The organism is Micromonospora sp. NPDC049274 (assembly GCF_040678875.1).
GTDB lineage: Bacteria > Actinomycetota > Actinomycetes > Mycobacteriales > Micromonosporaceae > Micromonospora.
This window is the reverse complement of record NZ_JBFAQS010000005.1, coordinates 395330-436209: the sequence shown is the minus strand read 5'-3', so window position 1 is coordinate 436209 and position 40880 is coordinate 395330. Positions and strand designations below refer to the sequence as shown.

Here is a 40880-nt window from a genome sequence, read left to right as displayed (position 1 = left end):
ATCTGTTCCCGCTCCAGCGGGCTCAACCTCGACGCCATAACCACCCCAACGAAGAAAACGGAAGGGTGTTGCAACCACCGGTTGAGCCCGCCCTCCTAACGGAAACTGTCCAAGATCTGCGGCATCGACAGCCCGGCGACGCCGTCTCTCTCTGGGGCGGCGGGCCGGCCACGGACCGCATGGCTCCGCGCGGTCGGCGAGCTACGTCCATGCGGAAGGGCGGCGTGACCCGCGCGACCGTCGTCACCCGGCAGGACCACCATCAGCACGAGCGCCGCAGCCGCGAGCCTGTTACGTGCCGTGCAGGATGCCGCCCCGTACTTGGGGCAGCTCTACAGCGTTCGAGGTAGGTGGGGCCGACTCCGGCAAGGCGGTTCCGGCAGCCGGGTGGCCTGACGCCCCGCACCACCGAACGCCCCGCACCACCGAACGACGTGTGCCCCTGCCCGAGACGGGAAGGGGCACACGTTCGCGTTGTTGTCGAATCAGCGGGCCGTGCCAGCGCGGCGCTTGTTGTAGACGTCGAACGCGACGGCGACGAGCAGGACGAGGCCCTTGACCACCGACTGCGTGGACTGGTCGATCCCCATCAGCTGCATGCCGTTGCTCATCACCGCCATGATCAGACCGCCGACCATCGCGCCGACCACGGTGCCCACGCCACCGGTGACCGCCGCTCCACCGATGAACGCCGCGGCGATCGCGTCCAGCTCGAACATGTTGCCGGCCGCGGGCTGCGCTCCGTTGGACCGCGACGAGTAGATGACGCCCGCCACCGCCGCGAGGAAGCCCATGTTGACGAACATCCAGAAGTTGACCGTGCGGACCTTCACACCCGACAGCGCCGCCGCCGAGAGGTTGCCGCCGATCGCGTAGACCTGGCGACCGAAGACCGTACGCCGGGTGAGCAGGCCGTAGACCAGCACCAGGACGGCCAGGATGATCAGCACGATCGGCAGCCCGCGGGCGTGCGCCAACTGCCAGGCGAAGTACATCAGGACCGCGCCCACCAGGACGACCCGGGCGACGAACAGCGGGAACGACTCGACCGGCTGCTGGTAGCGGATGCGCGCCAGGCGGGTGCGGAAGCCGCTCACCGCGTACCCGGCCACGGCGAGGGCACCGATGAGCAGCGTGAACGCGTCGAAGCCCTGGCCGCCGAGCAGCCCGTTGAGGAAGCCCGCCGCGACCTTCTGGTATTCGGCCGGGAAGGGCGACAGGGAGATGTTGTCGAGCACCTGCAGGGTGAGGCCCCGGAAGAGCAGCATGCCGGCCAGGGTCACGATGAAGGCCGGGATGCCGGCGTACGCCACCCAGAAGCCGTGCCAGGCGCCCACCGCGATACCCACGGCCAGTGCCGCCACGATGCCGATCCACCAGGGGTGACCCTGCTGGATCACCAGGACGGCGGAGACCGCGCCGGTCAGCGCGACCACCGACCCCACCGACAGGTCGATGTGCCCGCCGATGATGAGGATGACCATCCCGATCGCGAGCACCAGGATGTACGAGTACTGCAGGACGATGTTGGTGATGTTGCCGGGACTCAGCAGCACCCCGTCGGTCAGGACCGCGAAGAGCGCGACGATGACGACCAGGGCGACGTAGATCCCGCTCTGCCGAAGGTTGTTCAACACCAGCGCCCGCAGGTCGCTCGTCCCACTGTGCAGGGCGACGGCGGGTGTGCTGTCCGGGGGCGTCGGGCGCTCCGTCGAAGGGGTTTTGATGCTGGTCATCCGACGAGCTCCTTGTCCTTGGTCATCAGCTCCATGAGGCTTTCCTGGGTCGCCTCGCCCACCGGCTTCTCGCCGGTGATCCGGCCCGCGGCGAGGGTGTAGATGCGGTCGCACATGCCGAGCAGCTCCGGCAGCTCGGACGAGATCACGATCACCGCCTTACCGGCGGCCACCAGTCGGTTGATGATCGTGTAGATCTCGTACTTGGCGCCGACGTCGATCCCCCGGGTGGGCTCGTCCAGGATCAGCACATCCGGGTCGGTGAACAGCCACTTCGACAGCACGACCTTCTGCTGGTTGCCCCCGGAGAGCTTGCCGACCACCGCCATGACGCTGGGGGTCCGAATGTTCATCTCCTTGCGGCTCGCCTCGGCAACCTTGATCTCCTCGTTGCCGTTCACCCAGCCCAGGCGGGCCAGACGGTCCAGGGCCGCGGCCGAGACGTTGCGCCGGACGTCGTCGATAAGGTTGAGGCCGTACCGCTTGCGGTCCTCGGTGACGTACGCGATGCCGTTGTCGATGGCCTCCGCGACGGTACGGGCGCTGACCTCCCGCCCGTGCACGAAGAGCTTGCCGCTGATGTCGCGGCCGTACGAGCGGCCGAACACGCTCATCGCCAGCTCCGTCCGGCCGGCGCCCATCAGCCCCGCGATGCCGACGACCTCACCGGCGCGCACCGACACGCTGACGCCCTCGACGACCATCCGCTCCTGGGTCGGGTGCCGCACCGACCAGTCCTCGATCCGCAGCACCTCCTCCCCCGGCGACGAGACGCGATCGGGGTAGAAGCTCTCGATGTCGCGCCCGACCATGCCCCGGATGATGCGCTGCTGATTCACGTCGTCGGCGCGCATGTCCAGGGTCTCGACCGTGCGGCCGTCGCGGATCACTGTGGTCGAGTCGGCGATCGCGGTGATCTCGTTGAGCTTGTGCGAGATCATGATGCAGGTGATGCCCTGCTCCTTGAGCTGTCGCAGCAGGCCGAGCAGGTGCGCCGAGTCGACGTCGTTGAGAGCGGCCGTCGGCTCGTCCAGGATGAGCAGGCGCACCTTCTTCGAGAGCGCCTTGGCGATCTCCACCAGCTGTTGCTTGCCGACGCCGAGCTGGATGACCGGGGTGACCGGGTTCTCGTGCAGCCCGACCGACGCCAGCAGCTCGGCGGCCTCGGCGTTGGCCTTGTTCCAGTCGATGAGCCCGCCACGGCCACGCCGCTCGTTGCCGAGGAACAGATTCTCGGCGATCGACAGGTAGGGCACCAGGGCGAGTTCCTGGTGAATGATGACGATGCCGTTGGCCTCGCTGTCCCGGATGCCCCGGAACTGCATCGGCTTGCCGTCGAAGAGGATCTCCCCGTCGTACGAGCCGGAGGGGTGGACGCCGGACAGCACCTTCATCAGGGTGGACTTGCCGGCGCCGTTCTCACCGCAGATGGCGTGGATCTCCCCCCGGCGCACCGCGAGGCTGACGTCCTCCAGCGCAGTCACCCCGGGGAAGGTCTTCGTGATGCCACGCATCTCGAGGATGGTGTCGTCCATTGTCACTGTCCTCTGTCGGGTCTGGACGCGGTCCGATCACGACGTCGGGCTCGGCGGAGATCCGCCGAGCCCGACGGAGTGACCTACTTCTTGGCCTGACCGGCGGCGACCTCTTCCGCCGTCCAGTAGCCGGAGTCGATCAGCGTAGCCTTGATGTCGTCCTTGTAGACGGTCGCGATCGGCAGCAGGTACGCCGGAACGACCTTCACGCCGTTGTTGTACGTCTCCGTGTCGTTCGCCTGCGGCTGCTTCTTCTGCAGGAACGCCTCGGCGGCGTTCACGGCCTGGTCGGCCAGCAGGCGGGTGTCCTTGAAGACTGTCGAGTTCTGCACGCCGTCGTTGATCAGCTTGATCGAGGCGATCTCCGCGTCCTGACCGGTCACGACGGGCAGCTTCTTGGCGCCGCTACCGTAGCCGGCGTTCTGCAGGGCGGTGATGATGCCCCGGGAGATGCCGTCGTACGGCGACAGCACGCCGTCGACCTTCGAGCCGTCGTTGTAGCTGGAGGTCAGCAGGTTCTCCATCCGCTTCTGCGCGGTCTCCTGCTGCCACCGCAGGGTGGCCACCTGCTCGGGGGTGGTCTGCTTGGACTTCACCTTCAGCGTGCCGGCGTCGACGAACGGCTTCAGCGTGTCCATCGCGCCGCCGAAGAAGTACTGCGTGTTGTTGTCGTCGAGCGAGCCGGCGAAGAGCTCGATGTTGAACGGCCCCTTGGCGGTGCCCTTCGAGCCGTCCTTGTTGAGCAGACCGAGACCGACGAGCAGCGCGGTGCCCTGGGCGACGCCGACCTTGTAGTTGTCGAAGCTGACGTAGAAGTCCACGTCCTTGCTGCCGCGGATCAGCCGGTCATACGAGATGACCGGGATCTTCGCGGACGCGGCGGCCTGCAACTGGCTGCTGAGCGCGGTGCCGTCGATCGCCGCGATGACCAGGACGTCGGCGCCCTGGGTGATCATCTGGTCGACCTGCTGCGACTGCGTGGGGATGTCGTCGCCCGCGTACTGCAGGTCGACCTTGTAACCCTTCGCCTCGAGCTTGGACTTCACCGCGTTGCCGTCGGCGATCCACCGCTCCGAGGTCTGCGTCGGCATCGAAACACCGATCGTCAGGTCTCCCGGCTTCTTGTCGCTGGTGTCGTCGCCGCTGCCGGCACCTCCACCACTGCACGCCGCCAGGCTCAGCGCCAGCGCCGCACTACCGAGAGCAACCAGGAATTTCCTGCTCACGGGCTTCTCCTCTCCCGATTCCCCCCGCTGACCGCCGGGGCCACCTGTCATCTTTCGGGTAGTGTTAGCGCTCACATAGTGCACGTCAACACTTGATCCGAAATACCGGTGTCACGGTCTCGTAACGGAGGCTTCGCCACCGACGCGACCTCGCACAACCCGCTCGGTGATCGATCGATGGTCGCCGCTCCGTGCTCGCAACGGCACGCCTGCACGGCGAGGTCCGGCGGGACAACGACCGACGCACACCGACGGCGAGCGGTCAGCGGCACGGCAACGGCGAGCGGCACGGCAGCGGCGGGCGGCAACGGCGAGCGGCCAGCGGCACGGCAGCGGCCAGCGGCCAGCGGCCAGCGGCCAGCGGCCAGCGGAGGGTCAACGGCACGGCGACGGGCCAGCGGTCAGTGGCGCGGCGGGGCGACGCTGTCGCGGGCGACGAGGCTCGGGGCGATGGTCTGCCGCAGGGCACCCCCACCGATGCCCGACTCGATCTGGGTCAGCAGCATCTGCAGGCTCGCCCGCGCCACCGCGTCGAAGTCGGGTCGGACGGTGGTGAGCGGCGGAATGAAGTACGCCGCCTCCGGCACGTCGTCGAAACCCACGACGCTGATGTCGGCCGGCACCCGCCGCCCGAACTCGTGCAACGCCCGCAGCACACCCAGAGCGAGGTGGTCGTTGGCCGTGAAGATCGCGGTCACCTCCGGCATCCGGGCGAGCATCTGCCCGCACCGATAGCCCGACGCCGCCGACCAGTCCCCGTGCATCAACGGTGGCGGGTCGATCCCCGAGGCCAGCAGCGCCGCCCGCCAGCCCTCGATCCGACCGGCGCTGTCGAACCAGTCGGACGGCCCCGACACGTGCCACACGGTGCGGTGCCCCGCGTCGAGGAGATGCTGGGTCGCCGCCCGCGCGCCGGCCACCTGGTCGACAGTCACCAACGGCACCGGGCGCTGCGGATCGCCGTCGACAGTAACCAGTGGGACGTCCTTGGGGAGCAGTTCCAGGGCCTCGCCTGCCGACTCGACAGGCGCGATGACGACGATGCCGGCCACCCGGTGGGCCAGGTGGCGCTCGACCGCGGCCGAGATGGACCGGTGGTCGAGGTTGCGGACGCTGCCCACGCTTACCGCGAAGCCCTCCTCCGCGGCCGTCTGCTCCAGGGCGGCCAGCAGCGACGCCGGGCCGTAGAGGGTCGTGTTCTGTGCCACCACGCCGATGACCTGGGACCGGCCGGTCACCAGTGCGCGCGCGGCGCCGTTCGGACGGTAGCCGAGTTCGGCGATCGCCGCCCGCACCCGCAATCGGGTCTGCTCACGCACGTTGGGGTGCCCGTTGAGCACCCGCGACACCGTCTGGTGGGAGACACCGGCCAGACGAGCGACATCTGTCATCGCGGGACCGTGCACGGCCATTTCACTCCCCCCGCCTGCAACCCGACCCGCGGCCCGTCGACGTTGACTGGAGCGGCCCGGCCCGATCCCCCTCGCTCAGCCACCACGCCGGTGCTGAATCGCAGGTGACCAGCGCTGGATCGCCGACAGTCTACGCCAGGCACCGCCTGGAACACGGCACGGCTGAGCGCGAACGACACGGCATGTGCCAGGTCGGTTGGCCGGCATCCCGCATGGCGCGTACCGCCGCCCTCGACCGGAGCCTGCCACAACGGGCCGCCGCCCCGCTCCGCACTCCTGGACAGAGCGTGGAACAGGGCGGCGGCGGGCCGGAGGTGGCGACGCGGACACCTTCCGTGGGGCGCGGGGTGGTCCGTTCGCGTCACCGGCAGATTACCGTCGTGTGACCGGGGTCACGGTGTCGTCAGGTCGAATTGGCGCACGGTGACCGCGCCACCGAGTGCCTGAGTGGCGTGGTTGAAGATGGCGAACCGGTAGCCCATGAAGAACTGCCAGTTGTTCGCCAGGGTCAGGGCGTTGCCGAACGAGGTGAAGTTGACCCCGTCGGTGCTGTACGAGAAGCGGGCCTGCCGGCCGGACCCCGGTCTGATGTCGGCGTTGGCCCGCAACCAGATCCGGCCACCGGAGACGGCGGTGCTCGCCACCTCGCTGCCGGTGCTTGTGGTGTTCCAGCTGCCGTCCATCGTGAGCCCGTTCTGCATGACCAGGCGGGTGGATCCGTTGTCGCGTCGGATCCCGATCCAGGCGGACGAGTTGCGCAGCACCGCCAGGCCGGTGCGATCACCATCGCGCATCGTGGAGTAGTCCAACTCGATGGTGGCGGTCGAGGTGGGGCCCTGGATCCGGTGGGTGAGCGTGTTGCGCGCCTTGTACAGGTCGCCGGTGACGGTGGCGGTCTGCAGGTTCAGCCCGTTGTTGACCGACCATTTGCTGTTGTCCGGGTTGTGGTTCCACTCCCACTGCGGGCCGAGGGTGGTGCCGGCGAACGTGTCGGTGCCGGTGAGCGGCTTGACCGCGCGCGGCGGCGTGGGCAGGTTCGGCTTCGGGTACGAGGTGCCCCACGTGCCGTTGACCGTCTGCAGCACGGGCCAGCCGTCGCCGGTCCAGGTGATCGGGGCCATGGCGGGCATCCGACCACCGGGGTACGCGTCGACGAAGGACATGTAGTACCAGTCGCCGTTCTGGGTCTGCACCAGTCCGCCCTGGTGCGGCACGCCGCCACCGGAGATCGGGCCGGGCAGGTTGAGCAGCACCTGACGCTGCTCGTACGGCCCGAACGGGCCGTTTGTGGACTTGAGCACGTACTGACCGTTGGCCGGCCGGGTGAGCCAGATGTAGTAGGCGCCGTTGCGCTTGTAGAAGCGTGCGCCCTCCAGCGTTCCGATGCTCGACGGCGTCGAGTAGACCTGCTGGTTGCGGACCTGGGTCTTCCCGTCGGCGGACAGCTGCGCGACGCTGATGTTGGTGTTGCCGTACGCGACGTACATGGTGTCGTTGTCGTCGATCAGCATGCCGGCGTCGTAGTAGCAGTTGGGGATCGTGGTGTGCTTGCTCCACGTTCCGTCGACCGCCGACGCGGTGTAGATGTGGGTCTGCGCGAAGTCGATGCACCCGGCCCAGTAGAACGTCTTGTTGCTCGGCCGGTAGTTCAGGGTCGAGGCCCAGATCCCGTCGACGTACGCGTTACCGCCGCTCATGTCGTACTTCGAGCCGAAGTCCAACCGCGGTACGGAGTGCCCGGCGTACTCCCAGTTCACCAGGTCGTACGAGCGCAGCACGGGGGCGCCCGGCGAGTAGTGCATGGTGGACGCCGACATGTAGTAGACGTTGTCCACCCGGATGATGTCGACGTCGGCGAAGTCCTGCCAGACCACCGGGTTCGTGTACGTGCCGTTGGACGGGGGTGGCGTGGTGGGCGGCGGCGTCGTGGGGTTGCCCCCGCCGTCGACGCGGACGAGCTGCCACTGCTGGTTGGTGCCGTTCCAGTCGTCGTACTGCACGATGTTGCCACCATCAGCGGTCGAGGCGCCCTGCACCTCCATCGCCTTGTTGCTGTTGCGGTTGATCAACCGCACGTACCCGCTGTCCGAATCGGTCAACCGGAACTGCTGGTTGGTGCCGTTGTTGTCGGACCACTGCACGATCGCCCCGCCATTGGCGGTCGAACGGCCGGACACGTCCAGCACCTTGCCCGACAACCTCGACTTGATCCGGTAGTAACCGCTCCCGGAGTCCACGAACTGCCACTGCTGCTGGTTGCCGTTGTTACGCGTCCACTGCGTGATCCGCGCACCGTCGTTCGTGGCCGAGTTGTACACGTCCACGGCCTTGCCACTGTTGCGGTTCACCAGCACGTACCAGGCGCTCGTGTCGACGGTCGCCGCCGACGCGGGTGACGAGGCCACCGCTGCGGCCGCGCCACCGACCACCAGCGCCATCGCGGCGACGGCGAGTCTCGACACCCACCCGCGCCGTCGTGGCGCACCCCGGGGAACCCGACCGATGGAAAGCATGATTCTCCTCTGCTGACGCGAACCGTGCGGTCTGGGTCGGCGTCCGCGGCACCGGGCGGGGCACCGAGCTGACCATGCCCGGCCATGTGATCGCTAACACCAGCGGCCCGACCCTCGCGGTGACGAGGTGCCGAAACCACGGGGTAGGACGCGCGCGCGGCCGGACCAGCCAACGACATCGACCATCTTGGCTATAGACTGTGAGCGATAACATGCTGTTCGTCAAGTCGTAACACAACCGCCTCGTGGCCCCGCTGGCGCACACGCGAACGGGTGGCCCACCCCCGCCCGCAGGCAGGGATGGACCACCCGTTACTCGTACGATCCGACCGGGCGGGTCAGAAACCGCGGGCCAGCCGGTAGTACGCCTGGTTCCAGCGGATCTCGTCGGCGAAGCGGCGCGGCTCGGTGTCGGCGTCGATGACGACGAGTTCGGTCCGGCTCATCTCGGCCAGGTCGTGCAGCTCCTCGGTGCCCACCGCCTGCGACAGCACGGTGTGGTGCGGGGCGCCGGCGGTGATCCACGCCTCGGCCGAGCCCGGCAGGTCCGGTCGCGGCCGCCAGACGGCGCGGGCCACCGGCAGACGGCGCAGCGGCTGCGGCGGCGTCACCACGTCGATCTCGTTGGCCACGAGCCGGAACCGCTCCCCCATGTCGGCCAGTCCCAGCACCACCGCCGGGCCGGGGGCGGCGTCGAACACGAGCCGCACCGGGTCCTCCCGGCCGCCGATGCTCAGCGGGTGGATCTCCACGTTGGGCACGTCGGACGCGATGGTCGGGCAGACCTCGAGCATGTGAGCGCCAAGGACCAGCTCCTGACCCGGAGTGAGGTCGTAGGTGTAGTCCTCCATGAACGACGTGCCGCCCTCGACCCCCACCGACATCGCCTTGAGGGTGTGGACCAGGACCGACGTCTTCCAGTCGCCCTCGCCACCGAAGCCGTAGCCGTCGGCCATCAGCCGCTGCACGGCGATGCCGGGCAGCTGACGCAGGCCACCGAGGTCCTCGAAGTTCGTGGTGAACGCCCGGAAGCCGCCGGCCTCCAGGAAGGAACGCATGCCGAGCTCGAGGCGGGCCGCGTAGCGCAGCGAGTCGTGCCGTTCACCCCCGGGAAGCAGGTCACCGCCGACACGGTAGGTGTCGCCGTACTCCTTGACCAGCTCGTCCACGTCGGCGTCGGCGACCTCGCCGACCACCTGGACCAGGTCGTTGACGCCGTAGGTGTTGACCGACACCCCGAAGCGCAGCTCCGCCTCGACCTTGTCACCCTCGGTCACCGCGACGTCGCGCATGTTGTCGCCGAAGCGGGCCAGCCGCAGCGACCGCATCGCCGACCAACCGAGCGCCGCGCGTGCCCAGGCTCCGACCCGGCCGGTCACCCGCGGGTCACTCACGTGCCCGGCGACGGTCTTGCGGGCCACCCCGAGGCGGGTCTGGATGTACCCGAACTCCCGGTCGCCGTGGGCGGCCTGGTTCAGGTTCATGAAGTCCATGTCGATCTCGTCCCACGGCAGCAGGACGTTCGCCTGGGTGTGCAGGTGCAGCAGCGGCGTCTGCAGGGCGTCCAGGCCGGCGATCCACATCTTCGCCGGCGAGAACGTGTGCATCCAGGCGATGACCCCGATGGCGCCCTGGGCGGCGGCGTCCCGGCAGACCTGCAGGATCTCACCGCTGTTGGTCAGGACGGGCTTCCAGACCACGCGGGCGGGAATCTGCGGCGAGTCGTCGAGCGCGGCCGCGATCTGGCGGGACTGCTCGGCGACCTGCCGGAGCGTCTCCTCGCCGTACATGCCTTGGCTGCCGGTGAGGAACCAGATCTCGGGTTGGGTTTGTGGTGCCATGGGGTTGCCTTCCGCGAGAGGAACGGTCACTTGTAACGGATTCCGATGAGGCGCTGGAGGAGGATGAACGCGAAGAGCAAGCCGCCGATCACGATCTTGGTCCACCAGGAGTTGAGACTCCCGTCGAAGGTGATGAGGGTCTGGATCACACCCAGCACCAGCACGCCGAGCACCGTGCCGAAGACGTAACCCGAACCACCGGTGAGTACGGTGCCTCCGATCACGACGGCAGCGATGACGTCCAACTCCATGCCGACGGCGATCAGCGGCGCGCCCGAGAGGGTGTAGAAGGACAGCAGGATGCCACCGATCGCGGAGCACAGGCCGCTGATCGTGTAGACGGCGATCCGGGTCCGCCCCAGCGGCAGGCCCATCAGCAGTGCCGACTGCGGGTTGCCGCCGACCGCGTACACGTTGCGCCCCAACCGGGTGTAGGCCAGCACGTACGCCGCGACGAGCACCACGGCGAAGGCGATCAACACGCTGATCGAGACGAAGTTGCCCTGGGCATTCCCGATCCGCTCCTGCGACATCCGGGTCCAGAACCCGTCGGTGATCGGGATGGACGAGCCGGAGATGAACGTGCACATGCCCCGGGCGAAGAACATCCCGGCGAGCGTGACGATGAACGGCTGGATGTCGAAGAAGTGGATGGCGCACCCCATCAACAGGCCGAGCGTCGGGCCGATGAGCAGGGCGATGACGAGCACGAGCCCCGCGGGCAGGCCCCTCTGCAACAGGTCCGCCGACATCATCGCCGTCATGGCGACGACGGACCCCACCGACAGGTCGATGCCACCGGTGAGGATCACGAAGGTCATTCCCACCGCGACGACGAGCAGGAAGCTGTTGTCGATGAAGACGTTGAAGATGACCTGCACGTTCGAGAACGCCGTGTACTGGGACACGCCGATGCCGTACATCACCAGCAGCAGGGCGAGGGTGGCCAGCACCGGCACCTGCCGCCGGGGCAGCCGGAATCGGGTGCGGCGGGGGACGGTGAGCGATCCGGTGGTCATGCCGGCACCTGCTCCTTCGGCTTGTCGGCGACGGGGCGCGGCGGCGAGGCGCTTCTTCTGCGCCTGCTGAACTTGGCGCGGAAGGCCGGCGCCTGGATGAGGCAGACGGCGATGACGACCACCGCTTTGAACAGCAGTGAGGTCTGCGGCGAGATGTTCATGGCGTACACAGTGGTGGTCAGCGTCTGGATGATCAGCGCGCCGAGGATGGTGCCGCTCAGGAAGAACCGGCCGCCGGCGAGGGACGTTCCACCGATGACGACCGCGAGGATGGCGTCCAACTCCACCCAGAGGCCGACGGCGTTGCCGTCGGCGCTGGAGACGTTTGCCGTCATCATGAAGCCGGCGACCGCGGCGCAGACGGCGCTGACGACGTACGCGAGGAAGATGACCCGGCCGGAGCGGATGCCGGCGAGTCGGCTGGCCTCGGCGTTGCCGCCCACCGACTCGATGATCATGCCGAGCGCGGTACGGCGGGTGAACGCGGCGACGAGCAGTGCCGCGGCGAGGGCGATGAAGATCGCCAGCGGCAGGGTCAACAGGTGACCCAACCCGATCGACCGGAACGGCCCGGAGTTGATGGTGATGATCTGACCCTGGGTGATGAGCTGGGCGAGACCCCGGCCGGCCACCATCAGGATCAGGGTGGCGATGATCGGTTGGATCCCGATCACGGCCACCAGCACCCCGTTCCAGACGCCGAGCACGAGCGCGACGCCCAACGCCATCGCGAGGGCGGTCAGCACCACTGTGAGACTGTTCTGGTCAGGTTGCTTGCTGATGTACATGCAGGCCATCGCGCCGCTGATCGCGCAGACCGAGCCGACCGACAGGTCGATGCCGCCGGTCGAGATGACCAGGGTCATGCCCAGCGCGACGAGGATCAGCGGCGCGCTCAACCGCAGGATGTCGATCGGCGAGCCGTACAGGTGCCCGTCCTTGAGCTCGATGGACAGGAACCCGGGCCGGTAGATCGTGTTGGCCGCGAGCATGACGACCAGCACGGCGACGGGCCAGAACAGCCGGTGACCGAGCATCGTCCGATAGCGGCCCTTGGTGTCGTTCATCGGTCCACCTCCTCCCGGTGAGATCCACTCGCGATCGTCTGCATGATGCGCTCGGCGTCGAGGCTCTCGTCGTTGGCGAGCTGCGCGACCATCTGCCGGTCACGCATGACGGCCACCTTGTGGCTGAGGCGCAGCACCTCCTCCAGCTCGGCGGAGATGAACAGCACGGCCATCCCGCCGTCGGACAACTGCGTCACGAGCCGTTGGATCTCGGTCTTCGCGCCGATGTCGATGCCCCGGGTCGGCTCGTCCAGGATCAGCAGCCGCGGCTCGGTGATCAGCCACCGCGCCAGGAGCACCTTCTGCTGGTTGCCGCCGGAGAGGTTGCGGACCGGCACCTCCGGATCCGCCGGACGGATGTTGAGGGCCTTGACGTACTTGTCGACCAGCTCGTCCTGCCGGCGGCGCGGGATGGGCCGCAGCCAGCCGCGGGCGGCCTGCATCGCGAGGATGATGTTCTCGCGGACCGACAGCTCGGGAACGATGCCCTCGGCGCGGCGGTTCTCCGAGCAGAAGCCGACGCCCTGGTCGATGGCCTGCGCGGGGGTACGCAGGCTGCTCGACGTGCCGTCGATCGCGACCTGCCCGCCGTCGGCCCGGTCGGCGCCGAAGAAGAGTCGCGCCACCTCGGTACGCCCGGAGCCCAGCAGACCGGCCAGGCCCACCACCTCGCCGGAGTGGATGGTGAGGCTGAACGGCGCTACCGCGCCCGCCCGGCCGAGGTTCGACACGGCCACCAGGGGGGTGCCCTCCTCCAGCGCGGCCAGGTCGCGCCGGGAGTGCTCCTCGATCCCCTCGAGGACGTCGAGTTCCTTGCCGATCATCTTCTCGACGAGGCCGAGCTGGGGCAGCTCGGAGGTGAGATATTCGCCGACGAGCCCACCGTTGCGCAGCACCGTGATGCGGTCGGCGATCTCGTAGACCTGGTCGAGGAAGTGGGTCACGAACAGGATCGCGATGCCTTCGTCGCGCAGTTGCCGCATGATGCGGAACAGTTGTGCGACCTCACCCGCGTCGAGGCTGGACGTCGGCTCGTCCAGGATCAGCACCCGGGCCTGGATGTCGATCGCACGGGCGATCGCGACCATCTGCTGGATCGCGAGGGAGTACGAGCCCAGCGGCGCGCTGACGTCGAGGTCGAGGTCGAGGCGGGCCAGGAGCGCGCGGGCGCGACGGCGGACCTCACCCCAGCGGACGGCGCCGAGGAGCCGAGGCTCGCGGCCGATGAAGATGTTCTCCGCCACCGAGAGGTTGGTACAGAGATTCACCTCCTGGTAGACGGTGCTCACCCCGGCGGCCGTCGCCTGCATCGGCCCGGTGAAGGAGACCTGCTCACCGTCCAGGGTGATCGTGCCCTCATCGGTGTCGTAGACGCCGGTCAGCACCTTGATGAGGGTCGACTTGCCGGCGCCGTTCTCGCCCATCAGGGCGTGCACCTCGCCGGGGAAGAGCCGGAAGTTGACGTCGTGGAGTGCGCGCACCCCGGGAAAGGACTTGCTGATCCCGGTCATCGTCAGGACCGGACGGCTATCCGTCATCCCATCAGACCTCTTCTGTGGGTTGTCGACGCGGAAGGGCCACTGCGCTCCCACCGCGCCCGCCCGGCCGCCCCTGCGGGAGGCTCGGGCGGGCGGGGCGCGGGACATCGCGGGTCATGCCCGGTCCGTTCGGGTTAATGGGGCGACGCGGCGGGGCCGCCACGCGAGCGCGGCGACCCCCCTGCGTCGATCAGTACTTGCGGGTGGGCAGAGCCTCCTTGGCCTGCTCGGTCGTGAAGGTGGTCTCCTCGGTCTCGATCCGAGGCGGCACCGTCTCGCCGGCCTTGACCTTCTTGGCCAGGTCCATCAGCTGTGGGCCGAGCAGCGGGCTGCACTCCGCGATGAAGTTGAACTTCCCGTCGGCGAGGGCCTGCATGCCGTCCTTGACGGCGTCCACAGTGATGATGGTGATGTCCTTGCCGGGCACCTTGCCGGCCGCGGTGATGGCTTCGAGGGCGCCCAGACCCATGTCGTCGTTGTGCGCGAACAGCACGTCGATCTTCGGGTTGGCCTTGAGGAACTGCTCCATGACCTGCTTGCCGCCCGCCCGGGTGAAGTCACCCGGCTGAGAAGCGATGATCTTCAGGTTCGGGTTGGCGGCGATCGCCTCGCCGAAGCCCTTCTTGCGGTCGTTGGCCGGAGCGGCGCCGGTGTTGCCCTGCAGCTCGACGATGTTCACCGGGCCGGTAGCGCCCTTCTTCTGCTCGACCAGCCACTCACCGGCGAGCCGGCCCTCCTTGACGAAGTCCGAGCCGAGGAACGTCTTGTACAGGCTCTTGTCGGCCGAGTCGACCGAACGGTCGGTCAGGATGACCGGGATGCCGGCGTCCTTGGCCTCCTTGAGCACGGTGTCCCACCCGGACTCCACGACCGGCGAGAAGGCGATGACGTCGACCTTCTGCTGGATGTAGTTGCGGATGGCCTTGATCTGGTTTTCCTGCTTCTGCTGCGCGTCGTCGAACTTCAGCTCGATGCCCGCAGCGGCGGCCGACTCCTTGATCGAGGTGGTGTTCGCGGTACGCCACCCGCTCTCCGCACCGACCTGGGAGAAGCCCATCGTGATCTTGCCGTCGTCCTTGGACCCGCCGCCGCCGGTGTCGCTGTTGCCGCAGGCCGCCACGCCGCCGACGAGCAGCACGCTGGCGAGGACCGCGATAGCGCGCTGGGTTCGCAACTTTCTCATCAGTTCTCCTTGGCTGGGTGTGGTGGATGACCGCGCGAGCCGCCGACGTGCGAAGGGTGGCGTACGCGGGTGGTGCGTGCTGGTGCGTCGGTGGAGCAGACCGGCGGGCCCGGATGGCCGCTGGAGACGGTCAGGAACCCGCCGGTGCGACTGTTTGTTGGCCGTAGACGTTCTGGTAACGGTGGTAGAGAGCGTCGATGTCGGCCTGCGCGATCGGAACGGGCTTCCCGAGGGTCCGCGCCAGGTACGAGGTGCGGGCCACGTCCTCACACATGACCGCGGCCTTGACCGCCGCCCGGGCGTCCCGGCCGATGGTGAAGACGCCGTGGTTGCGCATCAGCACCGCGGGTGAGCGGTGCCCGGCTAGCGTGGCGACGATGCCCTTGCCGATGTCGTCCCCGCCGATCAGCGCGAACGGACCCAGCGGGATCTCCCCGCCGAACTCGTCGGCCTGCGCCGTGAGGTGGCACGGGATCGCCTCTGCGCAGGCGGCCCAGGCGCTGGCGTAGGAGCTGTGCGTGTGCACGACGCCGCCGACCTCGGGCATGGCGCGGTAGACGTAGGCATGGGCGGCCGTGTCACTGGACGGGGCGAGATCGCCCTCGACGAGGACACCGTCGAGGTCGCAGACCACCATCGTGTCGGCAGTCAGGTCGTCGTAGCCCACACCGCTCGGCTTGATCACCATGAGGTCCTGGCCGGGAACCCGCGCGGAGACGTTGCCGGACGTCCAGGCGACCAGGTTGTAGCGGGTCAGCTCGGTGTGCAGTCGGGCGACGGTCTCGCGCAGCTCGGCGATCTGTCGACTCACCTCTGCGTTCATGCGACGACCTCCAGCGGGGCCTCGTGCGTGACAGTGGCGGCCTCGACGGCCGCGTTGCGAATCGCCCGCAGGCGGAGCATGACGTCGTTGCCGCCCCGACCGAAGTGGTCGTGCAGCGCCCGGTACTCGGCGTACAGGGCGTCGTAGGCGCGCGCCCGGTCGGGATCCGGCGTGTAGACGGCCTCGTGCACACGCCCCATCGCCTGCGACGCCTCGTGGATCGAGGGGTACGCCCCGGCGGCGACGGCGGCGTGGATCGCCGACCCGAGCGCCGGCCCCTGCGCGGACGCGATGATGTTCAGCGGTCGCTTGGTCACGTCGGCGTAGATCTGCATCAGCAGCTTGTTGTTGGTGAGACCGCCGGCGATCACCAGGTCGTTCACCGGCACCCCGGCCTCGACGAACGCGTCAATGATCATCCTGGTGCCGTACGCGGTGGACTCCAGCAGCGCACGGTAGATGTCCTGCGGGCGGGTCGCCAGGGTCATCCCGACGATCATCCCGCTGAGGTCGTGGTTGACCAGCAGCGACCGATTGCCGTTCCACCAGTCCAAGGCGACCAGGCCGTGCGCGCCGACCGGTTGGCCGGCGGCGAGCTCGGTGAGCCGTTCGTGCGAGTCGAACCCGGCGGGGGCGCCGTGCTCGACGAACCAGCCGAAGATGTCGCCGACGCCGCTCTGCCCGGCCTCGTAACCCCAGGCACCGGGGCTGATGCCGCCGTCCACGACACCGCACATGCCGGCCACCTCGGCGACCTCCGCGCCGTTGACGACGTGGCAGGTCGAGGTGCCCATGATGGCGACCAGCCGACCGGGCTCCACGGCCTGCGCGGACGCCGCGGTGACGTGCGCGTCGACGTTGCCGACGGCCACCGCGATCCCTTCCGGCAGACCCGTCCACGCCGAGGCGCGGGCGGTGAGCGTGCCGGCGCGGGCGCCGAGCGGCAGCAGCGGCCCGTCGAGCTTGGCCACGAAGTCGCCGAAGTCGGGGTTGAGCGCGGTCAGGAAGCTCTCGGACGGGTACTGCCCGTCCTGCAGGATGCCCTTGTAGCCGGCGGTGCAGACGTTACGGGTCTCGGTGCCGCTGAGCTGCCAGACGATCCAGTCGGCAGCCTCGATGAACCGTTCGGCCCGGTGGTAGACCTCCGGGTCCTCCTCCAGCATCTGCAGACCCTTGGCGTACTGCCACTCGGCGGAGATCTTGCCGCCGTACCGGCCGATCCACGGCTCGGCCCGCTCGTGGGCCAGCGCGTTGATCCGGTCGGCGTGCGGCTGCGCGGCGTGGTGCTTCCACAGCTTGACCCAGGAGTGCGGCCGGTCGCGCAGGTCGGGATCCTCGCACAGCGGGGTGCCGTTGGCGTCGGTCGGCAGCACGGTGCAGGCGGTGAAGTCGATGCCGATGCCCACCACCGCTGCGGGGTCCACCCCCGCGGCGGACACCGCCGCCGGGACGGCGTGGCGCAGCACGTCGCGGTAGTCCTCCGGATTTTGCAGCGCCCAGTCCGGGGGCAGCGGCCGACCTCCGGGCAGCGTCGCGCTGATGACCGCGTCGCCGTACTCGTGCACCGCGGTCCCCAACTCGGCACCGTCAGAAACCCGGACCACGAGGGCCCGCCCGGAGAGAGTGCCGAAATCGACACCCACGACGTAGCTTTCGGCAGCTCCGTCCACACGCTCCATGTTCACCTCCACCGTTAACGGGGATAGTGTTAACGCTCACATCCAGCCTCGTCAAGACATCTACCTGCAACAGCTCCGTAACGGAACGCGGGGGCGCGCCGGTGCGGGCGGGTTGAGTCGGGCGCTTCCGCAGCGGACTGGTGCAAAGTCCGCGATTCCGACTCCGCCCTGCCAGCGTCGCGCCGTGCCGGAGGCTGGCATCGGATCGACCGACGGCCGACGCCTCCTCGGCCGGCGTCGGCCCCGCACTGCTCGACCATCCGGGCGGCGGCACCGTGCCCGCTCGCTGCGGCGTGTCGGTCCGAAGGCGACGGTCGCCCGGTCGGTGACGATGTCAGCGATAACATCGCCGCGACCGCCGCCCACCCATGATCAGATCTATGCCGTACGCCACGGCCGCCGCCGAGCCCGTGAGCGCGTGCTCCGGCCACCGACGGGCACCTCACGCGCCCGAACCGCGCGACGTGTTATCGATAACATTCGACGTTTCGTGATCGACTCCAGGTCGGCGATGTGGCGGTGCCCCGTCGTCGGGACACCGCCACGTCGGCGTTATCGAGTCGATCACGCGCCCGGCCCGGCCTCAGCGGGCCGGGCCGGGAGCCGGTCGGGTCAGGCGGCGCGGCCGCGGTTGTACAGCGCCTTGGCCCAGAGGAAGCAGACCACCGTGATGACGGCACACCAGCCGACCGCGAGGAACCCGTTGACGCCGATCCCGGTGCCGAACAGCAGGCCCCGGAGGGTTTCCATGACCGGGGTGAAGGGTTGGTAGTCGGCGAACAGGCGCACCGGCGTCGGCATGGAGTCGGTGGGGACGAACCCGCTGCCGAGGAACGGCAGGAGCACCAGCGGCATCGGCAGGTTGCTGGCCGTCTCGACGCTCTTCGAGACCAGGCCGAGGGCGACCGACAGCCAGGTGACCGCGAAGGTGATCATGGTGAGGACGCCGATCGCGGCGAGCCACTCGACGGCACTGGCGGTGGGACGGAACCCGACGAGCAGCGCCACGCCGGTGACGGCCGCGAGGCTGAGCATCGACTGGAACACGCTGCCCATGACATGGCCGGTGAGAACCGACGGTCGGAAGATCGCCATCGTACGGAAGCGGGCGATGATGCCCTCGGCCATGTCCATGGCGACCGAGATCGCGGTGCCCTGCGCCGCGCTGGCGACCGTGATGAGCAGGATGCCGGGGGTGACGTAGTTGGCGTAGTCGGCACGGTCGCCCGAGGGTCCGAGGCCGGCGCCGAGCGTGCCGCCGAAGACGTAGACGAAGAGCAGCAGAAGGATGACCGGTATGCCGATGAGCATGAGGGTCAGCGAGGGATAGCGCCGCATGTGCAGGAGGTTGCGCCGCAGCATGGTGTTCGAGTCGCGCAGGGCGAGGGTGAGGGTGCTCATCGCGCGGAAGCCCTTTCCTGACCGGACCGAGCGGCCCGGGTGTCGGCTTGGTCGGGTTGGCCGGTGAGGGCGAGGAAGACGTCGTCGAGGTCGGGGGTGTGCACGGCGAGGCCGGCCACCGTGATCGCTTCGCGGTCGAGGTGGTCGAGGACGGACCGTAACGAACCGACCTCGCCGTCGCTGGGCACCTGGAGGGTCAGCGCGGCGTCGTCCCGGGTGGCCGCCGCGAACGTACGGGCCGCCGAGTCGAGACCCTCCTGATCGGCGAACCGCAGCACGACGTGGCCGCCCGGGATGAGCCGCTTGAGCTCGTGCGGGGTGCCCTCGGCGATCAGTCGGCCGTGGTCGAGGAACGCGACTCGGTCCGCGAGCTGGTCGGCCTCCTCCAGGTACTGCGTCGTCAGCAGGATGGTGACGCCCTCGGCGGCGAGAGCCCGGATGATGTGCCACATGGCGCGGCGACTGCGCGGGTCCAGGCCTGTCGTCGGCTCGTCGAGGAAGATGACGCGGGGGTCGCCGACCAGGGTCATCGCGAGGTCGAGCCGACGGCGCATGCCGCCGGAGTACGTCGCGGCCGGCTTGTCCGCCGCCTCCGCGAGATCGAACTGCTCGATCAGGTCGGCGATCCGTCGTCGACCCGTCGCCCTGTCCAGGTGGCACAGGTCGGCCATCAGGTTCAGGTTCTCCCGACCGGTCAGCAGGTTGTCCACGGCGGAGAACTGGCCGGTGACGCCGATCAGGTCGCGTACCGCGTCGGGCTCGCGGGTCACGTCGTGGCCGAGGACGCGGGCGTGGCCGGCGTCCGGCCGGAGCAGGGTGGAGAGGATCTGTACGGTGGTGGTCTTGCCGGCGCCGTTGGGTCCGAGCAGCGCGAAGATCGTTCCCTCGGTGATCATCAGGTCGATGCCGTCGAGCACGACCTTGTCGCCGTAGGACTTCCGCAGCTCCGTGGTGACGATCGCGGGTTTCCTGCTGCTGGTCATGGTCTCCTCATTCGTGGTGGGGGGTCGTGGCCGGTCAGGCACGACGGATCGTGATGTCGCCGAAGGAGGTGTTCGCGCGGATCTCGACCGTCTCGTCGGTCTCGGCCGGGCTGTCGGTCGACTCGAGCGCGTTGTGCACGCGCCCGTGCCGGGAGCTGACGTCGAGCCAGGCAGCGGTGCCCCGCCGGACACCGACCTCGATCGCGCCGTACGAGGTGTGCGACTCGACCGACCCGCGCACGACCTCGCCCAGCCGGACGTTGCCGTAGGCGGTGCGTGCCGCCACCGAGGCCATCGACGCGTCGACGGTGATGTCGCCGTACGCGGTGTTGACCCGGACGTCACCGCCGCCGCGGCCGATCCAGCAGTCACCGGAGGAGTTCTTGATCTCCACGGTGCCGTCGACGGTGCCGAGGCGCACCTTGCCGGAGGATGCCTTCACCCGGGCGGAACCGGTGACGCGCTCCACTGCGACCTCACCGTGGCTGCTGTCGATCTCCAGCGGCCCGGTCTCCTCGAGCCGGATCCCGCTGCCGGTCTTGATGCGGCACTCGCCGAGCCGCCCCTCGCCGCGGAACGCCGCCCACGCCGCCTCGGCGTGCAGCCGTGACCCGCTCGGCACCTCGATGAGGACGTCGACCGACGGCCCCGAGCCGAAGCCGTACCGGCGCCAGCTCTTCGGCACCCTGATCCGCAGCAGCCCGGCGGCGTACTCGATTGTGGTCTGCTCCGCGGCGCTCACGTCGGCCTTGCTCGACGGGTCGCGGGGCCGCACCTGCACCACCGTGTCGGTGCGGTCGGTCGCGGCGATCCAGGCGTCCCCGACGGGCATCTCGACCTGGACGGAAATCGGTTCTGGTGTGTCGAAAACAGGCATGGTGGTCTCCCGGAAGGTGTCAGCGAGGGCGGAGCGGAGGTGGGAAAGGGGCGCGACGGTCAGCGCGCCCAGCCGGTGACGTGCTGGCCCGGCCGCGGCGGCTCGGGCCGGCGCGGTGGCTGGGGGTCCGTGCCGGCCGCGACGGCGGCGGCGACGGCCCGCACCAGCCAGGCGTTGACGGACAGCCCGGCCCGGCTGGCGGCCCCGTCGACGCTGGCCTTGAGATGGTCGGGGAGGCGGAGGTTGATCCGGGACGTGCCGCCCTCGTCGTTCTCGGGCGGGAGCAGCGGCGCCGGCGCCGGGGGCGGTTCGCTTACCGCACCCGTGCCGTCCGTCGGCGGGTTCGCCGGCGTCACCACGAAATTGGGCTCACGCCCGCGCAGCCGGACGTGCACCGACCCGGGGGCGAGATCGCGGGTGATCTCGTCGGCCGCGTCGGACAGCGCCTCGAGCAGCGTCAGGTGGGTCGCCGCTTCCAGCTGGGTGAAGAGTCGCTCGGCCAGCACCCGCCCCTCGGGGTCGACGCCCTCGGCGGCCACGGCGAACTCGTTGCGCAGGTTCTCGACGTACGGCCTCAAGTCCATGGCACCATCATGGCATCACTTTGGCTCAGATTGCAACAGCAATGGCTCAGAGCGCTGCCATGCCGCTCATCGGCGATCATCGGCGGGACGCCGCGGTCTCCCGAACGCGCGGCGGACCAGCCGGTTCGCGACCTCCTGCGCCAGCCCGGTGGCCACCAGCAGATCGCTTGTCGTCGTCCGGACCTGCGCCACCACGACGGCTCCGGAGAAGCCGACCCCCTCCCGATAGGCGTCACCGGCGGCGCAGACCGCCCGCAGGGCACGCGCCCGCGCCTCGGTGGGTTCGTGACCGGCGGCGAACTGCCGCTTGAGCAGGCGTACCGCCGCGGCGAGGTCGGCGACCGCCCCCGGCAGCGCCTTCGGGACCTGCTCGCCGTCCTCGATCACTGTCACCGCGCGGCGGATCAGCGTTCCGGCGTTGCGCATCGCCCGGTCGATCGGCTCCGCCGCCTGCGCGTACCGGCCGACCGGCCCGTGCCGCTCGTGCCAGTGCACAGGCGAGAGGGTGCTGGCCTCGCGGGCACCCTGGGTCGCCTCGATGAGCGCCCGCAGCTCGTCCTTGTTCTCCCGCAGCTTCGTACGGGCGACCAGCGCACGGTCGATGTCGCCGTCGGCCAACGCGCCGGCGGTGGCGTCGAGGGTGGTGCTGAGCAGGTCCAACACCGGTCGCGCCGCCCGGTTGAGCACCCGCAGCGGGCTCAACGGCAGGAGGACGGCGGTGACCAGCAGCGCCACCGCTCCCCCGACGAGAGCGTCCACGAAACGGGGAATCTCCAGGTCCCGCACGGACGGACTCAACGTGGCGATGAGCACCGCCGTCGCCCCGGCCTGGATCACCACCGCCGCGCTACCGGCCAGGAACAGCGCGACGAGGATCGCCAGCACGACGATCAGGGCGAGTTGCCACCACCCGGTGCCGGTCACCGTGAGCAGCAGGTCGCCGACCAGCACCCCCACCGTGACGCCGATGATCAGCTCGACGGTGCGACGCAGCCGTTGGCCGACCGACGCGGCGAGGGTCGAGACCGCGGAGATCGGCGCGAACACCGGCTGCGAGACGTGCAGCACCTGGCGCACCACCAGCCAGGACAGCGCCGCGGCCAGACCGGCCTGCAGAGCGAGGCCGCCGATGCCCCGTACCCGCCGCCCCCGGTCCCGCAGCGTGCCCCACAGTCGCGCGCGGAGTCGGGCGACTGTCGTCGCCGGAGCGGCGTGCGTCGGGGCACCCCCGTCCGTACCGGACCGACCGGCAGCGACCATGGCGGCGGCTACCCGGCCGTACCCCGATCAATCCTGGCCGCCGGACGCGGCCACGCGGGGCCGCGCCGCGCCCGGCGTCCGACGGCGGTCGCGCTCAGCGCGTGGCAAGCACCTTCTCGGCGTACGCCCAGAGCTGGTCCGCGGCGGCCGGGTCGAGGGCGTGTGCCGCCACCCCACCGCTCGCGTCCGAGCCTTCGGGCACCACCTCCGCCTCCTGGTTGTCGACGAAGTACCGGCCGCCGACGCCGTCGAGCAGGGGTGACGCGGCGAGCAGGACCGTGGTGGCCGCGCCCTGGGCGGGCGTCTTGAAGTAGTCCGGCACGACGAGGTTGCCCGCCTCGTCCATCGCGCCGAGCGCGCGCATCATGTCGTCGTCGATGTGACGCTGCAGGTTGGTGTGGATGTACCCGGGGTTGAGGGCGTTGGCGGTGATCCCGTCCTTCGCCCACTGCCTGGTGATGCCGACCGCGAGCAGGACGTCCGCCGTCTTCGACTGCCCGTACGCCGTCCACGGGTCGTACGGGCGCCGTTCGAACTGGGGGTCCTCGACGTCGAACGGAGCACCCAGGTGCGCCCCCGAGCTGACCACCACGACCCGGGCCGCCCCGGCGGCGCGCAGGTTGTCGTGCAGACCGACGGCGAGCGCGAAGTGACCCAGGTAGTTGGTCGCGAGCTGCAGTTCCCAGCCCTGCGCGGAGAGCTGCCGGGTGGGAAGCGCCATGATGCCGGCGTTGGCGACCAGCGCGTCGAGCGGGCCCCGCCAGGCCGCAACGAAGGCGTCGACCGACGCCAGATCGGCGAGGTCGAGCGCGGCCGACCGGACCGCGCCCCGGGTGGCGCCAGTGGCGAACTCCTCGACGAGCGCTGCGGCCCGCTCCGGATCACGGACCGCGACGGTGACCTCGGCGCCGGCCCCGGCCAGGGCGCGAACGGTCTCGACACCGAGGCCGGAGGCGCCGCCGGTGACGATCATCCGGCGCCCACCGAGGTCCACGCCGTCGAGGATCTCGGCGGCGGTGGTGCGGGCGGTGAACAACGTGGTGAGGCGTGGGTTCGCTGTCATGTCAACCAGGTTATGAACCCGAATCTGGACTGCCTATAGTCTAGAGTCCGCGTTACTTTCGCGAGAGTCCAGGACGGTGCGGATGGATCCCCTTGAGGACGTACTGGCGTTGCTCGGTGCGACGAGTCACGTCTCCGCCGGCCTCGTCGCCGGTGGTAGCTGGGCGGTCCGGTTCGACCCACCGGCCGGAGCCAAGTTCAACGCGATCCGCCGTGGCCGCTGCTTCCTGCGCGTCGACGGCGAACCCGAGCCGATCGACCTCGCCGAGGGCGACTGCTACCTGCTGACCCGGCCGGTGGCGTACACGCTCTTCAGCGACCCCGACGCCCCGGTCCAGCCGGCGTACCCGATCTTCGCGGCCGCCGCCGACGGCGTGGCGCACGCGGGCGACGGCGACGACATGTTCCTCATCGGCGGGGCGTTCTCCCTGGGTGATCGGGGCCGCAGTCTCCTACTGGACAGCCTTCCGCCGATCATCCACGTGCCCGCCGACACCCCTGCGGCCGCCACCATCCGCTGGGCCCTCGACGAGATCGACGCCGAGCTGCGACAGCCACAGCTCGGGTCGCGGCTCGTCGCCGAACACCTGGCACTCGTCCTGCTGATCCAGGTCCTGCGACTGCACCTGGCCCGCGACCCCCAGCACACGTCCGGCTGGCTCGCCGGGCTCGCCGACCCGGTGGTCGCCCCCGCGCTACGGGCGATGCACGGACGACCCGAGCAGTCCTGGACGGTGGACGAGATCGCCCACGCCGCCGCCGTCTCCCGGTCGACGCTCGCCGCCCGCTTCCGGCAGGTCGTCGGCGTGGGCCCCTTGGAGTACCTCACGCGCTGGCGGATCGAACTCGCGGCCGACCGCATCCGCCGAGGCTCGGACACCGTCGCCACCATCGCCCTGGCCGTCGGGTACGGCTCGGAGAGCGCGCTCAGCGTCGCCTTCAAACGTGTCACAGGCGTCTCGCCACGCGCCTACCGCAGACAGGCTGCCGGAAGCATCCGGGCCGGCTAGGCGTCCGGCCGTCACCGCGAGCGCAACCGGTGCGATTGCGCGCGTCCGGGCCGGGTAGACCCGATCCGCCACGTCGGTGGCGGTTCGTCCCCGGCCGGATCAGCGGTACGGGGCGGGCGGGACGCTTCGGGGGGCCATGGCCGATGGATCAGCGCGGTTGAGCGGGGCCGACACCTCCGGCGAGATCGTGGAGCTGCGGGTGCACGGCGTCTCCGGCGCGAGTGTCGACCAGGTGCTCAGCCTGGAACAGACGACGCAGGTCGCCGGAGACCGCAGTGGCGGCTTCGTCCGGCTCCGTTCCGACCTGCCGAAAGCCGACCCGCGGGGCGTGACGCTGGAGGCGTACCGCTGGGGTGATCTGCCCTCCGGAAGCGTGGCCCAGACCCTGGCGCTGGTCTTCCTGCTGCCGTTCATGCTGGTCAACGTGGCGGTCTGGATGCGCCCGGCGCAGCCGGGCACGGAGGCCGTGGTCAAGTCCCTGTGCCGACTGCTGGCGCTGACACTGACCGTGCTGTACGTGCTCGCCATCGTCGGCGTCGCCCTCGACCTGGTCGCGTGGAAGTGCCTCACCGCACCCCGCTGCCTGGCCGGACGTAGCTGGCTGTCGTGGCTGAGCGGGCAGCCGGTCGGGCTGCGGCTGGCGGTGCTCGCGGTGCTCCCGGCCGCCGCGATCGGGCTGATCTGGCGGATCAGCACCCGCCCGGGCAGATCGTTCGAGGCGTTCCGCGGCCCCGACGAGAACCTCTCCGGGCATCGGCTCAGCACAGTCGGCAAGTGGGACGCCGAGCCGCTGGTCGGACGGCTCCGGTCGGTGCACGTCGCGACGGCTTTCGCGACGCTCAGCCTCGTCCTGCTCGCCGCCCGTGCCGGGGACGGCGCGTCGGTCGTCACTGTCGCGTTGGCGGTCGCCACCGGCGTCGTCCTGGCCACCGGCGTGGTGCTGCTCTGCACACCCCCGCTGATCGACAGGTCCCCCGCTGACCGGCGGCTCGACGCGATCACCAGCACGCTGCGCGCTACCGCGCTGCTGCTGACCACGCTGGTCGCGACCCACGTGCTGACCAGCTCCGCACCCTGGCACGACGGGGGTGACCTGCCCGGGTACGACACCACCCTGACCTGGCTGTTCACCACCCAGACGGGCCTGCTGGTCGCGCTCGGCGTGGTGCTGCTCTGCCGTCGGGATCGGCGACGGGGAGCCAGCCCGCTGTTCGGGCTGGGCGCGCTGGTCATCGCCGGCACGGCGATCACCATGGCGGTGGTGTACTCCGCCGAGCTGATCTACCGGGTGGCGGACTATCTCGACCGCGACGTGCCCACCGCTGAAGGCATCGCCACCGGCCCGCCCCGGGCGTACACCTGGGCGATCTTCGGTTTTCTCCGCACCGTGCTGGTCACGCTGCTCGTCGCAGGCCTGGTCGTCGTGGTCTCCCGCCCCCGTCGTGCACGGGCGGCGGCGGCGGTCGTCGCGGGCGACTACCCGGACCCGCCCGCCGAGGCCGGGCCGAGGCTGCGGCAGGTCCGCGCGGCGATAGCGCGGGCCCGCTTCACCGAGCGACTGGTGCTGCTGGCCGTGGTCTTCGGCTGCCTCGCCGGCATCGGCACCGCCACCACCACCCTCGGCCTGCTGGGCCTGTTTCCGGGCGACGTCGTCGAACGCTACGCCCGGGTGCCGGCCGACGCCGTCACCTTCGGCATCGCGTTCGGCAGCTGGGCGATCGCGGCGGCGCTGCTCGGCCTGCTCCTCGGCGGGATCTTCGCGTACCGCACCGTCCCGTTCCGCCGGCACGTCGGCGTCATCTGGGACCTCGGGACGTTCTGGCCCCGGGCCGCCCACCCGTTCGCGCCGCCCTGCTACGCCGAGCGGGCCGTGCCGGAGCTGACCCGGCGCATCACCTACCTGGTCGAGCGCGGCAATGCGGTGCTGCTCTCCGGGCACAGCCACGGCTCGGTCCTGCTCGCGGCCACCGTGCTCCAGCTGCCACCATCGATCGGCAGCCGGGTCGCGCTGCTCACCCACGGCTCACCGCTGCGCCGGCTCTACGCGCGACTCTTCCCCGCCTACATCGACGACGCGGTGCTGCACGAGATCGGCAACCGGGTCGGCTGGCGGTGGGTGAACCTGTGGCGCGACACCGACCCGATCGGCGGCCGGATCTTTCCCGACCTGGGCGCACCGGCGCCCGACGGCGACCCCGCCGCGATGGTGGACCGCCGACAGCGCGACCCACGTGACGTGGTGACACCGCCCGGCGACAGCGTTCCCCCGCCCATCGAGGGGCACTGGCCGTGTGAGTCCGACGAACAGTTCGTTCACGCGGTGCGGGAACTGGCGCAACGCCTGCGGCACGATCCACGCACCACGCCCACGTGACAGGTCGGCTACCGCGCCGCCCGGGCGCGCCACTCGTCCAGGCGCGTAGCGGCGATGCGGGCGCCGTCGGCGGGAACGAGTGAACGCTCGCCCAGCGTGGCGCCGAAGTACCGTGCGTCGGGGTCGGTCACCACCGCACGGGAATCGGCACGGGCGGCGAGAACGGACCGGCCCATCTCGTCGAGGCGGAACTGTTCCGGGCCCGCGATCTCGACCACGCCGTTGACCGGTGCGCCGACCGCGACCGCGGTCACCTCGGTCGCGACGTCGTCCGCCGCCATCGGCTGGATGAGCACCGGCGGCAGCCGTACCGTGTCGCCGTCGGTGGCGGCGTCGACGATGCCCTGAAGGAACTCGAAGAACTGGGTCGCGTGGACCACCGAGTACGGCAGTCCGGATGCCGCGACGAGCTTCTCCTGCGCGACCTTCGCCCGCATGTACCCGCCGTCCGGAAGCCGGTCGGAGCCGACGATCGAAAGCACCACGTAATGCCCCACGCCGGCAGTCGCCGCGGCGGGAAGGAGGGTGCGCGTCGACGTCTCGAAGAACTCCCGAACGGCGGCGTCCTCGAACGACGGGGAGTTCGACACGTCGACGAGGACGTCGGCGCGGTCGAGCACCTCGGCCACCCCCTCGCCGGTCAGCGTGTTCACGCCCGTCTTGGGCGACGCCGCCACCGCCTCGTGACCCTGCTCCCCAAGGTCGTGAACGACCTTGGAGCCGATGAGACCACTGCCGCCGACGACGACGATCTTCATGGTCGAACCACTTCCCGTCTCCGTGCGATGCGCTGAGCGGCAGGACGAAACAAGCCTACGGAGCGTGGAACGCCGGCGCGGCGACATCGCCGCTCATGATTGTGGTCGTCCGATGGCCTGGGTAGCGTGCTCGTCGGGGGCGGCTGCCGGCGGGAGCAGGCCCTCCTCGCCTCTGGAGGTGGACGTGGCCGCGGTGTCCCACCCGGTGTTCGCCCGGGTCTACGAGCGGCTCTCTGTCGCCATGGACCGCGCCGGCACCGCCGCGTTTCGCCGTGACCTGGCCGCTGGCTTGACCGGCCGGGTGATCGAGGTCGGCGCCGGCAACGGCCGCATGTTCGCCCACTACCCCCCGACGGTGACCGAGGTCGTCGCGGTGGAACCGGAGCGACGGTTACGTGCCGCCGCCGTCCTTGCCGCCCCGGCCGCACCGGTACCGGTCACGGTCGTCGACGGCCTGGCCGAGGCGTTGCCCGCCGGAGAGCGTGAATTCGACGCCGCCGTTGTCGCGTTGGTGCTGTGCACCGTGCCCGACCAGGCGGCCGCACTCGCCGAGATCCGTCGCGTGCTGCGCCCCGGCGGTCAGCTGCGTTTCTTCGAACACGTCGCCGCCGAGGAGCCCGGCCCCCTACGCCGGGTCCAGCGGCTGGCCGACGCGACGTTCTGGCCCAAACTGTTCGCCGGCTGCCATACCGGCCGCGACACCACGGCCGCCATCCGGACGGCCGGGTTCGCCATCGACGAGCTACGTCGTTTCCGGTTCCCGGCCTCCAGTTCCAGCCCCTCCTCGCCCTGCGTGCTGGGCCGGGCGACCCTGCCGGAGCAGCGGCTGCACTGAGCGTCCGATCCCCTGCGGATGACGTGAACGCGAACCTCGCTCTACCTCGCGTTCTTAGTTATTGTCCCGTTTTGGCGACAATTGCCCCGATCTCATGATGTCGTGGTCAACGCATCCGGCCGTGTCACCAGGCCGTTCTGAGCAGGACGCGCAACGCCTCCTGCGAGTTTCAGCACGGAGGTTGATCTGTGACAGCACAACCCATTCGTCGCCTGAGGAGGGCTGTCCTGCCGGCCCTCGGGGCCTCCGCGGCCGTCGCCGTGGCCGCAAGCCTGCTTCTCTTCAGCTCGACCGCCGCCAACGCCGCCGACGCCCCGGTGGGGTTGGGAACGGCCGCCGACTTCTCCGTCCTGGCCGGGGCCGAACCGACCAACACCGGCCCGAGCTTCCTCGCCCAGAGCCTTGGCAGATACCCCGGCAGCGCCGCGTCGGGCTTCGGAACGGCGACCATCGGTGGTGAGATCCACCTCGGCGACGCGGTGGCGCTCCAGGCCCAGAGTGACCTGACCACTGCCTACAACGATGCCGCCGGCCGCACCCCGTTCACCGTCCTGCCCGCGGAACTCGGCGGTAACACTCTCAACGCGGGCGTCTACCGGATCGGGGCCGCGCAGCTCACCGGGGTGCTCACACTCAACGGTCAGGGCGACCCCGCCGCCGTGTTCATCTTTCAGATCGACTCGTCGCTGACGACGGCGTCGAGCAGCAGCGTCGTCCTGATCAACGGAGCATCGGCCTGCAACGTGTTCTGGCAGGTCGGCAGCTCGGCGACGATCGGCACGAGCACCACCTTAATCGGCACCATCATGGCCCAGGCCTCCGTCACGATGGCCACGGGCGCGACCCTGCAGGGCCGCGCGCTGGCGCGAACCGCCGCCGTCACCCTCGACACCAACACCATCTCCGCACCGGTATGCGCCGGGCCGCCCGGGCGCTCCGGGCCACCCGGACCCACCGGACCAGCCGGACCCACCGGACCGGCCGGGCCCTCCGGCCCACCCGGTAGTCCTGGCGCACCGGGCAGCCCCGGCGCACCTGGCAGCCCCGGAGCACCCGGCAGCCCCGGAGCACCCGGCAGTCCCGGCGCACCCGGCAGTCCCGGCGCACCCGGCAGCCCCGGCGCACCCGGCAGTCCCGGAGCACCCGGCAGTCCCGGAGCACCCGGCAGTCCCGGCGCACCCGGCAGCCCCGGCGCACCCGGCAGTCCCGGAGCACCCGGCAGTCCCGGCGCACCCGGCAGCCCAGGAGCACCCGGCAGTCCCGGAGCACCTGGCGCACCCGGCAGCCCCGGCGCGCGCGGAGCGCCCGGAGCGCCCGGAGCGCCGGGCAGCCCAGGAGCGCCCGGCAGCCCCGGGGCACCTGGCGCACCGGGTAGTCCAGGAGCACCTGGCGTACCCGGCGGATCGGGCGAGAACATCCTTCCGGTCACCGGCAGCGGCGTGGTGCCTGCCATGACGAGCATGGGAAGTGTGCTGGTCGTCCTGGGCGGACTCGTGCTCTTCCTCGCCCGGCGCCGACGGACGCAGACCTCCTGATCGACGGGCCCGGCCGGTGTGTCCTGCCGGCCGGGCCCCGACCGGGAGCCGGCGCGGCGATCGGTGGCAGCTCAGCAGGGCGGTGCGCGGCGTGTCGAGTCGCTCAGCTGCCACCGATCAAGGACGCGGGTCGCGGGCGCGGCGTCGACGTGGTCCGGCGGCTCCGGCCGGCCGTCGGGGTGCCGCGCACAGGCCGTCTGGGCGACGGCGGCAGGGTCCGTCATCGGGTCGACAGGCCCGTCAGCCAGTCGTCCAGGGCCTCCGGCTTCGCGAACAGCAGCACCGGCGGCCCGGCCGGGTCGGCCTGCCAGGCCCGCATCCGCCGCCGCGCCCGGCCGAACGCGCCGACGTGCCAGAGCAGGATCGAGTCCCCGGACAGCACACTGCCCAGTGACTCGCGGTTCCCGTTGCAGATCACCTCGCCGCTACCGACCCGGCGCAGCGTACGGCGCAGCAGCCGCCAGAACGAACGCCACCGCGGGTAGTCCAGGGCCACCACCAGGTCGGCGCGCGCCAACGGGATGTCCCGCCAGCCGTGGTACGCGCCGTCGAGAATCCAGGTGTCCCGGCGGCAGATCTCCTCGATCCGGCGGCGCTGCTCGGCGACCGGCACCTCGACCCACCCCGGCAGCCACAGCAGGTCGTCCACCGGATACCAGGGCAATCCGAGGTGCTGTGACAACCGCTCGGCGAGAGTGGACTTGCCGGCGCCGTACACCCCGTAGACCAGGATGCGACGCGGTGCGGTCATCGCGGCAGCGTACGCCGCGCGGTCGAGCGGGCCTCACGAGTCGCTGGAGAGACGGGTCGGCCACGAGTCGGGGCTCCGTCGATAATCGCTTGCCGCGTACGAGGGACGCCGCCAGAGTGGTGCCCATGACGTACTGACGGACACCATCCGAGCACCGCGCCGAGGTCGCTTCGCGCCGACCGGCGCCGTATCGCCGTCCGTCCCTTTCGCTTGAGCGAGAAGTGAGCGTCGTTGTCTGAGCACCACTCCCCTCGGGAGTTCCTGTCCCCGTCCGCCCCGGCCACCGTCGCCGTGTTCGCGTCCCCCGCGAGTTGGATCGAGTCCGCCGCTGTGGACCAGTGTCGGCGGGTAGCCGCCCTCGACGGCATGATCCACGTTGCCGGCATGCCGGACCTGCACCCGGGCAAGGGCGCCCCGATCGGCGCGGCCATGGCGTCGACGGTCCTGTACCCGTTCCTGGTGGGCTCCGACATCGGTTGCGGTATCGCGGTGTTCCCCATTCGACTCCGGCGCGTCGTACCCGAGCGGCTGGCTGCCCGGTTCCCCGACCTCGACCGCGCGCTCGACCCCAAGCGGGACGCCGACGACCCGGCCTGGACCGTCGTCGCGGGCGACGTTCCCGCCGGCCATCTCGACGGTCTCGGCACGGTCGGCCGCGGCAACCACTTCGTCGAGCTGGCGCGCGTGGACACCGTCTTCGCACCGGACCACGCGGAACGGCTCGGGCTGGGCACCGGTGACCTTGTCCTCGTCGTGCACAGCGGCTCGCGGGGCCTGGGCGAGCGGATCCTGCGGACGCACACCGAGGCGCACGGGGCGGGTCCGGCCGCGGATCCGGCCGACTACCTGGCCCGGCACGACGAGGCGGTGCGCTGGGGCTCGCTGAACCGACGACTGCTGGCCGCCCGGGTCGCGTACGCCCTGGGGGCCGAGCCGACCGAGCCGGTGGTCGACCAGTGCCACAACCTGGTCGAGGTGCGCGACGGCGTCTACCTGCACCGCAAGGGGGCGGCGCCCGGCGACGGCCGCGACGTGCTCGTCGCCGGCACGCGGGGTACCGCGTCGTACCTCGTGGCCGCCCATGCCGGGGCGGACGCCAACCACTCGGTGGCGCACGGCGCGGGCCGCAAGATGTCCCGCGCCGACGCGCTGCGCCGAGGCCGGGCCAAGCACACGGTCGAGGAGCTGCGGCGTACGCCTGTGGGTTCCCTTGTGGTCTGCGGCGACCGCCAGTTGCTCTTCGAGGAGGCGCCCACGGCATACAAGCGGATCGAGCAGGTGATCGCCGATCTCGTCGAGCACCGGCTCGCCACGCCGGTGGCCACCACGATCCCCCTGGTCACCTACAAGACGCCGGACGTGGGAACCGCGTCGTGGTCGGATCGGCGCGACCAGCGCCACGGGCGGGGACGGTCGTGAGCGCGCAGCTGCTGCTGTCCGCCGGCCGTGGCCCGCGGGAGTGCGCCTGGGCGCTCGCCCAGCTCCTGCGCCGCCTGCGGGACGACGCCACCCGGCGGGGCGTGACGGTCCAGCGGGTCCACGCGGTGCCTGGGGACCGGCCCGGCACCTACCGGTCGGCGCTGATCCGGATGTCCGGCGCCGACGTCGAGGCGTTCGCGGCCTCCTGGACGGGCACGCTGTGCTGGCAGGCGCCCAGCCCCTACCGGACCAGCACCGGTCGGAAGAACTGGTACGTGACCGCTCAACCGCCGCCGAGCGACGCGCCGACGACGACGTTCGCCGAGGCTGACGTCGACGTCGTCGGGTGCCGCACCGGCGGTCCCGGCGGCCAGCACCGCAACAAGGCCAGCACGGCGGTACGCGCCACACACCGTCCCTCAGGCCTCGTCGTGGTGGTGGACGACGAACGGCAGTTCAGTCTCAACCGGCGCATCGCCCTGCACCTGCTGCGACAGCGTGTCGAGCGTGGCGACGAGGCGGCCCGTCGCGCGGTCGCCACCGCCCGCTGGCGCATCCACGACGACCTCGTGCGGGGCGACCCGACTCGCACGGAACGTCCGGAGCCAGCGCCCGCGCCAAGCCGGCGACGGCGTGGACGACCAGCCTCCGGCCGCTGAGGACGTCCGGTCGCTGGGTGCCGAGGACGTCCGATCGCTGGGTGCTGGGGGCGTACCGGTCGTTGCGCCGGTTTGGCGCCGGGTGTCGTCGGCACGCCGGGTTGCGGGCGTGTCGAGCGACGCCGTATGTTAGCGATCACATCGATAGACTCTGATGGGCTGCGTGTCCCTGCGGAGCCGTCGCAGCAGGTCCGCCGAGCCGCGGCGGGTGCCGGTCACCACCTACCCACCCCGCCACCCCACCCCACCGCCGCCCCACCCCGTCCCGCCGCAGAAAGGCCACCGCCGTGCCTCTGACCCGACGCGCGTTCACACTGGGCGCACTGTCCACCGCTGCCGCCGCCACCGGCGCGCTGAGCCTCCCCCGCACCGCCCTCGCCGCACCGAACACCGGCTACGTGATGGCCTACTTCACCGAGTCGCCGCAGGGGCTGGGCGCGGACTACGGCCTGCACCTCGCCGTCAGCCGGGACGGCCTCAACTGGACGCCGCTGAACCAGAACAACCCGGTCGTCACGCCGACCGCCGGTCAACTGGGCCTGCGGGACCCGTTCGTGTTCCGCAAGACCGACGGCACCTTCGTGGTGCTGGCCACCGACCTCAAGGGCACCAACTGGAACCAGACCAGCCAGTACCTGCACGTATGGGACTCGACCGACCTGACCAGCTTCACCGGCTACCGGCGGATCCGGATGCACACGTTGAACACCCACACGTGGGCGCCCACCGCCTTCTGGGACGCCGCCCGTGGGCAGTACGCCATCGTCTACTCGGCGAACAACGGCCAGGACGTGTTCCTGGTCAACTACACGAGCGACTTCCGGACGGTCAGCTCGCCGCAGGTGTTCTTCAGCCCGGGCTTCGGCGTCCTCGACGGCGACGTCGTCGTGGACGGCGGCACCACCTACCTCTACTACAAGAACCTCGCCAACGGGAACCTCTACGGCGCCCGTTCCAGCACCGCCACGCCGAACAGCTTCAGCACGTACACCTCCGGGCTCCTGCAGGGCAGCGGCATTGAGGCGCCGCTGCTGGTCAAGGCGGTCGACGGCAGCGGCTGGCGTCTGTGGGGGGACTCGTACAGCCCGTTCAACAACGACTTCTACGCCTGGTCGACCACAGCCATCGGGAGCAACTCCTGGACGCCGCTGAACCAGCGCGACTACACCCCACCCCTGAACGCGAAGCACGGATCGATGACCGGGATCACCGACGCGGAGTACAACGGGCTCGTCTCCCGGTGGGGGACGCCGAACTGGGTCCGGCTGAAGTCCTCCAACCTGCCGGACCGCTACGTGCGGCACTACAACTACGTGGCCCGCGTCGACACGTACCCGTTCGACCCGTACCAGGATCAGCTCTGGCGGATGGTCGCCGGCCTCGCCGACTCCGCCGGAGTGTCCTTCGAGTCGGTGAACAAGCCCGGCTACTTCCTGCGCCACTACAACTACGAGGTCCGGCTGGAGGTCAACGACAACAGCTCCGTGTTCCGCGCCGACGCGACCTTCTACCGCACCGCCGGCCTGGCCGACGCGGCGTGGACGTCGTTCCGCTCCTACAACTTCCCCACCCGCTACCTGCGACACGCCAACTACCTGCTGCGCATCGACCCGCTGAGCGCCGGTTCCAGCGCCGCGGAGCGGCAGGACGCCACCTTCCGGATCACCTCGTAGGGGCGGGCTCAGACCTCCAGGACCGCGTCGGCGAACGCCCGGGGCACCCCATGGGGCAGGTTGTGCCCGACGCCGCCGCCGACGCTCCGGTGGTGCCAGCCGGCTTCCCCGAACAGGACACTCGCCGTGCGGGCGCGACGCTGGTCGTAGGGTGATGGCATGGCTGAGCGATCCCTGACCCTGATGGCGGTGCACGCCCACCCCGACGACGAGGCGACGAGCACCGGCGGCGTCCTTGCCCGGTACGCCGCCGAGGGTGTCACGACGGTCCTCGTGACCTGCACCGACGGACGGTGCGGCGACGGCCCCGGCGGGGTCAAGCCCGGCGAGCCCGGCCACGACCCGGCCGCCGTCGTGGCGATGCGTCAGACGGAGCTGGAGGCCAGCTGCGCGACGTTGAAGGTCACCCACCTGGAGACGCTCGGCTACGCCGACTCCGGGATGATGGGGTGGTCGACGAACGACCAGCCCGGCTCCTTCTGGACGACGCCGGTGGCCGAGGCCGCGGAGCGGCTCGCCGACCTGATCCGCCGCTACCGACCCGACGTCATCGTCACCTACGACGAGAACGGCTTCTACGGTCACCCGGACCACATCCAGGCGCACCGCATCACCATGGCCGCCGTCGCGCAGACCGACGTCCCCGCGAAGGTCTACTGGACCACTGTGCCACGGACGGCGTTCACGGAGTTCGGCCGGATCATGAAGGAGCTGGGCGTCGAGTGGGCCGAGCCGGACCCGTCGTCCGACGTTCCCGAGCTGGGCCTGCCCGACGACGAGATCACCACCTGGGTCGACACGCGGAGCTACGGCGCGCAGAAGTTCGAGGCGCTGGCCGCGCACGCCAGCCAGACCGAGAACATCTTCTTCCTCCAGCTGGGCCAGGAGCGGTTCACCGAGCTGATGGGCACGGAGACCTTCGTCCGGGTACGGGACACCACCGACGCGCCGGTGCCCGAGGACGACCTCTTCGCCGGGCTGCGCTGACGCGAACCCGCTGCGCTGACGCGTACCCACGGCCGGCGGCGGGCCCGCTACCGTTGCCGGGTGCGGGTGGTGGTGGCGGAAGACCTCGTGTTGTTGCGGGACGGGCTGATCCGTCTGTTGGAGGCCCACGGCTTCGAGGTGGTCGCCGCCGTGGGCAGCGGGCCGGATCTGCTGACCGAACTCGTCACGCGGCGTCCCGACGTGGCAGTGGTCGACGTGCGGCTGCCGCCGACGTACACCGACGAGGGCCTGCGGGCCGCGCTGGCGGCGCGGGCCGAGGTGCCGGGGCTGCCGGTGCTGGTGCTCTCCCAGTACGTGGAGCGGCTGTACGCGCGGGAGCTGCTCGCCGACGGCCACGGCGGGATCGGCTACCTGCTCAAGGACCGGGTGTCCGACCTCGGCGAGTTCGTCGCCGCGGTTCGCCGGGTCGCCGCCGGCGGCACCGCGCTGGACCCGACAGTGGTGGCGAAGCTGCTCGACAGCCGGACGCGGGTGCTGCCCCTGGACCGGTTGACCCCCCGCGAGCGGGAGGTGCTCGGGCAGATGGCGCAGGGCCGGTCCAACGCGGCGATCGGCGCGGCCCTGTTCATCACGGAGAAGGCCGTCGCGAAGCACACCAACAGCATCTTCGCCAAGCTCGGGCTGCAGTCGTCCGAGGACGACAACAGGCGGGTCCTCGCCGTCCTCGCCTACCTCGACGCATAGGGGTACTGGTACCACCCCGGGAGGGGTTCCAGGCTCCTCGAAACGGGTCTCGTCAGCGACGAGCCTGAGGACATGACCGCAACCACAAGCACCAGGGCCCTCCACGCGGGCCCCGTTCCCCGGGCCGACCGCGCCCTCGCCCCCGACCTCGCCCGCGGCGCCATGCTGCTGTTCATCGCGCTCGCGAACGCCGCGAACGCCGCGTTCGCCGGTCAGCCCGGCCTGGACGGCACGCCGCACGGCGCGCAGCGCGTCGTCAACGCCGTCCTGGCGATGTTCGTCGACAGCCGCGCCTACCCGGTCTTCGCCGTCATGTTCGGGTACGGCCTCGTGCAGATCGCCCGGCGGCAGGGGGACGGCGCGCGGCGGATCCTGGTGCGACGCAACGCCGCCCTCATCGTCTTCGGCCTGTGCCACGCTGCGCTGCTGTACTTCGGGGACTTCCTCGGCGCGTACGGCATCGTCGGTATCGCCGCCACCCTGCTGTTGCTGCGCCGCGGCGACCGGTTCCACCGTGTCGTGCTGTGGCTGTGGGGAATCCAGACCGCGTACGCCGAGGTCCTGGCGGTGACCGCGCTCGTCGGCGCGCGCGGCGGCGACGCCGTCCTCACGAACACGCCGAACCCGTCGCTCGCCGCCTCGTCGTACGGCCAGTCGATCCTCGACCGTCTCGCCGAGTGGCCGGTCCACACGGTCACGGTGCTCCCGTTCATCGTCATCGTGTGGTTGGGCATCTGGGCGGCCCGGCGTCGAATCCTGGAGAACCCCGCCGCACACCGCACGCTGCTGCGCCGTGTCGCCGTCGGTTGCCTCGGCATCTCCGTCGTCGGTGCGCTCCCCTACACGCTCATCGCCGCTGGCGCCGTGCACGTCGACGCCGATACGGTCGAGGCCATGGCACTCGTCCACGCCGTGAGCGGCGAGTACGGAGGGCCGGGCTACGTGGCGCTGTTCGGCCTGCTGGCGCTGCGCCTCGATCGCGCCCGCCGCGGCCGTGTCGTGCTCGCCCCGGTGATCGCGCTCGGGCAACGGTCGCTGAGCGGGTACCTGTTGCAGTCCGCGGTGTGGCTCGTGCTGTTCGCGCCGTTCGCGCTGCACCTGGGCGGCACGTACGCCGCCGCCGGCGCGGCGGTCGTCACCTGGCTGGTCTCGCTGGTCGCCGCCTGGGCCCTGAGCGTCACCGGTCGCCGGGGGCCGGCGGAGACGCTGCTGCGCCGCATCACCTACCGCGCCATCCGCCGATGACCGCCACCACCCGCAGGACCGTGGCCGGGGCGCTCTGCGTCGCGGCCACGGTCGCGTGGCTGGCCACCGGCCGGGGCGTGTTCTGGCCCCGGTGGGTGTACTTCGCCGTCGGTATCGTCCTGCTCGGCCGGCTCCTGCTGCGGCGGGCACTGCGGGTGCCACCGGGCCGGCGTCTCTGGCTCGCCCTCGACGCCGCCGTCTGCACCCTGATCTGGTGTGCCGACCTCAGCGTCTGGGTGCTCACCGGCGGCGGCTACTTCTGGCCGATCTGGACGCTGCTCGGCATGGCGACGATCGTCGGGCTGCACGCCTGGGTGGTCAGCCGCCCTCCCGGTGCCCGCGAGCGGGAGCTCACCGAGCGGGTCGCCGCGCTGACCCGTTCCCGCCGCAGCGCCGTGGACCAACAGGCGGCCGAGCTGAAACGGATCGAGCGGGACCTGCACGACGGGGCGCAGGCCCGCCTGGTGTCCCTGGCGCTGACCCTCGGCCTGGCCGGGGAGTTGCTGGGCCGCGACGTCGACGGTGCCGCGCAGCTGCTGGCGGAGGCCCGCGCGACGGCGACCGCCGCCCTCGACGACCTGCGCACCGTCACCCAGAGCATCCACCCGGCGGTCCTCGCCGACCGCGGCCTCGGTGACGCCGTCCGCGCCCTGGCGCTCGACCTCGCCGTGCCCGTCACCGTCGTCGGCGACCCGCCCGCGCAGCTCCCGCCGGCGGTTCAGACGGCGGCGTACTTCGCGGTGGCCGAGGCCCTGGCCAACGTGGCGAAACACAGCGGCGCCACCGCGGCGAAGGTGACCTTCGACGACGAGGTCGGCGACGTGCTGCGGATCCACGTGGACGACGACGGCTGCGGTGGCGCCGACCCGAGCCGTGGCACGGGCCTGCGCGGCATCATCGGCCGACTCGACGCCATCGACGCCCGCCTGACTGTCGACAGCCCGGTCGGCGGCCCGACCCGGGCCACCGTCACGATCCCGATCGAACCAGGGTGACCCTCGGCCGCACGACACCGGCGACCGCGAACACCACCGGCCGACGGGCCGCGGCGGGGCTCGTCAGGACGTCGCGGCCGACTGCCCGCTGCGGCTGTCCGGTCGTACGCCCTGGTCGGGGCGGTTGGTCAGCACCCGCGGGCCGGCCTCGGTGACCGCGACCGTGTGTTCGGAGTGGGCCGAGCGCGAGCCGTCCGCGGACCGGATCGTCCACCCGTCCTGATCGAATTTGATCTTGCCGGTGCTGCGGCAGAACCATGGCTCGATCGCGAGCGTCAGACCGGGCTTGAGTTTCATGCCCCGCCCGGGTCGGCCGTCGTTGGGCACGTGCGGGGCCTCGTGCATGGTCCGGCCGATGCCGTGCCCGCCGAACTCGTCGTTGACCTGGTAGCCGTACCGGCGGGCGACCTCGCCGATGGCGGCGGAGATGTCGCCGAGCTGGTTACCCGGCCGCGCGGCGTCGACGCCGGCCGCCAGCGCGACCTCGGTGGCCTCGATCAGCTTCAGGTCGGCCGGATCGGGGGTGCCGACGATCACGGACAGCGCGGAGTCGGCCGCCCAGCCGTCGATCGCGACCGCCATGTCGATGCTCAGCAGGTCACCGTCGCGCAGGACGTAGTCGTGCGGCAGGCCGTGAAGCACGGCGTCGTTGACCGAGAGGCACAGGACGTTGCGGAACGGGCCACGACCGAACGACGGCGTGTAGTCCCAGTAGCAGGAATCGGCGCCCCGCTCCCTGATCCGGCTGCGGGCGTGGCGCTCCAGGTCCAGCAGGTTGACCCCGACGGCCGCCGCCGCACGCAGCTCGGCCAGCAGCTCGCCGACGAACTGGCCGGTTACGGCCATTCGATCGACTTCTGCGGCGGTCTTCAGCTCGATCACGATCAACCCTTCCCTCTCGGTGCGGTATATTTATACCACGTGGGTCGGAGGGGTCGGCGGGTCGGCATTGCCGGTCCGCGCGGGCGCATCTATCCTGCTCACATGGTTCGCCCACCCCTCACACCGGAACAGATCGCCGCGGGGCAACGCCTCGGGGCGGCGCTTCGGGTCGCGCGGGGCGGTCGCAGTCTCGTCGAGGTGGCACTGGCGGCCGGCATGTCACCGGAGACGCTGCGCAAGATCGAGGTGGGCCGGCTTCCGGCACCCGCGTTCGGCACCGTGGTCTGCCTCAGCGAGGTCCTCGGCGTCGCGCTCAGCGACCTGGCCGACGTGTGGCTGGCCGACCTGCGCCTCCGCGAGGCGTCCTGAGCGCTCGGTCGGCGACGCTGGGTAGCCTGAGGCCATGATCTTCATTACCGCGAAGTTCCGGGTGCTGCCCGAGCATGCCGACCAGTGGCCGCAGATCGCCGCCGCGTTCACCGAGGCGACCCGGGCCGAGCCCGGCTGCCTGTGGTTCGACTGGTCCCGCAGCCTGGACGACCCGACGGAGTACGTCCTGGTCGAGGCGTTCCGCGACGACGAGGCAGGCGCGGCGCACGTCCAGTCGGACCACTTCCACGCGGCGCGGGAGACGCTTCCGCCGCACCTGGCCGAGACGCCGCGCATCGTGAACGCCACGGTGGGCCAGCAGGACTGGTCGCTGCTCGGCGAGATGGCCGTACCCGAGGCCCACTGACCGCAGGCCGACGCCGGCCGGGCCACTTCGCGCCGGATCCGCTCGGCAATCCTCGCCGACCCAGGCCGGTCTCTCCATTGGGGACTGTCGGATATCCGCGATCGGCGTGACCGGCCCGGGTGGAGGATGTCGGACATCGATCTCGTCGCTAATGTCCATCGTGACAAGCGCCTGCCGGGGAAGGCGGTGATCGATGCGTTGCGTCGCCTGCGGGGCCGACACCGATGCGGCCCTCCCCACCTGCCAACGATGCGGTTCGGCCCTGCCCGGCGCGGCCACCGTGCCGCAGGAGCAGTCTCCGCCCCGCGCGGTCCCCGTCGCGACCGAACCACCCGACGCGGCGCCCCTCGCGACCGAGCCGACGGTCACGCCGCCTCTCACGACGGAACTCCCGGGCGCGTCGCCCGTCGTCGGCGAGGCACCGGGCGCGTCGTCGCGGCCGGGCGTGCCACCCCCGCTGTGGGACCTGCTGGTGTGCGCGCTGCTGTTCGCCGGCTGGGTGCTGGTGCTGCTGCTGGTCGCCCTCGCCCGGGGCGCCGAGGAGCCGTCCGAGGTGCCGGGTCGGCTGGCTTCGTGG

General features: G+C 70.7%; 36 protein-coding genes (1 of these 36 cut by a window edge). 14 read left to right on the top strand and 22 right to left on the bottom strand.

Going from position 1 to position 40880, the window contains the following annotated elements:
- Positions 1 to 485: 485 nt before the first annotated feature.
- From mmsB to AB0K10_RS12970, 18 genes are all read right to left on the bottom strand, one after another.
- A complete protein-coding gene (gene mmsB, locus AB0K10_RS13055) occupies positions 486 to 1736 on the bottom strand; it encodes a multiple monosaccharide ABC transporter permease (protein WP_363682895.1) in 1251 nt (416 codons plus the stop codon).
- Positions 1733 to 3271, bottom strand: a complete 1539-nt coding sequence (mmsA, locus tag AB0K10_RS13050; RefSeq protein ID WP_363682893.1) for a multiple monosaccharide ABC transporter ATP-binding protein — start codon at positions 3269 to 3271, stop codon at positions 1733 to 1735. Before mmsA ends, mmsB begins: the two co-directional genes overlap by 4 nt.
- A gap of 83 nt (positions 3272 to 3354) precedes the next feature.
- Positions 3355 to 4497: a multiple monosaccharide ABC transporter substrate-binding protein gene (chvE, locus tag AB0K10_RS13045; RefSeq protein ID WP_363682891.1), complete on the bottom strand. Its 1143-nt coding sequence runs from the start codon at positions 4495 to 4497 to the stop codon at positions 3355 to 3357.
- Between the two features lie 401 nt (positions 4498 to 4898).
- Positions 4899 to 5888, bottom strand: a complete 990-nt coding sequence (locus AB0K10_RS13040) for a LacI family DNA-binding transcriptional regulator (RefSeq protein ID WP_363682889.1) — start codon at positions 5886 to 5888, stop codon at positions 4899 to 4901.
- A gap of 413 nt (positions 5889 to 6301) precedes the next feature.
- The gene (locus tag AB0K10_RS13035; protein WP_363682887.1) at positions 6302 to 8422 is read right to left on the bottom strand and encodes a family 43 glycosylhydrolase; all 2121 of its coding nucleotides are present in this window, start codon (positions 8420 to 8422) and stop codon (positions 6302 to 6304) included.
- Positions 8423 to 8760: 338 nt separating this feature from the next.
- The gene (gene araA, locus AB0K10_RS13030; protein WP_363682885.1) at positions 8761 to 10263 is read right to left on the bottom strand and encodes an L-arabinose isomerase; all 1503 of its coding nucleotides are present in this window, start codon (positions 10261 to 10263) and stop codon (positions 8761 to 8763) included.
- A 26-nt stretch (positions 10264 to 10289) separates the two neighbouring features.
- Positions 10290 to 11282 carry a galactofuranose ABC transporter, permease protein YjfF gene (gene yjfF, locus AB0K10_RS13025; protein ID WP_363682883.1) on the bottom strand — a complete coding sequence of 331 codons (993 nt, stop codon included), beginning with the start codon at positions 11280 to 11282 and terminating at the stop codon, positions 10290 to 10292.
- The gene (locus AB0K10_RS13020; protein ID WP_363682881.1) at positions 11279 to 12349 is read right to left on the bottom strand and encodes an ABC transporter permease; all 1071 of its coding nucleotides are present in this window, start codon (positions 12347 to 12349) and stop codon (positions 11279 to 11281) included. The genes yjfF and AB0K10_RS13020 overlap by 4 nt, the downstream gene beginning before the upstream one ends.
- Positions 12346 to 13887: a sugar ABC transporter ATP-binding protein gene (locus AB0K10_RS13015; RefSeq protein ID WP_363682879.1), complete on the bottom strand. Its 1542-nt coding sequence runs from the start codon at positions 13885 to 13887 to the stop codon at positions 12346 to 12348. Before AB0K10_RS13015 ends, AB0K10_RS13020 begins: the two co-directional genes overlap by 4 nt.
- Positions 13888 to 14077: 190 nt before the next feature.
- Entirely contained in the window at positions 14078 to 15070 is a 993-nt protein-coding gene (locus AB0K10_RS13010; protein WP_363682877.1) for an ABC transporter substrate-binding protein, read from the bottom strand.
- A 130-nt stretch (positions 15071 to 15200) separates the two neighbouring features.
- Complete coding sequence (locus AB0K10_RS13005) at positions 15201 to 15893, bottom strand: L-ribulose-5-phosphate 4-epimerase (RefSeq protein ID WP_363682875.1); 693 nt, start codon at positions 15891 to 15893, stop codon at positions 15201 to 15203.
- On the bottom strand, positions 15890 to 17572 hold the full coding sequence (gene araB / locus AB0K10_RS13000; RefSeq protein ID WP_363682873.1) for a ribulokinase: 1683 nt from the start codon (positions 17570 to 17572) through the stop codon (positions 15890 to 15892). The genes AB0K10_RS13005 and araB overlap by 4 nt, the downstream gene beginning before the upstream one ends.
- 612 nt (positions 17573 to 18184) lie before the next feature.
- Positions 18185 to 18973, bottom strand: a complete 789-nt coding sequence (locus AB0K10_RS12995; RefSeq protein ID WP_363682871.1) for an ABC transporter permease — start codon at positions 18971 to 18973, stop codon at positions 18185 to 18187.
- Positions 18970 to 19956, bottom strand: a complete 987-nt coding sequence (locus tag AB0K10_RS12990) for an ATP-binding cassette domain-containing protein (RefSeq protein WP_363682869.1) — start codon at positions 19954 to 19956, stop codon at positions 18970 to 18972. The genes AB0K10_RS12995 and AB0K10_RS12990 overlap by 4 nt, the downstream gene beginning before the upstream one ends.
- Positions 19957 to 19990: 34 nt before the next feature.
- Complete coding sequence (locus tag AB0K10_RS12985) at positions 19991 to 20833, bottom strand: DUF4097 family beta strand repeat-containing protein (protein ID WP_363682867.1); 843 nt, start codon at positions 20831 to 20833, stop codon at positions 19991 to 19993.
- A gap of 59 nt (positions 20834 to 20892) precedes the next feature.
- Positions 20893 to 21417, bottom strand: coding sequence for a hypothetical protein (locus tag AB0K10_RS12980; RefSeq protein ID WP_363682865.1), 525 nt, complete (start codon positions 21415 to 21417; stop codon positions 20893 to 20895).
- A 66-nt stretch (positions 21418 to 21483) separates the two neighbouring features.
- Positions 21484 to 22677 (bottom strand): FUSC family protein, encoded by a 1194-nt coding sequence (locus tag AB0K10_RS12975; RefSeq protein ID WP_363682863.1) that lies wholly within the window; start codon positions 22675 to 22677, stop codon positions 21484 to 21486.
- Positions 22678 to 22771: 94 nt separating this feature from the next.
- Complete coding sequence (locus AB0K10_RS12970) at positions 22772 to 23740, bottom strand: SDR family NAD(P)-dependent oxidoreductase (protein ID WP_363682861.1); 969 nt, start codon at positions 23738 to 23740, stop codon at positions 22772 to 22774.
- 82 nt (positions 23741 to 23822) lie between these two features.
- Between AB0K10_RS12970 and AB0K10_RS12965 the strand changes: the two genes are divergently transcribed.
- Positions 23823 to 24749 carry an AraC family transcriptional regulator gene (locus tag AB0K10_RS12965; RefSeq protein ID WP_363682859.1) on the top strand — a complete coding sequence of 309 codons (927 nt, stop codon included), beginning with the start codon at positions 23823 to 23825 and terminating at the stop codon, positions 24747 to 24749.
- 136 nt (positions 24750 to 24885) lie between these two features.
- A complete protein-coding gene (locus AB0K10_RS12960; protein ID WP_363682857.1) occupies positions 24886 to 27123 on the top strand; it encodes a hypothetical protein in 2238 nt (745 codons plus the stop codon).
- 8 nt (positions 27124 to 27131) lie between these two features.
- Here the strand turns inward: AB0K10_RS12960 and AB0K10_RS12955 are convergent, their stop codons facing one another.
- Positions 27132 to 27881 (bottom strand): SDR family oxidoreductase, encoded by a 750-nt coding sequence (locus AB0K10_RS12955; RefSeq protein ID WP_363682855.1) that lies wholly within the window; start codon positions 27879 to 27881, stop codon positions 27132 to 27134.
- 184 nt (positions 27882 to 28065) lie between these two features.
- Here AB0K10_RS12955 and AB0K10_RS12950 point away from each other — a divergent pair, with 184 nt between their 5' ends.
- Positions 28066 to 28716: a methyltransferase domain-containing protein gene (locus AB0K10_RS12950; protein WP_363682853.1), complete on the top strand. Its 651-nt coding sequence runs from the start codon at positions 28066 to 28068 to the stop codon at positions 28714 to 28716.
- 188 nt (positions 28717 to 28904) lie between these two features.
- Entirely contained in the window at positions 28905 to 30251 is a 1347-nt protein-coding gene (locus tag AB0K10_RS12945; protein ID WP_363682851.1) for an ice-binding family protein, read from the top strand.
- 220 nt (positions 30252 to 30471) lie between these two features.
- Here AB0K10_RS12945 and AB0K10_RS12940 read toward each other — a convergent pair whose 3' ends face one another.
- Positions 30472 to 31002, bottom strand: coding sequence for an adenylate kinase (locus tag AB0K10_RS12940; RefSeq protein WP_363682849.1), 531 nt, complete (start codon positions 31000 to 31002; stop codon positions 30472 to 30474).
- 231 nt (positions 31003 to 31233) lie between these two features.
- Between AB0K10_RS12940 and AB0K10_RS12935 the strand changes: the two genes are divergently transcribed.
- From AB0K10_RS12935 to AB0K10_RS12925, 3 genes are all read left to right on the top strand, one after another.
- Positions 31234 to 32421, top strand: coding sequence for an RNA ligase RtcB family protein (locus AB0K10_RS12935; protein ID WP_363682847.1), 1188 nt, complete (start codon positions 31234 to 31236; stop codon positions 32419 to 32421).
- Positions 32418 to 33080 carry a peptide chain release factor H gene (prfH, locus tag AB0K10_RS12930; protein ID WP_363682845.1) on the top strand — a complete coding sequence of 221 codons (663 nt, stop codon included), beginning with the start codon at positions 32418 to 32420 and terminating at the stop codon, positions 33078 to 33080. Before AB0K10_RS12935 ends, prfH begins: the two co-directional genes overlap by 4 nt.
- A 287-nt stretch (positions 33081 to 33367) precedes the next feature.
- On the top strand, positions 33368 to 34753 hold the full coding sequence (locus AB0K10_RS12925) for a glycoside hydrolase family 43 protein (protein WP_363682843.1): 1386 nt from the start codon (positions 33368 to 33370) through the stop codon (positions 34751 to 34753).
- A gap of 8 nt (positions 34754 to 34761) precedes the next feature.
- Here AB0K10_RS12925 and AB0K10_RS12920 read toward each other — a convergent pair whose 3' ends face one another.
- On the bottom strand, positions 34762 to 34914 hold the full coding sequence (locus tag AB0K10_RS12920; RefSeq protein WP_363682841.1) for a hypothetical protein: 153 nt from the start codon (positions 34912 to 34914) through the stop codon (positions 34762 to 34764).
- Between AB0K10_RS12920 and AB0K10_RS12915 the strand changes: the two genes are divergently transcribed.
- From AB0K10_RS12915 to AB0K10_RS12900, 4 genes are all read left to right on the top strand, one after another.
- Entirely contained in the window at positions 34913 to 35740 is an 828-nt protein-coding gene (locus AB0K10_RS12915; RefSeq protein WP_363682839.1) for a PIG-L family deacetylase, read from the top strand. The two genes, AB0K10_RS12920 and AB0K10_RS12915, sit on opposite strands and share 2 nt — an antisense overlap.
- Before the next feature lie 60 nt (positions 35741 to 35800).
- On the top strand, positions 35801 to 36445 hold the full coding sequence (locus AB0K10_RS12910; protein WP_363682837.1) for a response regulator transcription factor: 645 nt from the start codon (positions 35801 to 35803) through the stop codon (positions 36443 to 36445).
- A 72-nt stretch (positions 36446 to 36517) separates the two neighbouring features.
- Positions 36518 to 37690, top strand: a complete 1173-nt coding sequence (locus AB0K10_RS12905) for a DUF418 domain-containing protein (RefSeq protein ID WP_363682835.1) — start codon at positions 36518 to 36520, stop codon at positions 37688 to 37690.
- A complete protein-coding gene (locus AB0K10_RS12900; RefSeq protein WP_363682833.1) occupies positions 37687 to 38685 on the top strand; it encodes a histidine kinase in 999 nt (332 codons plus the stop codon). The genes AB0K10_RS12905 and AB0K10_RS12900 overlap by 4 nt, the downstream gene beginning before the upstream one ends.
- Positions 38686 to 38748: 63 nt before the next feature.
- On the opposite strand, the gene map is transcribed toward AB0K10_RS12900, so the two are convergent.
- Entirely contained in the window at positions 38749 to 39567 is an 819-nt protein-coding gene (map, locus tag AB0K10_RS12895; protein WP_363682831.1) for a type I methionyl aminopeptidase, read from the bottom strand.
- A gap of 102 nt (positions 39568 to 39669) precedes the next feature.
- On the opposite strand from map, the gene AB0K10_RS12890 reads away from it, so the two are divergent.
- The 3 genes from AB0K10_RS12890 to AB0K10_RS12880 form a co-directional block, all read left to right on the top strand.
- A complete protein-coding gene (locus AB0K10_RS12890) occupies positions 39670 to 39936 on the top strand; it encodes a helix-turn-helix transcriptional regulator (RefSeq protein ID WP_363682829.1) in 267 nt (88 codons plus the stop codon).
- Between the two features lie 34 nt (positions 39937 to 39970).
- Positions 39971 to 40303 (top strand): putative quinol monooxygenase, encoded by a 333-nt coding sequence (locus AB0K10_RS12885; RefSeq protein WP_363682827.1) that lies wholly within the window; start codon positions 39971 to 39973, stop codon positions 40301 to 40303.
- Positions 40304 to 40496: 193 nt separating this feature from the next.
- Positions 40497 to 40880: the 5' portion of a hypothetical protein gene (locus AB0K10_RS12880; RefSeq protein WP_363682825.1), read on the top strand. Its footprint extends 795 nt past the window's final position; only the first 384 of its 1179 coding nucleotides appear in the window; it begins with the start codon at positions 40497 to 40499; its stop codon lies off the right edge, out of view.

Bases quoted from the DNA above. Each gene is read 5' to 3' on its own strand.
- araB (WP_363682873.1), bottom strand. From the start codon at position 17,572: ATGGAGCGTGTGGACGGAGCTGCCGAAAGCTACGTCGTGGGTGTCGAT.
- AB0K10_RS13005 (WP_363682875.1), bottom strand. From the start codon at position 15,893: ATGAACGCAGAGGTGAGTCGACAGATCGCCGAGCTGCGCGAGACCGTC.
- AB0K10_RS12920 (WP_363682841.1), bottom strand. From the start codon at position 34,914: ATGCCATCACCCTACGACCAGCGTCGCGCCCGCACGGCGAGTGTCCTG.
- mmsB (WP_363682895.1), bottom strand. From the start codon at position 1,736: ATGACCAGCATCAAAACCCCTTCGACGGAGCGCCCGACGCCCCCGGAC.
- AB0K10_RS12965 (WP_363682859.1), top strand. From the start codon at position 23,823: ATGGATCCCCTTGAGGACGTACTGGCGTTGCTCGGTGCGACGAGTCAC.
- AB0K10_RS12995 (WP_363682871.1), bottom strand. From the start codon at position 18,973: ATGAGCACCCTCACCCTCGCCCTGCGCGACTCGAACACCATGCTGCGG.
- AB0K10_RS13010 (WP_363682877.1), bottom strand. From the start codon at position 15,070: ATGAGAAAGTTGCGAACCCAGCGCGCTATCGCGGTCCTCGCCAGCGTG.
- AB0K10_RS12940 (WP_363682849.1), bottom strand. From the start codon at position 31,002: ATGACCGCACCGCGTCGCATCCTGGTCTACGGGGTGTACGGCGCCGGC.
- yjfF (WP_363682883.1), bottom strand. From the start codon at position 11,282: ATGACCACCGGATCGCTCACCGTCCCCCGCCGCACCCGATTCCGGCTG.
- AB0K10_RS12955 (WP_363682855.1), bottom strand. From the start codon at position 27,881: ATGAAGATCGTCGTCGTCGGCGGCAGTGGTCTCATCGGCTCCAAGGTC.
- araA (WP_363682885.1), bottom strand. From the start codon at position 10,263: ATGGCACCACAAACCCAACCCGAGATCTGGTTCCTCACCGGCAGCCAA.
- AB0K10_RS12905 (WP_363682835.1), top strand. From the start codon at position 36,518: ATGACCGCAACCACAAGCACCAGGGCCCTCCACGCGGGCCCCGTTCCC.
- AB0K10_RS12990 (WP_363682869.1), bottom strand. From the start codon at position 19,956: ATGACCAGCAGCAGGAAACCCGCGATCGTCACCACGGAGCTGCGGAAG.
- mmsA (WP_363682893.1), bottom strand. From the start codon at position 3,271: ATGGACGACACCATCCTCGAGATGCGTGGCATCACGAAGACCTTCCCC.
- AB0K10_RS12900 (WP_363682833.1), top strand. From the start codon at position 37,687: ATGACCGCCACCACCCGCAGGACCGTGGCCGGGGCGCTCTGCGTCGCG.
- AB0K10_RS13015 (WP_363682879.1), bottom strand. From the start codon at position 13,887: ATGACGGATAGCCGTCCGGTCCTGACGATGACCGGGATCAGCAAGTCC.
- AB0K10_RS12960 (WP_363682857.1), top strand. From the start codon at position 24,886: ATGGCCGATGGATCAGCGCGGTTGAGCGGGGCCGACACCTCCGGCGAG.
- AB0K10_RS12970 (WP_363682861.1), bottom strand. From the start codon at position 23,740: ATGACAGCGAACCCACGCCTCACCACGTTGTTCACCGCCCGCACCACC.
- AB0K10_RS12890 (WP_363682829.1), top strand. From the start codon at position 39,670: ATGGTTCGCCCACCCCTCACACCGGAACAGATCGCCGCGGGGCAACGC.
- AB0K10_RS12985 (WP_363682867.1), bottom strand. From the start codon at position 20,833: ATGCCTGTTTTCGACACACCAGAACCGATTTCCGTCCAGGTCGAGATG.
- AB0K10_RS12980 (WP_363682865.1), bottom strand. From the start codon at position 21,417: ATGGACTTGAGGCCGTACGTCGAGAACCTGCGCAACGAGTTCGCCGTG.
- AB0K10_RS12975 (WP_363682863.1), bottom strand. From the start codon at position 22,677: ATGGTCGCTGCCGGTCGGTCCGGTACGGACGGGGGTGCCCCGACGCAC.
- AB0K10_RS13035 (WP_363682887.1), bottom strand. From the start codon at position 8,422: ATGCTTTCCATCGGTCGGGTTCCCCGGGGTGCGCCACGACGGCGCGGG.
- AB0K10_RS12885 (WP_363682827.1), top strand. From the start codon at position 39,971: ATGATCTTCATTACCGCGAAGTTCCGGGTGCTGCCCGAGCATGCCGAC.
- AB0K10_RS12915 (WP_363682839.1), top strand. From the start codon at position 34,913: ATGGCTGAGCGATCCCTGACCCTGATGGCGGTGCACGCCCACCCCGAC.
- AB0K10_RS13020 (WP_363682881.1), bottom strand. From the start codon at position 12,349: ATGAACGACACCAAGGGCCGCTATCGGACGATGCTCGGTCACCGGCTG.
- AB0K10_RS13040 (WP_363682889.1), bottom strand. From the start codon at position 5,888: ATGACAGATGTCGCTCGTCTGGCCGGTGTCTCCCACCAGACGGTGTCG.